At 45.2% G+C, this 57,671-nt stretch carries 56 protein-coding genes and 3 pseudogenes (1 of these 59 running past the window's edge); 30 read left to right on the forward strand and 29 right to left on the reverse strand.

Features of this window, described 5'->3' with window-relative positions; all coding sequences use genetic code 11:
• Positions 1-6: 6 nt before the first annotated feature.
• Positions 7-1,272: pseudogene (locus KHQ09_RS18050) on the forward strand (DUF4158 domain-containing protein); the annotation flags it as partial.
• Positions 1,273-1,338: 66 nt separating this feature from the next.
• The gene (locus tag KHQ09_RS18055) at positions 1,339-2,106 is read left to right on the forward strand and encodes an IS6 family transposase (RefSeq protein ID WP_213630892.1); all 768 of its coding nucleotides are present in this window, start codon (positions 1,339-1,341) and stop codon (positions 2,104-2,106) included.
• On the opposite strand, the gene KHQ09_RS18060 is transcribed toward KHQ09_RS18055, so the two are convergent.
• The 8 genes and pseudogenes from KHQ09_RS18060 to KHQ09_RS18090 all read right to left on the reverse strand — a co-directional run bounded on the left by KHQ09_RS18060 (position 2,094) and on the right by KHQ09_RS18090 (position 7,621).
• A complete protein-coding gene (locus KHQ09_RS18060; RefSeq protein ID WP_213630893.1) occupies positions 2,094-2,573 on the reverse strand; it encodes a DUF4189 domain-containing protein in 480 nt (159 codons plus the stop codon). The two genes, KHQ09_RS18055 and KHQ09_RS18060, sit on opposite strands and share 13 nt — an antisense overlap.
• A gap of 9 nt (positions 2,574-2,582) precedes the next feature.
• Positions 2,583-3,413, reverse strand: coding sequence for an invasion associated locus B family protein (locus KHQ09_RS18065; protein WP_213630894.1), 831 nt, complete (start codon positions 3,411-3,413; stop codon positions 2,583-2,585).
• 63 nt (positions 3,414-3,476) lie between these two features.
• Positions 3,477-4,100 carry a YadA-like family protein gene (locus KHQ09_RS18645; protein ID WP_452612246.1) on the reverse strand — a complete coding sequence of 208 codons (624 nt, stop codon included), beginning with the start codon at positions 4,098-4,100 and terminating at the stop codon, positions 3,477-3,479.
• Positions 4,101-4,205: 105 nt separating this feature from the next.
• A pseudogene (locus KHQ09_RS18650) lies at positions 4,206-5,147 on the reverse strand (hypothetical protein); the annotation flags it as partial.
• Positions 5,148-5,254: 107 nt separating this feature from the next.
• Complete coding sequence (locus KHQ09_RS18075; RefSeq protein WP_213630896.1) at positions 5,255-5,776, reverse strand: hypothetical protein; 522 nt, start codon at positions 5,774-5,776, stop codon at positions 5,255-5,257.
• 23 nt (positions 5,777-5,799) lie between these two features.
• A complete protein-coding gene (locus tag KHQ09_RS18080) occupies positions 5,800-6,447 on the reverse strand; it encodes a thermonuclease family protein (protein WP_238481767.1) in 648 nt (215 codons plus the stop codon).
• Positions 6,448-6,479: 32 nt separating this feature from the next.
• A complete protein-coding gene (locus KHQ09_RS18085) occupies positions 6,480-7,016 on the reverse strand; it encodes a thermonuclease family protein (RefSeq protein WP_213630898.1) in 537 nt (178 codons plus the stop codon).
• Positions 7,013-7,621: a hypothetical protein gene (locus KHQ09_RS18090; protein WP_213630899.1), complete on the reverse strand. Its 609-nt coding sequence runs from the start codon at positions 7,619-7,621 to the stop codon at positions 7,013-7,015. Before KHQ09_RS18090 ends, KHQ09_RS18085 begins: the two co-directional genes overlap by 4 nt.
• Positions 7,622-7,791: 170 nt before the next feature.
• Between KHQ09_RS18090 and KHQ09_RS18565 the strand changes: the two genes are divergently transcribed.
• The 13 genes from KHQ09_RS18565 (at position 7,792) to KHQ09_RS18155 (ending at position 20,613) form a co-directional block, all read left to right on the forward strand.
• The gene (locus tag KHQ09_RS18565) at positions 7,792-8,739 is read left to right on the forward strand and encodes a lytic transglycosylase domain-containing protein (RefSeq protein WP_338053042.1); all 948 of its coding nucleotides are present in this window, start codon (positions 7,792-7,794) and stop codon (positions 8,737-8,739) included.
• On the forward strand, positions 8,693-9,031 hold the full coding sequence (locus KHQ09_RS18100) for a TrbC/VirB2 family protein (RefSeq protein WP_213630901.1): 339 nt from the start codon (positions 8,693-8,695) through the stop codon (positions 9,029-9,031). The genes KHQ09_RS18565 and KHQ09_RS18100 overlap by 47 nt, the downstream gene beginning before the upstream one ends.
• 83 nt (positions 9,032-9,114) lie before the next feature.
• Positions 9,115-9,327, forward strand: coding sequence for a VirB3 family type IV secretion system protein (locus tag KHQ09_RS18105; protein WP_238481769.1), 213 nt, complete (start codon positions 9,115-9,117; stop codon positions 9,325-9,327).
• Positions 9,328-9,329: 2 nt separating this feature from the next.
• The gene (locus KHQ09_RS18110) at positions 9,330-11,738 is read left to right on the forward strand and encodes a VirB4 family type IV secretion/conjugal transfer ATPase (RefSeq protein WP_213656859.1); all 2,409 of its coding nucleotides are present in this window, start codon (positions 9,330-9,332) and stop codon (positions 11,736-11,738) included.
• The gene (locus tag KHQ09_RS18520; protein ID WP_213600392.1) at positions 11,731-12,813 is read left to right on the forward strand and encodes a lytic transglycosylase domain-containing protein; all 1,083 of its coding nucleotides are present in this window, start codon (positions 11,731-11,733) and stop codon (positions 12,811-12,813) included. The genes KHQ09_RS18110 and KHQ09_RS18520 overlap by 8 nt, the downstream gene beginning before the upstream one ends.
• Positions 12,814-12,827: 14 nt before the next feature.
• Positions 12,828-13,547: a type IV secretion system protein gene (locus KHQ09_RS18120; RefSeq protein WP_213600411.1), complete on the forward strand. Its 720-nt coding sequence runs from the start codon at positions 12,828-12,830 to the stop codon at positions 13,545-13,547.
• Entirely contained in the window at positions 13,547-13,771 is a 225-nt protein-coding gene (locus KHQ09_RS18125; protein ID WP_213600393.1) for a hypothetical protein, read from the forward strand. Before KHQ09_RS18120 ends, KHQ09_RS18125 begins: the two co-directional genes overlap by 1 nt.
• Complete coding sequence (locus KHQ09_RS18130; RefSeq protein ID WP_213630903.1) at positions 13,761-14,777, forward strand: TrbL/VirB6 family protein; 1,017 nt, start codon at positions 13,761-13,763, stop codon at positions 14,775-14,777. Before KHQ09_RS18125 ends, KHQ09_RS18130 begins: the two co-directional genes overlap by 11 nt.
• 17 nt (positions 14,778-14,794) lie before the next feature.
• Entirely contained in the window at positions 14,795-15,499 is a 705-nt protein-coding gene (locus KHQ09_RS18135; protein ID WP_213600395.1) for a VirB8 family type IV secretion system protein, read from the forward strand.
• Complete coding sequence (gene virB9 / locus KHQ09_RS18140) at positions 15,500-16,306, forward strand: P-type conjugative transfer protein VirB9 (RefSeq protein ID WP_213600396.1); 807 nt, start codon at positions 15,500-15,502, stop codon at positions 16,304-16,306.
• A complete protein-coding gene (virB10, locus tag KHQ09_RS18145; RefSeq protein WP_213600397.1) occupies positions 16,306-17,529 on the forward strand; it encodes a type IV secretion system protein VirB10 in 1,224 nt (407 codons plus the stop codon). Before virB9 ends, virB10 begins: the two co-directional genes overlap by 1 nt.
• Positions 17,513-18,532 (forward strand): P-type DNA transfer ATPase VirB11, encoded by a 1,020-nt coding sequence (virB11, locus tag KHQ09_RS18150; protein ID WP_213600398.1) that lies wholly within the window; start codon positions 17,513-17,515, stop codon positions 18,530-18,532. The genes virB10 and virB11 overlap by 17 nt, the downstream gene beginning before the upstream one ends.
• Before the next feature lie 2 nt (positions 18,533-18,534).
• Positions 18,535-20,613, forward strand: a complete 2,079-nt coding sequence (locus tag KHQ09_RS18155) for a type IV secretory system conjugative DNA transfer family protein (RefSeq protein WP_213600399.1) — start codon at positions 18,535-18,537, stop codon at positions 20,611-20,613.
• Positions 20,614-20,638: 25 nt separating this feature from the next.
• Here KHQ09_RS18155 and KHQ09_RS18160 read toward each other — a convergent pair whose 3' ends face one another.
• Genes KHQ09_RS18160 through KHQ09_RS18170 form a run of 3 tightly spaced genes read right to left on the reverse strand, consistent with a single transcriptional unit; the run spans position 20,639 to position 24,246 of the window.
• Positions 20,639-20,869 carry a hypothetical protein gene (locus KHQ09_RS18160; RefSeq protein WP_213600400.1) on the reverse strand — a complete coding sequence of 77 codons (231 nt, stop codon included), beginning with the start codon at positions 20,867-20,869 and terminating at the stop codon, positions 20,639-20,641.
• Positions 20,866-23,865 carry an LPD7 domain-containing protein gene (locus KHQ09_RS18165; RefSeq protein WP_213600401.1) on the reverse strand — a complete coding sequence of 1,000 codons (3,000 nt, stop codon included), beginning with the start codon at positions 23,863-23,865 and terminating at the stop codon, positions 20,866-20,868. Before KHQ09_RS18165 ends, KHQ09_RS18160 begins: the two co-directional genes overlap by 4 nt.
• A gap of 3 nt (positions 23,866-23,868) precedes the next feature.
• Positions 23,869-24,246 (reverse strand): plasmid mobilization protein, encoded by a 378-nt coding sequence (locus KHQ09_RS18170; RefSeq protein WP_213600402.1) that lies wholly within the window; start codon positions 24,244-24,246, stop codon positions 23,869-23,871.
• A gap of 945 nt (positions 24,247-25,191) precedes the next feature.
• Here KHQ09_RS18170 and KHQ09_RS18175 point away from each other — a divergent pair.
• The 4 genes from KHQ09_RS18175 to KHQ09_RS18190 all read left to right on the forward strand — a co-directional run bounded on the left by KHQ09_RS18175 (position 25,192) and on the right by KHQ09_RS18190 (position 27,447).
• Positions 25,192-25,902: a ParA family protein gene (locus KHQ09_RS18175; protein WP_213600403.1), complete on the forward strand. Its 711-nt coding sequence runs from the start codon at positions 25,192-25,194 to the stop codon at positions 25,900-25,902.
• Positions 25,902-26,315 (forward strand): hypothetical protein, encoded by a 414-nt coding sequence (locus tag KHQ09_RS18180; RefSeq protein WP_213600404.1) that lies wholly within the window; start codon positions 25,902-25,904, stop codon positions 26,313-26,315. The genes KHQ09_RS18175 and KHQ09_RS18180 overlap by 1 nt, the downstream gene beginning before the upstream one ends.
• A gap of 2 nt (positions 26,316-26,317) precedes the next feature.
• Positions 26,318-26,707, forward strand: a complete 390-nt coding sequence (locus tag KHQ09_RS18185) for a hypothetical protein (protein WP_213600405.1) — start codon at positions 26,318-26,320, stop codon at positions 26,705-26,707.
• 140 nt (positions 26,708-26,847) lie between these two features.
• Positions 26,848-27,447 carry a helix-turn-helix domain-containing protein gene (locus KHQ09_RS18190; RefSeq protein WP_213600406.1) on the forward strand — a complete coding sequence of 200 codons (600 nt, stop codon included), beginning with the start codon at positions 26,848-26,850 and terminating at the stop codon, positions 27,445-27,447.
• A gap of 10 nt (positions 27,448-27,457) precedes the next feature.
• Here the strand turns inward: KHQ09_RS18190 and KHQ09_RS18195 are convergent, their stop codons facing one another.
• On the reverse strand, positions 27,458-28,339 hold the full coding sequence (locus tag KHQ09_RS18195; RefSeq protein WP_213600407.1) for an ArdC family protein: 882 nt from the start codon (positions 28,337-28,339) through the stop codon (positions 27,458-27,460).
• Between the two features lie 698 nt (positions 28,340-29,037).
• On the opposite strand from KHQ09_RS18195, the gene KHQ09_RS18200 reads away from it, so the two are divergent.
• Positions 29,038-29,304 (forward strand): hypothetical protein, encoded by a 267-nt coding sequence (locus KHQ09_RS18200; protein ID WP_213600408.1) that lies wholly within the window; start codon positions 29,038-29,040, stop codon positions 29,302-29,304.
• Here the strand turns inward: KHQ09_RS18200 and KHQ09_RS18205 are convergent.
• The 6 genes from KHQ09_RS18205 to KHQ09_RS18230 form a co-directional block, all read right to left on the reverse strand.
• Entirely contained in the window at positions 29,301-29,630 is a 330-nt protein-coding gene (locus KHQ09_RS18205; protein WP_213600409.1) for a DUF736 domain-containing protein, read from the reverse strand. The two genes, KHQ09_RS18200 and KHQ09_RS18205, sit on opposite strands and share 4 nt — an antisense overlap.
• A gap of 582 nt (positions 29,631-30,212) precedes the next feature.
• Complete coding sequence (locus tag KHQ09_RS18210) at positions 30,213-30,488, reverse strand: lysozyme inhibitor LprI family protein (RefSeq protein ID WP_213600410.1); 276 nt, start codon at positions 30,486-30,488, stop codon at positions 30,213-30,215.
• Between the two features lie 21 nt (positions 30,489-30,509).
• Complete coding sequence (locus tag KHQ09_RS18215) at positions 30,510-30,959, reverse strand: type II toxin-antitoxin system VapC family toxin (RefSeq protein WP_238481768.1); 450 nt, start codon at positions 30,957-30,959, stop codon at positions 30,510-30,512.
• A complete protein-coding gene (locus KHQ09_RS18220) occupies positions 30,947-31,195 on the reverse strand; it encodes a type II toxin-antitoxin system VapB family antitoxin (protein ID WP_022709281.1) in 249 nt (82 codons plus the stop codon). Before KHQ09_RS18220 ends, KHQ09_RS18215 begins: the two co-directional genes overlap by 13 nt.
• Positions 31,196-31,339: 144 nt before the next feature.
• Positions 31,340-33,193: a ParB/RepB/Spo0J family partition protein gene (locus tag KHQ09_RS18225; protein WP_213630904.1), complete on the reverse strand. Its 1,854-nt coding sequence runs from the start codon at positions 33,191-33,193 to the stop codon at positions 31,340-31,342.
• 1,100 nt (positions 33,194-34,293) lie between these two features.
• The gene (locus KHQ09_RS18230) at positions 34,294-35,469 is read right to left on the reverse strand and encodes a Y-family DNA polymerase (RefSeq protein ID WP_213600377.1); all 1,176 of its coding nucleotides are present in this window, start codon (positions 35,467-35,469) and stop codon (positions 34,294-34,296) included.
• Between the two features lie 37 nt (positions 35,470-35,506).
• Between KHQ09_RS18230 and KHQ09_RS18235 the strand changes: the two genes are divergently transcribed.
• The 3 genes from KHQ09_RS18235 to KHQ09_RS18245 all read left to right on the forward strand — a co-directional run bounded on the left by KHQ09_RS18235 (position 35,507) and on the right by KHQ09_RS18245 (position 39,857).
• Complete coding sequence (locus KHQ09_RS18235; protein WP_213600378.1) at positions 35,507-36,547, forward strand: tyrosine-type recombinase/integrase; 1,041 nt, start codon at positions 35,507-35,509, stop codon at positions 36,545-36,547.
• A complete protein-coding gene (locus KHQ09_RS18240; RefSeq protein WP_213600379.1) occupies positions 36,544-38,802 on the forward strand; it encodes a tyrosine-type recombinase/integrase in 2,259 nt (752 codons plus the stop codon). The genes KHQ09_RS18235 and KHQ09_RS18240 overlap by 4 nt, the downstream gene beginning before the upstream one ends.
• A gap of 371 nt (positions 38,803-39,173) precedes the next feature.
• Entirely contained in the window at positions 39,174-39,857 is a 684-nt protein-coding gene (locus KHQ09_RS18245; RefSeq protein WP_213600380.1) for an IS6 family transposase, read from the forward strand.
• 96 nt (positions 39,858-39,953) lie between these two features.
• On the opposite strand, the pseudogene KHQ09_RS18250 reads toward KHQ09_RS18245, so the two are convergent.
• Positions 39,954-41,040, reverse strand: a pseudogene (locus tag KHQ09_RS18250) (IS3 family transposase).
• A gap of 194 nt (positions 41,041-41,234) precedes the next feature.
• Here KHQ09_RS18250 and KHQ09_RS18255 point away from each other — a divergent pair.
• Positions 41,235-41,819, forward strand: a complete 585-nt coding sequence (locus tag KHQ09_RS18255) for a DNA-3-methyladenine glycosylase (RefSeq protein ID WP_213600381.1) — start codon at positions 41,235-41,237, stop codon at positions 41,817-41,819.
• A 129-nt stretch (positions 41,820-41,948) separates the two neighbouring features.
• Here the strand turns inward: KHQ09_RS18255 and KHQ09_RS18260 are convergent, their stop codons facing one another.
• Complete coding sequence (locus KHQ09_RS18260) at positions 41,949-42,809, reverse strand: alpha/beta fold hydrolase (protein ID WP_213600382.1); 861 nt, start codon at positions 42,807-42,809, stop codon at positions 41,949-41,951.
• Positions 42,810-43,074: 265 nt separating this feature from the next.
• Between KHQ09_RS18260 and KHQ09_RS18265 the strand changes: the two genes are divergently transcribed.
• A complete protein-coding gene (locus KHQ09_RS18265) occupies positions 43,075-43,404 on the forward strand; it encodes a PepSY domain-containing protein (RefSeq protein ID WP_213600383.1) in 330 nt (109 codons plus the stop codon).
• Positions 43,405-43,433: 29 nt separating this feature from the next.
• Positions 43,434-44,009 (forward strand): general stress protein, encoded by a 576-nt coding sequence (locus KHQ09_RS18270; RefSeq protein ID WP_213600384.1) that lies wholly within the window; start codon positions 43,434-43,436, stop codon positions 44,007-44,009.
• A 251-nt stretch (positions 44,010-44,260) separates the two neighbouring features.
• Here KHQ09_RS18270 and KHQ09_RS18275 read toward each other — a convergent pair whose 3' ends face one another.
• On the reverse strand, positions 44,261-45,655 hold the full coding sequence (locus tag KHQ09_RS18275) for an FAD/NAD(P)-binding protein (protein ID WP_213600385.1): 1,395 nt from the start codon (positions 45,653-45,655) through the stop codon (positions 44,261-44,263).
• A gap of 176 nt (positions 45,656-45,831) precedes the next feature.
• Here KHQ09_RS18275 and KHQ09_RS18280 point away from each other — a divergent pair, with 176 nt between their 5' ends.
• Entirely contained in the window at positions 45,832-46,059 is a 228-nt protein-coding gene (locus tag KHQ09_RS18280; protein WP_213600386.1) for a hypothetical protein, read from the forward strand.
• Between the two features lie 152 nt (positions 46,060-46,211).
• On the opposite strand, the gene KHQ09_RS18285 is transcribed toward KHQ09_RS18280, so the two are convergent.
• The 7 genes from KHQ09_RS18285 to repC form a co-directional block, all read right to left on the reverse strand.
• Positions 46,212-47,299, reverse strand: a protein-coding gene (locus tag KHQ09_RS18285; protein WP_113946470.1) for an IS3 family transposase whose coding sequence is annotated in 2 segments (ribosomal slippage) — positions 46,212-47,038 and positions 47,038-47,299 — 1,089 coding nt in all. Because the reading frame shifts where the segments join, the coding sequence is not laid out codon by codon here.
• Between the two features lie 405 nt (positions 47,300-47,704).
• Positions 47,705-48,178, reverse strand: a complete 474-nt coding sequence (locus KHQ09_RS18290; protein ID WP_213600387.1) for a YciE/YciF ferroxidase family protein — start codon at positions 48,176-48,178, stop codon at positions 47,705-47,707.
• A gap of 67 nt (positions 48,179-48,245) precedes the next feature.
• The gene (locus KHQ09_RS18295; protein ID WP_213600388.1) at positions 48,246-48,797 is read right to left on the reverse strand and encodes a DJ-1/PfpI/YhbO family deglycase/protease; all 552 of its coding nucleotides are present in this window, start codon (positions 48,795-48,797) and stop codon (positions 48,246-48,248) included.
• 129 nt (positions 48,798-48,926) lie between these two features.
• Entirely contained in the window at positions 48,927-50,021 is a 1,095-nt protein-coding gene (locus tag KHQ09_RS18300; RefSeq protein WP_113946541.1) for a hypothetical protein, read from the reverse strand.
• Between the two features lie 566 nt (positions 50,022-50,587).
• The gene (locus KHQ09_RS18305; protein ID WP_113943263.1) at positions 50,588-51,271 is read right to left on the reverse strand and encodes an IS6 family transposase; all 684 of its coding nucleotides are present in this window, start codon (positions 51,269-51,271) and stop codon (positions 50,588-50,590) included.
• A 632-nt stretch (positions 51,272-51,903) separates the two neighbouring features.
• Positions 51,904-52,212, reverse strand: a complete 309-nt coding sequence (locus tag KHQ09_RS18310; RefSeq protein WP_213600389.1) for a hypothetical protein — start codon at positions 52,210-52,212, stop codon at positions 51,904-51,906.
• A 661-nt stretch (positions 52,213-52,873) separates the two neighbouring features.
• Entirely contained in the window at positions 52,874-54,127 is a 1,254-nt protein-coding gene (repC, locus tag KHQ09_RS18315) for a plasmid replication protein RepC (RefSeq protein WP_213600390.1), read from the reverse strand.
• A 689-nt stretch (positions 54,128-54,816) separates the two neighbouring features.
• Between repC and KHQ09_RS18320 the strand changes: the two genes are divergently transcribed.
• The 3 genes from KHQ09_RS18320 (at position 54,817) to KHQ09_RS18330 (ending at position 56,788) form a co-directional block, all read left to right on the forward strand.
• The gene (locus KHQ09_RS18320; RefSeq protein ID WP_213600391.1) at positions 54,817-55,284 is read left to right on the forward strand and encodes a helix-turn-helix transcriptional regulator; all 468 of its coding nucleotides are present in this window, start codon (positions 54,817-54,819) and stop codon (positions 55,282-55,284) included.
• Between the two features lie 70 nt (positions 55,285-55,354).
• Positions 55,355-56,056 (forward strand): IS6 family transposase, encoded by a 702-nt coding sequence (locus tag KHQ09_RS18325; protein ID WP_109366704.1) that lies wholly within the window; start codon positions 55,355-55,357, stop codon positions 56,054-56,056.
• A gap of 525 nt (positions 56,057-56,581) precedes the next feature.
• The gene (locus KHQ09_RS18330) at positions 56,582-56,788 is read left to right on the forward strand and encodes a hypothetical protein (RefSeq protein WP_213630879.1); all 207 of its coding nucleotides are present in this window, start codon (positions 56,582-56,584) and stop codon (positions 56,786-56,788) included.
• Here KHQ09_RS18330 and KHQ09_RS18335 read toward each other — a convergent pair.
• Positions 56,778-57,671, reverse strand: the 3' portion of a protein-coding gene (locus KHQ09_RS18335) for a L,D-transpeptidase family protein (RefSeq protein ID WP_213630880.1). The gene runs 87 nt beyond the window's last position; only the last 894 of its 981 coding nucleotides appear in the window; its start codon lies beyond the right edge, outside the window — the gene reads right to left on this strand; it ends in the stop codon at positions 56,778-56,780. The two genes, KHQ09_RS18330 and KHQ09_RS18335, sit on opposite strands and share 11 nt — an antisense overlap.

A 57,671-nucleotide genomic window follows, 5' to 3' on the forward strand; every position in this document is an offset into this window, starting at 1 on the left:
ATGCCGGACGGTCTGATCCGGCACTATACGATTGATGCTGCTGATCGCCTCGAATGCGAGTTGCGACGCCGCCCTCATAACAAACTGGGCTTTGCCATCCAGCTTTGCGTCATCCGACAAACCGGCCGGCTCCTGGGTGAGGCTGAACAACCGCCTTCAGCCATAGTTGATTATGTTGCCGATCAGCTCGATGTCGATCCCCGCTCCTACTCCATCTATGCTCACCGTGCGCAAACCCGGTTCGAGCATAGCCGATATCTGACGGATTACCTTGGCCTGCATGCAGCGGATCGCGACGACCGCCGTGCAGCTTTGTTGGCCGCGACCGAGGCGGCCGCCTCCGGGGACAAGGGGCTGCCGATCGCAACGGCCGTCATCGCTGCCTTTCGTGAGCGGAAGGCGCTGCTGCCTTCTCAACACTCCATCGAGAAGATCGGCATTGCGGCCCGCGCCGTTGCTCGCCGTCGTGCTGAGAGTGCGCTGATCTCGGATATCGCTCCGGAAAAACTCGAAGCCCTCGATGCCCTGCTGGCCGTTGATCCTGCAATAGGGCAGACGCGCTTCCATTGGCTGCGTTCCGCATCCGACGCACCGGGAGCGGGGAATCTGGTCGGTTTGACGGAACGTATCATGTTCCTGCGTTCGCTCGGGATCGATCCCCGTTTGCAGGCCCGCATCCCCTCCGGAAGATGGGACCAGATGGTCCGGGAAGGTGATGCAGCACCGGCCTGGCTCGCCGGCGAATTTGGCGCCAGCCGTCGGCGTGCGACGATCGTGGTGCAGATCATCAAGCTCGGCCAGAAGCTCACTGACGATGCAATGACCATGTTCATCAAGCTGATGGGCCGGCTGTTCTCCCAGGCGAACAACCGGAAAAAGCAGCGTCACATGAACGCCCGCATGGAAACGTCCAAGGCGCTGCGACTGTTCCTCGATACAATCGTTGCCTTGCAGGCCGCCAATGATGCCGATGAAGATGCGATCGAGACGGTAAACCGGCAAGTCGGCTGGCATCGGCTGCTGCAGATCAAGCCCGGTCTCGAGGCGATGGTGGAGAGCGCCAACGCTTCGCCGTTGGTGCTGGCGGCCGAGCAACATGGAAACATCCGCAAGTTCGCCGGCGCGTTCCTTCAGGCATTCACGTGCCGCTCACGCCGCCGGCACGATCCGTCGCTTGCGGCGGTCGCGACCCTGAAAATGCTTTATGTGGAGGGACGCCGTGTTCTGCCGGATCGCGTGCCGGTCGGCCATCTGGGTGCGAACGAAAGGAAACGGCTCTGTTGCAAAAACCACATTGCTTGACAGATAATAGCCTGTTCTGAGTGACAGGAGCAGGAAATGTCTGATTTCAAGTGGCGCCATTTTCAGGGTGAGATTATCCTTTGGGCAGTGCGGTGGTATTGTCGCTACGGTGTCAGTTACCGTGATCTTGAGCAGATGATGGGCGAACGAGGCGTGGGAGTTGATCATTCCACGATTTATCGCTGGGTGCAGAAATACGCGCCGGAGATCGAAAAGCGGCTGCGTTGGCACTGGCGCCGGCCACAATCTACGAGCTGGCGTGTGGATGAAACTTATGTGAAGGTCCGTGGACAATGGACTTATTTGTATCGGGCGGTTGACAAGTTCGGTAACACGATCGATTTCTATCTGTCGTCGACCCGCAATGCCAAGGCGGCCAAGCGATTTCTGGGCAAGGCGCTGAATGGCTTGAAGGATTGGGAAAAACCAACCGTTATCAACACCGACAAGGCGCCGGCCTACGGCATCGCGATTGCCCAACTCAAGGCCGAAGGCAAATGCCCAAATGAGCTCGTCCACCGGCAGGTCAAGTATCTGAACAACGTTGTCGAGGCGGATCATGGCAAGCTGAAACAACTGATCAAGCCGGTGCGAGGGTTCAAGACCTTGAAATCAGCCTATGCGACGATCAAGGGTTTTGAGGTCATGCGGGCGTTACGCAAAGGACAAGCTGCCATTTTTAATCTCACCGGCGACATTCGTGGAGAAGCCCGGATTGTTGAACGAGCTTTCGGCATTGGACCGAGTGCACTCACAGAGGCGGTGGCGCTGCTCGCGCAGAATCTCGAAGGTCAGCACGTGTGACCGCGGAGAAAACAGGACCTCTCCAACCAACCGGAATATTTGCAACAGAGCCCACCACATTCATTCATTGCATTTTGTTTTGCGCCTTTAAGAGTGGTCGCGCTTGCTACGCCAAAATCACCGCTCTGTTCATTTACAGCAAGCACAGCACAATAATTGTATGGGAATGTTCCATCATCATCATTGATATGCCGATGATTACGGAAGGTCTGAACGATACTGCAATCAGTTCCGCTCACGCTTAAACAATGTTTCATAGCTGTATCTTCAGCTTCTTGGCGTGTATCTGCACCCCAAAAAATACCGCGCTTTTGATCAACTTGTGAATAAGCAATAGCGCCCCAAATTCCGATACCGTCACTCTCAGGTGGTGTAGGCACTTGGTCGAGAATTACAGGGTCTGCAGCTAATGCAGAGCCTGATATTAATACCGAGACGATGCAGATAGTTTTAAAGAAATTTCGCATTTTCACACCTTAATAAAGACCGCGTGTTGAGTTAGGTTTAGTGACTTCAACACTTTTCTTTTCTGCGGCCGGTGCTGACCGGACTACAGCTTTAGGTTTTGGGCTTGGTACGGATTTTGTTTTGGCTACTTTATCAGCGGCAGCTTTTTCATTCGCTATTTGCGTTGCGATTTCTTTTGCAGCCTTGGTTGAAACAACTGTTCCATAAGGATCAGTTCCAGCAGCGTTTAAGGCTTGCTCATAACCATCCATTTTCATGGTTATCTTAATGGCTTTTTCTTCCTCGGACGGGTTAAAGCCAAGTGCAGTGTAGGAAAAACCTATACGCGACGATTGCGTAATTGCTGACTGAACAAATCCCTCAAATGGAAAGCCGCTAATGCAAAATGTTGGAGTACAACGAAATTCGTCTTTCTCAATTGTTTTTTCCAGACCTGAAAAAGATATTCTTAATCCATCATCAGTTTTTAAAAATGAAGGCAAAACAATAATTGCTACAGGTTTTTTTTCTTTATTTTGTGCAATTCTAAATTGGACGGTATAAACGTCCTCCCCTTTTTTTTGTTCAACTGCACATATGCGCAAATTTTTTGAAGGGCGAATTTGGCAAGACATATACCAGTCACCAAAGCCCCGTTTTAATTCTATTAAATCGCCCATATCTAGTTCTTCACCAGCTTCATAAACTGTTGCAGATTGAAGATATGATAAATCCAGTCCTTTATCGTTTTCTTTGAAGGCTACTTCAATGCGATTTTCTACAGGTGTTTGTGCCTGTGCAAATGTTGCGACTGGCATTAAACAAAATGTAGATATGAATTTAATGAGCTTGTAGTTCATTGGCTCAACTCCATGTAACTGATAACGCAAAAGGTCGCTCTGCAGCGACCTTGATTAGTGCGTTCAATTCAAAGTCCAACTCGCACCAGCATTCCACGATGTATCGTTAGACTGGAATGAATGACCAACTGCTGCATTCAACCGAAAACGTCCGTTTTCAGTTGTGTAACCAACACCAGCTGCAATGGCTTGTGCATTTTTAAAGCCACCTAATCCACCTGCAATCGAAGCCTTGCCAGGACGATCATCATATCTCAAACCAGCAGCTGCCATTGCCGAGGCAATACCGCCGCGTGCTTCTTTCTGAACGTCAGAAACATGTCCAGCCAGAGCATCCAAACGATTATCTGTGTAATCACGTAATCCCTGAATGCCACGGTTAACTTGTCCAACTGTTGCAGCATCACTTGAGGCCACACCGTCAGACAAGTTTGAAATTTTCACAGTTTCAGCCGAGTTTCCACCTTGTAATGTAATGGTGTTTGAGCGTGATCCATTTTCATTTCTATCATAAGAAACACGGTCTTTAACCTGACCGTAGTTTGCAGCATCATTATCTGCAACTCCGTCTGCAAGATTGGTAATTGATACAGGTTTACCAGTTCCATCACCGATAAGAGCAACGGTATTTGTAGGATTGCCGTTTTCGTCAGCAACGTATTGAACACCAAGTTTATTCGTTGCGATAAGTGCATCGCCTACATTGTTGTAGGTTGCACCGCCTACTGTGTATGTAGGGGCGTTTACAGTTCCATCATCATTGATGGAAGCGCCACCACCTAAGCCAGCGAGCGCACCATTAAGCTGGTCAACATTCACAGCATCTTTGGTGTCGATACCAGCTGCTACATTGCCCAACTGAACATTATTGCCGGTTCCGTCATTAAGCGTAACACCACCGGTTTTATTACCATCTTGATCACGATTATAGAAAACTGCACCATCATTGATAGCTGCAATATCTTTGTCGTGACCATCTAAACGATTATCTTGCTCAATGTCTTTGTTGCGCAAATCGGTTATGTCTTTGTCATGACCATCTAAACGACCGTCATGCTCTTTATCCTTGTCACGTAGGTCAGATATATCCTTATCATGACCGTCTAGGCGACCGTCTTGCTCTTTATCTTTGTCACGCAGGTCAGATATATCCTTATCATGACCGTCTAGGCGACCGTCTTGCTCTTTATCTTTGTCACGCAGGTCAGATATATCCTTATCATGACCGTCTAGGCGACCGTCTTGCTCTTTATCTTTGTCACGCAGGTCAGATATATCTTTATCATGACCGTCGAGACGACCGTCCTGATCTTTATCTTTATTGGTAATATTTGTAATATTGTCAGTAATTTTATCTATTGATCGGTTTATATCATCAATTGAGCCAGAGCCGAGTGATGCTGAAACGTAGGGATTTGGATATGGCACTGTAGTTGGAGAGCCACCACCTCCAACCAATGAATTTAGAATTTCGTGAACTGGTCGAAGTCTGCCATTTCTATCAATTCCCATAGCAATATCGCCTTCGGCGCAAACTGCATTCACGGTATATGTTGTAGTCTCACCCTCCGGCCCTGTTCTACCTGTTTTTGAGTAAGACGCCCCACCATTATAGCCGTCTTTGACAGCGCAGCTTTTATCATTAGCATGTGCATTACTGCTCATTAAACTAATAATAATAAATGCAGTGCTACACATAAGTGTAGTGATTGTTACGCGTGAAAAGTGTTTCATGCAGTCGTTCCTTTAAATAAGACGAGTCAGATTGTTTTTATTTTAGGAATAGCGGCTGAATTGCTGGAACAATTCAGCCGCACATTTCGATAGATATTGAAGCGATTTTAAAATCTCAGGTTGAAGTAAAAACGCTGCTTTACCCCTTGTTCATTCGGTATGTCATAATAATATGGGTTCTCTTTCCTTTTACGCGATTGAGATATTATATATCCCCGAATGTATTGATCATCGCTTCCACCATATTCAGGCGTAACACTGGCTTCAGGATATTCATTCGGATTTGGGCGTTTATTTACAAATCGAACGCACAGTTCGCTCGTGTCATGCTTTTCACCGATGGTTTGCGCAGCAAAGCCTGAAGGACATGGCTCATATGGCTCATATGCTGGTTTTCCAGTATTGCTATCAGGGCATATCGGCCACGAAAAACCCGGTAATTTCATTGCAGCTATCAGCTTTGTCATTGGGGGTACGCAATATGGAACGCCTTGCCAAGAAGGTGCTGAACTCGCAGCACACATCAAGACCTGACAGCCCCATTCTACATTATCAGCACTGGCATTTTGGGCGCTAATACCAAGCAAACCGAATGCTGTAACGGCTGAGGCTATGGCAATTTTTTTCATTGGCTTCATCCCACTGTTGAACATTATCTATCGGTGCGTTTTGGTTTTTGCCGCGCATCCTGAAATGGCGGTGAAATTTCGCTTTTGCGATCTGCTAGAATGTTGAAATCTGCATAAGGCTGGCGCTCAAGGGATTTATCAATTGCTCTTTGCCGCCACTCGTTCATATCGAGAACATAAGTTTCCCACATGCCGTAGCGCTTGCTCATAGCGGCATCTTGATATGAAACATAAAGCTGAGGGGCGCTTATAGGCTCAACAACACGCGCCCAACCAACACGCAACATTTCGAGCGCAACGTCTTGTTTTCCTGCATAACAGTAAGCAGTTGTAACGGCTTGCTGATCATATCCAGCAATTCGACAAGACACTTGTTGCTTGCCAATTGTTCGCTTTAGCCATGCTTTCGCCAAAGCACCGCAAGGCACTGGTTGAGGGGCTTTAACAACGCTTCTGTTTGTCCATTTCGGATTTAAAGCCCATTGTGGAAGCTCGCACGCATCAATATGTGCCAGTCTAACCATTGCATTTGAAGATGGAAAATAGAGTGTTCTTCCATCAAGGACATTTGCATATCCCTTAAATGTAAGGGGGGCAGGTGCTATATTCGGTGTAGGCTGATATGGAGCATTTTGATTGATTATATCAGCGGCATTAACTGCTGCTGTCATACTGCACAATGCCGCTATAGTCGGAACCAATCTCATTGATTACCCCGTTTTTGTTTTGCCATTTGGCTTAATAAAATAGATGGGTGTTGAACGTCTTTGAATTTCCAAAGACCTGCCTTGTCATTGCGAGCTTGTTGCTCTGCAACGGCATATTGCGGATGCACAGGTAAACCGTCTTGATTAAGGGCTGCAAAAGCGAAGCCCGATGTAATCATGACATTTGCAAGATCGAGCCTGTTTTTTCCAACCATTGCATAGCAAAATACGTAAGTTATATTCTGGCCTTGAGCTATGGGCGCACAAATAGGTTTTGTATCTTGAATATAGGCTGCGAACATAGCTAAGGAAGCATCGCCACAGTCTTGCCTAATGCCCGATTCAACGGTGTAAAATGTCCCACGCAAACAAGATTGAACGCCATAAAGACGAAACTTTTTGCCGTTTTCATCTATCCATGTGTCACCAGTTTCAAGCGTAATTCCGGCCTTTAAATCAAAATAACCTTCAGGCGCTGCAAGCGCGGGAGTTGTTATGATTGAAGCAAAAAGAAACGTGCGTAATAGTTTCATTGGGCAACCTCACGTTCATCAGCCCAAAAACCATAAGACCCGTCTTTGCCTATTTGTTCCGCGTCGGTAAGATCAGCTCTTTCTGCTTCACCATTCTTTTTACGATTAAGACGAACGGCTCCAATGGAGAGAAGCTGCTCTTCAAGCATGTCGACGGTATCGAGCGCATTCGGATAATTATAATATCCGAAGCAAGTTGCGTTCTGACTTGCTGCATTCTTTTCTGAAATGAATGCGCGGCAATATAAAACACTCGGCGCTTTAAGCATGATTTGCAGTTGCTCTTTAGCGTAGTCATTGCATGAGCCTGCAAAATCTTCTTTACGGTTCACGAAATCGCCTTTGCAGGGTTCAATTCCCCAAAGCTTCACTGAAGTTTTAGAATTGACCTGAATGCCAAGATCATCATTGGCCGAAAAACCGGCCTCACTGGCATAACCTTTTCTCTCTGCGACTTTGCCGTCCGCTCCATAATATTCAATGACAAGAACGGATTTTCCCGGCGCTGCAAGGCTACGAATGTAGGTTTTATCAATCTGCGGTGCTGCGGATGCAGAGCCTGCAAGAATGCAGGTTAATACAGCAAGTTTTGAAATTCCCCTCATTTTACCCTCACAGCTAAAATTAGCATCTATTCATGACTTGCCTTGTGCCAAATGAGGCAATACAAAGCAAGACTATACGACTAAAAAGGTCATATAGTGGGATCAACATTATCAAATTATATGCTATTAACAACGGCACGTAATAAAATTCTGTAGGGGTGGATGCAGTTATGATGCGCACAAAGGTTAAAATGTTATTAAGTTGCGCAGCATTGTGCACTGCATTTTATGCGCCCGCATGTTCGGCTCAAAGTATTGATATTGCTGCATTTAATGATAGATCAGGCACTAAAAACGCTGATAAATTCAAGGAAAGATGGGGGGCATCAACCTCCCATGAAGATAATAGCAATACCGGAATAATTTCTGCATATGCTCCAGAAGCGTTATCAACTACTTGGCAAAATTTACCTACTTTGGAACAACAGAAAAGTGGGCAAATACGTGGCAAAAATGAGACAGATATTGCTAAAAAAAGTCATGTAATCGAACAAAGAGAAATTAATAGCGCTACATCTGCTCAACAACAAAGCATATGCGGTGACTCTCCGCTTGACGCAGAAACAATCAGAAAAATGGTTGAAAGCGCTGCACAACGACATGATGTTGACGAAAAATTTGCTGCCGCAATAGCTTGGGCTGAAAGCCGATTTGACAGATCTCGCAACTCACCGAAAGGCGCTCGCGGGGCAATGCAGCTTATGCCTCCTACAGCAGCACAATACGGGGTGAAAGATATTTGCGATCCTCAAGACAATATTGAAGCAGGCGTTCGTCACCTTCGCTCACTTCTTGACGAGTTTGAAAACCCTTTGCTTGCGGCTGCTGCCTACAATGCTGGCTCCAGTCGAATTTATGAATATCAGGGCATCCCCCCATTCAAAGAGACTGTTGGCTATGTGGCCGAGGTCGTCAATTTTATGATCGACCGGCCAATGCCAGCAAAAAAATCCAGCTCACGCAAAGCAACCAATTCAGTTGCTGCGATTGATACCCCAAAGATACCGGCGTTGTTCAAGTTCAAAAAACTGGAAACTTCGTTGGCGGCGTTATGCACTTTTAAAGGAGACTATGATGCTAAGTGCAAAAAACACTCTTTCACGCCTGACAAATTCTAAAAAATATTTGTCATTATCCGCAGCCTTAATTTCCTCGCTTGCGTTTACAGAAAACGCATATGCTCAGACGGCTGCATTCTCGCCAATCCATAAAGCAATTCAAGCCATTGTCGATTTTATTGTCGGACCTTTTGGCGTTTCTCTTGCTGTTTTGTTCATTATGGGTCTGGGCTTTATGGCTGCTGCCGGTCGCCTCTCTTGGTTCACAGCTGGCAGTGTGATTATTGGCATTGGTATTATTTTCGGTGCACCACAGATCGCCCCTGAACTTATCGGTGCAATTGGCAAATGAACCAGTTCGAGGATGAAAAACCCACAGTAATACCTCTGGTTATCGGTTTGACACGCTCCCCAACACTTTGGGGCGTGCCTTACATGGCCGTGGTTATGGTGATTGGCGTCTCAATCATTACTTGGCTCATTTCAAAATCGTTTTGGGCAATTTTAATGGCGCCTATCAGCTACGGAATTTTGTTTGCTCTGTGTGCTAGAGACGCCCGTTTTTTGGACGTTTTACAGGTCTGCACCTCCAAAACCCCACGAACAAGAAATCGCACTTTTTGGGGCGCTAACTCTTACAGGTCATAAAAATGCTCAAAGTTGTCAGAGAAGAATTAGGCTTAGGCAAGGTCGCTCACAATGAGCGGCCAATGTCGTACCATCTACCATATATGCGGCATGTTTCGGAGCAGGTTATTGCGCTCGAAGATGGTTCGCTTATGTGCGTTATAAAGCTGAATGGTCTTTTCTTTCAAACAGTAGACCAGTCGGAATTAAATCTTCGAAATGCGGTTCAAAACACAATTATTAAAGCTTTAGGGTCAAGCGAATTTTCGGTTTGGTCAACGCTAATTAGACGTGAAATTAAAGCGCAAGTTGATGGGGAATTTGAGGACGAATTTTCTGATCGTCTGAATAAAACATACACAAAACAACTGCGTAAAAAACGCATGTTTACAAATGAATTGTTTCTAACAATTTTAAAGTCAAACATGCGTGGCGCACTTGGTATTGCCGATTACGTAAGCAACATGCTTGCTGGTAAAGGCAAGCATAATTACGAAGCTCGTCAGGAAGATATTACCGAGTTAGAAGAGCTTTTAGGCAATTTAAAAGGCCAGTTCGAAAAGTATGGTGCTCAGCCACTTGGCATTACATATCGCAATGATGAACCATATTCAGAACCATGTGAATTTTTGAACCAAATATTAGATGGTGGGCGCTTCAGAAAAATGCGCCTTCCACGCATGGGTATTTCATCATACATCGGCTCCAGCCGGTTACATTTTGGCAAGCGCACTATGCAAATTCAAGGTGCTGCACCAAATGAAGGCCACTTCGGCGCGATGATCTCCATTAAGGAATACCCGCCATTTACAGCTCCGGGTATGCTCGACAATTTATTGCAAATTAATCATGAGTTTATCCTCACTCAATCATTTACATTATCTGACAAGCCGATTGCTCAAGAAAGAATTTCAAGGCTTCAGCGTCAAATTCAAGCTTCAGATGAAGCAGGAAGCTCTGTCGAAACAGATATTGATGAAGCACTTAACAGCCTGATCAACCAAGAAGCTGTATTTGGTACACATCATCTAAGCCTGTTATGTCTCTCAAAGTCATTGAACGAATTAAATAAAACAGTCTCTGATTTAGGTTCCTGCCTGACTGAGACAAATATTAATTGGATACGTGAAGATTTAAATTTAGAAGCTTCATTTTGGGCGCAAATGCCGGGAAACCATGCCTATATAGCGCGTAAATCTATGCTATCTAGCGCCAATTTTGCTGGTCTTTCCTCCCTTCACAATTTTGCATCTGGCCGGTCTGAAAACCTCCATTGGGGTACTCCAATTTCATTATTGGAAACCACGTCTCAGACACCATTTTTCTTTAATTTTCATCAAAGAGACGTGGGACATTTTACAATAACCGGACCAACTGGTTCTGGTAAAACTGTTGTTTTAAATTTCTTACTATCTCAAGCAAGACGAGTTTCACCTACTCCTCGCGCTGCATTCTTTGACAAAGATCGCGGTGCGGAAATTTTCATTCGTGCTATCGGTGGGAACTATGAAACACTCAATGCAGGTGAAAAAACTGGCTTCAACCCGTTACACTTAGATAACAACTCCAAGAATAGAGAGTTTTTATTCCGGTTACTAAAAGTCATGCTTTCATCAGGGACGCATGATTTTGCACAGGAAGATAAAGACACTCTAGAATACGCGCTCAACAATCTCATGTCATATCCACTTGAGCAGCGGAATCTGAATAACCTTCAGGAATTATTATCTGGTCGGACAAAAGCTAACGCTAACGATTTATCCGCAAGACTGCGGCCTTGGATCGACGGTGAAAAAGCTTGGGTATTTAATTCTCAAAGAGATGTTTTAGATTTTTCTACGACAACAGTTTTTGGCTTCGACATGACGAGTATCTTAGATATTCCAGAAGTAAGAACTCCTGTCCTTATGTACTTATTCCATCGCTTTGATGAAATGCTCAATGGCGATCCTGTCATGTTTTTTATGGATGAAGGCTGGAAGCTTCTCGAAGATGAGGAATTTTCTTCGTTCATTGTCGATAAAATGAAAACCATTCGTAAATTGAATGGTCTAGTTGGTTTTGGAACGCAGTCTGCCGCTGATATTACCAAAGCCAAAGCATCGCACACGATCATCGAACAATCAGCTTTGAATATTCATTTTCCTAATCCGCGAGCTGATGAAGAAAGCTACATAAAGCGCTTTGGGCTTTCGATCAAAGAATTTCAGTACATTAAAAATACAGCACCAGAAAGCCGCTCATTCTTGATTAAGCAGGGTAATGACTCCGTTATTGCCCGATTGGATCTCTCTAAGATGCCAGATTTAATCAAGGTGCTTTCAGCAAATAAAGCCACCCTAGACGAGTGCACAGCACTTAGAGAAAAGGTCGGGAACGATCCAAAGCATTGGCTACCAATTTTCTGTGATTGGGAGAATAACAATGATTAGATTGAAGGTGTTTTCGCCAATAATCATGGCTGCAATTTTTAGCTCTATGACAGCAAGTGCACAAGTTCCGGTTATTGATAATCGGAATTTGTCAGAAAAAAATAAACGCCAAGATTCAACAGAAAAAATTAAAAAAAATGACAATGTGCGCAGAGAGCGCACAACGTGTGTGGCCGGTGCTGTTTATCGACCTTCGCGGAAAGACGACCCACAAGCAGCCATTAACAACAATCCTGAAATTGCTGGCATGGCAAAACGGATTGCTTTGCAAGAAGGTCTTGATCCCGATTTATTTCTTGCGCTGATCTATCAAGAGAGCCGCTTCAATCCCTGTGCGCGTTCGCATGTTGGCGCTTATGGCCTTACTCAGTTGATGCCAGGAACTGCTAAAGATTTGGGCGTTGATCCCAAAAACATGGAAAGTAATTTGCGTGGTGGAGCACGCTATTTAAAACAGCAGCTGAAGCGCTATAACGGAGACGTTTCCAAGGCATTAGCCGCATATAATGCGGGACCTGGGAACGTCAATAAATATGGTGGCGTACCTCCATTTAAAGAAACTCGTGGTTACGTTCATAACATTACCCAAAAATGGCTTCCAAAAATAAATGGAAAATCCGTACCTATAAATTATGGCGGCGGTTCATTTGAGGGTGGGAACGCTTACACACAAGCAATTGATACAGCAAATTCATCCGAAAAAATTAGCACTTCGATTACTGAAAGTAGCGGCAATGTAGCCTCATGGCTCAACCAGCTCGGTGGAACATACACTGATACTATTCAAGATAGTTACGATCTTAATTCAGGCGCGAGAAACGCGAACATTGAAATGTTCAACCGCGCCTTGCTGGTTGGCTCTGCCTTCGCTGACTTAATAAATTCCAAAAATAAGCTTGGTGCCGCAGCATTGTCAGGAAGTTCAAATTCTCTAAAAATTAAAAAAGAGAAAGAACCTGACGAACAAACAAAAGATAAATGCGCCAATCTCGAAGGTTCAAAATGGAATGAAGAAAGTCAAAGCTGCATTTATCCACCTTCTGATCAAAACAAACTTATGCTCAAACCAGAATAGGAACTGCTGATATGATGAAAACAACTAGCCTCATTACGACAGCAATCATTCTCATGACTGGTACAGCTTATGCTGACGTGCCGGTTATTGATAATCGGAACTATACAATCGCTAAAAAAACGGCGGAAACAACTAAAGATATTTTGGATGTGAACGGCAAAATTCTGACAAAAGTTGAAGAAACTTTGTCTGCCATGACAGGCGACCGGAAGGACTCTTCTCAAGGTTTCCAGTCTCTCGCCGTTGGAAATGGCTTCTCAGTATCTTCAATGCCTTCATTTGACAGCCTTATGTCGAGTGGTGGCTTGGATTTAAGCGGCTTTGGTACTGACCTCGGCAAAACTGTTGAAACCTTCATGAAGGGGCTACAACTTGTCGAGAAATTATCTAGTGGCCTGAAGAACCAATCAGGTGATCAAGGCTATAAACAATTAATCTCCACCGTTGCTAGTGTTTCTGCTCTTGTTCAAGGAACACAATCAGCGGTTCAGTCACGTACCGAAAGCTTAAAATCTGCTGGTGAACAAATTGGTGAAGCCAAAGATATTAAAGGCTCAATTGACCAGAACACTCAATTGCAAGTTCAAACCGGCCTTACAATCAATGAATTGATTGGGGTCATGAATGGCGCTGTTCAATCCTTACAGGTCGAGAACCAGCAAAACCTGATTTCAATCACCAATTCATCACGCGCCTTAAAATGGAAAGCTCCTGAAATTGGGAGTGTGAAGTAATGAGCAAGCGTTATGGAACAATGGCCGTTCTAATTGTCTCTGCAACAATTCTTGCTGCATGTGGAACGGTAAAAGAGAAAACTTCACCATGTAAGCGACCAACTGAACTGATGGGCTTTTATCAAGAGCCAATGAATTGCGGTTCAATGGAACTAATCAATCAAAGTGAAGCTGCACTAGCTATCCAAGATTTGATTGGTGACGAGGTTCAATATGGAAAATGATTTCATTGGAAAGTTACTTGAAAACTTAGATGCTATTGGTGGTAATTTTACTTCCAATGCATTTATGGCATTTGAACGCGATATAATGCCGTTGATCAATATTCTCGTTATTCTATATGTCATTTTCTATGGAATACGGCTCTTGATGGGCGCTACATCTATTTCTGCGGCTGAGGTTTGTATTCATGTTGTAAAGGTTGTTGGCGTTGCTACGCTTGCTACAAACTGGAGCATGTTTAATGATCTTATATATTCATGGATCATCTCTGTTCCTGACGGCATCGGACAGCTAGTTTTAAACGCGGCTGGTGGCTCAACAACCAAAACAACAAATGGCCTCTCGGCTATTGTTCAGCAAGCCACAACAATCAATCATGCCTTTAACGATGCTGCCGGTTGGACTAAATTCGGACCAATTTTGTTCGGTATTTTTGTCCTAGCAATTTCATATTTTCTTGTTGGCGTGGCGTTGATGCTTCTTATGATTTCAAAGGTAGCTCTTTGGATTTTAATAGGAACTGCACCAATTTTTATCACCTGTTATCTGTTTAATGTCTCACGCAAACTAACTGACGGCTGGCTAACGCAGGTGATGGCATATTCGCTAATGCCGATATTCACATATGGAGCCTGTGCAATCATCATTGCTACAATGAGGACTGCAATCAAAGACCAAGATTATAGTGGAATTGCGCTTGATGAGCTGGCCAGTTTAGGTGCCATTTTCATCCTTGTTTGCTTAGCTGGCCTCTACATTCTTTTCACCATTCAAACCATGACCCAAGGTGTCGTTGGTACTGTGATGATTTCTGCAGGGGACTTCGCTTCAAGAGCGCGAAGAATGTCTTATGGCGCAGCCAGTTCGACCGTCTCAACTACGGCAAGAGGCATTCGCAAAGCATACAACAGATACTCTCGCGGCGGCGGCTCAAATGGTGGGTCTGTATCAAATGCCAGTCGTGAAGCACTGGCAAGGCAAGTGCAAAATCATAGCCGTCCAAGGTAAGAGCGGAAATTAAGAAAATGTCAAAAGTACAAGCTAAAACTGATGAAAATCTCCGCTCATACTATCAAAGCGGTGAGCAGTGGGAACAACAAATATACAAGAAAGCTGAGCGTTCTAAACGCTTAGCAATATTTGTTGCTGTCATTGCTTCTGTAGTCGCTATTTTAGCAATTATCACACTGATGATGCTTGTTCCGCTCAAAACATTTGAGCCTTACATCGTGGTAGTTGATAAAAACACCGGTTACACAGAAGTAAAATCTGGTCTGACTGTTGAAGATAATATTACCGACAAACAAGCAGTTACACAGGCTAATATTGTTCGTTATATTCGTGCGCGTGAAGGATATGATCCATACGCAATTGAAGAAAATGTTAGCTTGGCCGGTCTGCTGTCTACAGGTTCAGCTGCAAATGAATTGCAACGCATTTATAGCGTTTCAAACGCGCAAAACCCTGCGCGTGTTTACGGTAAGAATAAAAGACTTACCGCAAATATCAAATCTGTAACAATGCCTAACGATAACACTGCACTGGTCAGATTTTCACTTATTGAAAAATCGGACACAGACGCAATTGAGCGTCATTATATTTCAGTGGTTCGGTATCGGTATACAGACACGCCAGCGACGAATGAATGGCGCTTTGAAAATCCCCTTGGCTTTCAGGTTTACGATTATCGCCGTGAACAAGAAACCATCACAAATGGGGACGTAAAATAAATGAAGAAGCTCTTATTATTATGCTGCTTTCTGTCAGCATCTTCAGGACTGGCATTTGGGGCGCAAGCTCCAAAGCCGGGCAATTTAGATCCTCGCGTTACTACTGTCGTGTATCAGTCAAATAATGTGCTGAAGGTAAATGCTACACATGGCATTTCTACAGCGATTATTTTTGAGAATGATGAACGGCTTGAGACAATTGCCCTTGGCGATACAGAAAGCTGGCAGGTAACGCCAAATGAACGCAAAAACATTTTATTTGTGAAGCCGGTTGCTAACAATGTTCCAACAAACATGAACATTGTTACAAACAAACGCATGTATTTTATCGAGTTGATCGATAATAAGCCTAGTGCCGGCACAAAAGTTTTTGGAGTTCGATTTATCTATCCAGAAAATGCCGTAAACAACGCTATGCGAAAAGAGGCTGAGTATCGTGCGGCCAATCCAAATATTTCTAAGATCAACAAAGAGAATGTCAACATTGACTACTCTTTCACAGGGTCGACACTGATTAAACCAACTGTTGTATTTGATGATGGGAATAAAACATTCCTAAAATTCAAAGGCAAAACACCGGCAATTTTCACAGTAAACCCCGACTACTCTGAAACCCTCGTAAACTTCCGAAAAGAGGGTGAATACATCGTAGTTGATACAACAGCCACTCAATTTACATTGCGTGATGGTGCAAATTGGACATGCGTATTTAATCTACGCAAACCGGACTTTGCCGCCCCTGATCCTAACATTATGGCACCTAAGCAAGAAACCACATCAAGCAAGCGTAGGGGGAGCGGAAACTAATGTCTCAATCTCCAGAATTAGAAGCAATCAACCGTCATGATGATGCTGCCGTTGCGGATAAAAATGACAAAAGAAAACAGAATATTCTGAAAGCTGGTTTCCTCGGCGCCGCTGTTATCGCCATAATTTTTATTTTCTCTAATAGTGGGTCGAAAACCAAAACGGCTAAAAACCTTAATGAAGAATTTCATACAACTTCATTCAAACCACCTTCATTTGTAAGGGACGGTGAGCCTGCACCCGAACCACCGGCTGAAAATCAATTGGTGATTATTCCACCACCACCGGCAGAAGAACCACCAGCTGAAACTGTAGCTGAATTTGACGTTCCTCCACCTCCCCCACCTCAAGTGATTGAGCCTGTCAGTACGATTATAGAACCTGTTGCTGAAGAAGAAGAATTTCCGGCACGGTTCCGTTCACCAATGGTCGCATTCGATCAAACCAGTGGTTCTTTAGCCACGGGTGGTTTTGGTGGTGATAGTGATGGTGCCGGTTCTCCAACAGTAGCCGGAACTGACACTCATAGTCAGTTTTTGGCTACAGCATCAGCGGTAAACAATAAAGCCACGGTTGCGAGCAAGATTCATCGGATAGACGCAACAGTCACTGAAGGTACTTTAATTCCTGGCATCCTAGAAACTGCAATTGTCAGTGACCTTCCGGGTCAGATACGTGCGGTTACTGCTGCTGACGTTTATTCTATGGATGGGCGCAGAGTGCTTATTCCATCGGGAACACGCTTAATTGGTGAATATCAATCGTCAGTAATGACTGGTCAAACTCGTGTATTTGTCGTTTGGACACGCCTCATTCGTGATGATGGGGTAAATATCCGGCTCAATTCTTTTGGATCAGATGGTCTTGGCCGTGTAGGTTTAACCGGAAATGTTGATAAAAAATTCCGTGAGCGGTTTGGCTCTGCAATTTTGTTATCAATTGTCGGTGCAGGTGCAAGTTATGCCGCCGGTTATGGAGATCGCGCAACAGGTAGCACTAACTCTAAAAGTGGTGAAGAACTTGCTCGCGATACAATTGCCAGAACATTTTCAGAAATGGCAAATGAAGCTCTTCGCGACGGTTTACAAGTTAAGCCAACAATCACTGTCCACCAAGGCGCAAACATTCATGTTTTTGTTAGGCAGGATCTAGATTTTTCCGCTTTCTATGACGATCCAGTGACAGAAGAATTGAAGGAAATTCAACGTGAGCGCCGCAGATAATATTGCACATATCCCACAAGGAAACTTCGTTCTCAATGAAAGTCTGAAACCATTATTGCACCTACTTCAGAACGATAAAATTGTTGAGATTTCTGTGAATGAGCCTTGCCAAGTTTTTTTTGAGGAACTTGGCAAGCCTCATATGGAATACATTCATGTACCTGATTTAACGGCACAACAAATTACTCATATCGGCCAACGAGTAGCGACCGCAACTAAGCAAAGTATCAACGAACAAACGCCAATTCTCAGTGCATCAATTGATCATTTTAAGGCACGTATTCAGGTTGTACTTCCACCAGCTGCACCGGCAGGTGGTGCAATATCAATTCGTCGCCAAGTTTTGAATGATTTCTCACTAGAGCAATATAATGCGCTTGGTGCGTTTGAAGCGGTAACAATGGCTGGTGATGAAGAAAGCCAGATTAATCTTGAACTTGATGGTTTACTGAAAAGTGGAGATTATTATTCGTTCATCAAAACAGCTATATCCAATAGAAAAACCATCATGATTTCAGGTGGTACATCTTCAGGAAAGACAACATTTTTAAACGCATGTCTCAAAGCTGTTAATGAAAATGAGCGTGTAATTACCATTGAAGATACACGCGAATTAATGCCTCCACAAAAAAACACTGTTCATTTAGTGGCTTCAAAAGGCGGTCAAGGGACTTCAAATGCCTCTATTCAAGACCTTCTCGAAGCAACTCTTCGTATGCGTCCAGATCGTCTTTTTGTTGGTGAAATTCGCGGCTCCGAAGCCTTCACATTTCTTCAAGCAATTAATACGGGGCATCCGGGTTCTATGTCTACGGTTCACGCGAATAGCCCACAAATGGCCTATGAACGGCTTGCTTTGATGATGATGCAGTCTGGTCTTACAAGTGGTTATGCTAAAGCTGACCTAATGGCATATATTAAAATGGTCATACCTATTGTCGTTCAGGTGAAAAATATGAACGGAAAGCGTGGTGTCTCTGAAATAGCTTTCAACCGAGGGTAATTATGAGCAAGCCGCTTTCAATCATTTATATCATATTTTGCCTCTTTATAGCTTTCATCCTATGGATGCTGTTCTATGGAATAGGGCTTGCTATTTTCTTTAAAGACGGCCGAGTTTTAAAAGCTACAATTTCAGACAATTTTTTTGCCTCATTTAAGCAAGTTTGGTTCTACTATAGTCACGCGACCGTTCAGAAGGTGGCACTTGGTGCAATTGCACCAACAGCTATTTTAACTTCTTGGGTGTGCTGGTTGGGCTTACGAAAATCATCAAATCCCCTTGGTGATGCTGAATTTCAAACATTACCATCGCTCATAAAAAACAAGTGGTTTCAAAAGAAGGGACATTTATTTGGCCGTATGGATAAGAGACTTCTACGGCGTAATGACGATAGGCATCATTTAATAATGGGACCAACTCGCTCAGGTAAGGGCATTAGTTATGTCATTCCTAATGCACTTACGCATGAGGGTTCAATGATCGTAACCGATTTGAAGGGTGAGATTTTTGAGCGTACTGCTGGTTATCGTCGCAAGAACGGTAATTCTGTATATTTTTTTGCTCCCGGAAGTGAAAATACAAACCGCTGGAATCCAATAGACTTCATTCGTGAAAGTCGAGGCGACCGGACAACTGATATTCAGAATATGGCTAACATTTTAATTCCTGAATCTCAGGGGGAAAATGCAGTCTTTCAAGGTCTCGCACAGCAGCTACTCGCCGGAATTATTAGCTATATGCTTGATAGTCCGCACTACGAAAATCATCGCAACCTTGCTGAAGTAAATTCATTTATAAATTCAGGTCTCGATTTACAAAAACAAATTTCGCTTATTCTCAAGCAAGAGCCTTATTTGTCTAGATTCACCCAAGAGAGTTTCAATAGCTATCTTGGGCTAAGTGATCGTGTGGCCGCGTCTACATTGGTTGACATTCAAAACGCGATGCGTCCGTTTAAAAATGAGCGTATTGCTTCAGCGACAACTGTCACGGATATTGATCTTAAATCAATGAAGAGAAAGCCGATGACGGTCTATCTCGCTCCTAAAATTAATGACGTTTCACTACTAAAGCCACTACTCACATTGTTTGTGCAACAGGTTTTAGATTTGCTGACATTGGACTTTGATGAAAAATCATTACAAGTTTATTTCTTACTCGATGAATTTCGCCAGCTTAAAAAAATGTCAGAAGTAATCAACAAGCTTCCTTACGTGGCTGGCTATAATATCAAAATGGCGTTTGTCATTCAGGATCTAAAAAATCTTGATGAAATTTATGGCGAAACGTCCCGCTATTCCCTCTTAGGAAACTGTGGCTATCAAATATGCCTAGCTGCCAATGATCAGGCTACAGCGGAATATTTTTCAAAATCACTCGGCCGGAAAACAATTCGCTATCAGTCTGAATCCAGAACAATTGAATTAATTGGCGTACCACGGAGAACAAAGGTTGAGCAAATCCGCGAGCGCGATTTGATGATGCCGCAAGAGGTTCGTCAAATGCCTGCTGATAGAATGATTTTATTGCCTCAAGGTGAGGCTCCAATTTTCGGGCAAAAAATCCAGTATTTCAAAGTCGCAGAGTTTAATAAGGCGGTCGAATATTCTCAAAGTCACATGCCGGTAATTTCAGCACTGGATTATTATGTACCACTTACGCCAATAGCAAAGCGACTTCTGGCCGAGCCAAAAGCTCCCGTCGAAGAAGAAAATACAATTCAGCCAGCGATTGAAGAAACACCAGCTCAATCTGAAGCACCTGAAGCCAAAGCTCCCCCTCCTCCGGTAGCAATCAATCAAATGGAAAACAGCAAACCGGATTCCGAAACTCAAATATCCATAATTCAGGATAATGACGACGAACAAAAATCTATTGTCGATCAGGACGAGATTGAAGATCAACGACTAAAAGAGTTTATGAAGTTGAGGAAAGCCAATATCAGCGCTATCCAAGACTTTAGCCAATTAGGCACAAAGCTGGCAAAGTCAGAAAAGTCTAAAAACCGGTCTGATGCTTTATTCGCTATGCTTGATGCAGTTAAGACCGAAGTTGCTGCTGGCGCTAATACAGCTTCATAAAAAAAGCCGCTTAAAGCGGCTTTTTCTAAAATGGTAGGTAAGCAAGCAAGGCGGCATATGTATCACCGACCCAAGATGCTGCCTTATCAAACCAAGTGTAAACGATGTTCTCAAGCCACGTAATGAAAACAGCAAAAAGCATGAGAGCAACGACAACAAAGAACAACTTCACCATAGCGGTGGAATTTTCTTCATCCTTTTTGCTTACTGGAACCCGCACTTCATAGAAGGCAGGTCGATGATCTCCTAAGCTCATCTTTCATGCTCCGTATCTTTATCGTGGTTCCAACCCATATCTTCAGCACGATTGACATGTTGTGCCGGTGGATCTGTTCTGACTGTCTCAGCTTCTTTCAAAACTGTAAGTTGATCAAGATTAGCACGTTCATGATCAGAGTTCGAGCCTATATTACCTCTGCCAACTTCAGATATGGTTTTCTGTTCAATTTTCGCTTCAGGACGTTCAAGCATTTCTGCTTTCCATGCTCGACGATCAACTTCAATTGTTTCTCGTACTTTCTTTCCATCCACTTCTTTGATGATAGGTTTTTTTACACTCTCAATTCCATCTTCACGCAGATTGATTTTGTCACCTACTTTTACACCTGCCCTGTCCAAAGCATCAGGAATACCAACGCCCCAAATTGTCTTTTCACCTTCTCCTGTCTCCATGACAACATACGGTGATTTTTCATTTTTAGGGTCGTCTTTATAAGGCTTGATGCCTGTTTCTAAGAGCTTACCTTCAACCCCTTCTTTGAATGTTGGGGCTGCTGCACGAGTTGGCTCCTGACCTTTCTCAGTAACAGATCGTGTATCAATAGCTGAACCAGCATGACCAGCTTCTCGGCTTTGCACCTGTCGCGTGGACATTTCTCTATCGCTATTTGAGATTTCATTCTTCAAATATGCTTGCTCACGGCGTTCAACTTCCTGCCAGTCAAGTTCTGTTGGTTTATAGCCTTTCGCCGTGATCCCATGAGCCTGTGCCTCAACCCATGCCTCGCGTCTAAACTCGGCTGATCCTGTTACATCAATACTCGTCCAACCTCGATGCGCAGCAGTTTCAACCATAATTCGCACCGCATGAGCATCGAAAGTTTTGGCACGCATACGTTCGCCATTATCAACGAACATTTCCCGCTCGCCCTTATGGTCATAAAAAACACGGTGTTGCTCGCCGTTCTTCTCTTCACGAACGTAAAGATGTTTTTCTACTTCTTCAGGATAACCATGACGCTTTTTATTATCCTCTTCAGGATTAATCAGGCCATTTTTATTAGCTGTATGATCTTCTGTAGCTTCGGCTGGCATTTCAGGGAACGGAGCGCCTAATACCCCTTCAGCTTGAGTTAAAGTGTGCTTCTGTTCACCTAAATTTTTATCAAGTTCTTGGGCAAAAAACTCGGCAAAATCACTTTCAACACTACGCTTAATAATGTTGATTGATTGCTCTCTCTCTGCTTCTTGCTCATTGAAAATCATCAATGACCGTTCCGTATCAATGGTCTTTCTGGCAAGCGCAATGACTTCCTCATAATCAGCCCTATTGGCTTCAGGAATGATCTGCTCAACTTTGTGAATATTTTGTTCCGCAACTTTTTCATACGCTTCAAATTCTTGTCTATTCATGTTTGGCATTGATGTTGCCTCCTGAGCTAAACTTATGACCGCTGCAACACCAGCTGCTACGGAATGATTGGGATTGAATGCGATTACTTTTCCTGATTGATCGGTTTGAACTTCTAAAATTGTGTCGATTATTTTTGCGCAATATTGTGTGGCATGTGTCGCAATTTGCGTGTTGGCATTCGCCATTGCTACCTTCTGCCAATTTACAGCAGCATTGAGTGCGTAGTCTCTACTACGGGCAGACTGAGCAATCTGGCTGACATTATCGCGTTTGTTATTATACCGTGCTGCGGCACTGGCACTTACCGGCTCATGTTCTGTTCGAGCAATGTTGTCATTGTTATAAATAGGGCGAACCTGTTTTGATGAATAAGCCGGTGCGCTTGCAAATTCTCGCCGGTCATTCATTTCCATTCTGATGCCGTTATCTCTAGCCTTTTCAGCCATAACTTCACGCCACTGCCTGAATGTTTCCGGTGTGGTTTGAAGTTTTATTCCAGCTTCAGATTTCATCGTGATAATGGCATGCGCATGCACATGAGGTCGTTTGCCCCCTGCACTTGCCTCTTTGGTGTCACTCACTTCGTCATGCACTGCAAATACGTATTTATGACCACCAAATTGCTGAGATAAAAAATCGCGCACTGAGGATTGGAAAGCATTTATGTCAGTGCCAGGTCGCGCTGACATTATGACGTGCATTACATCACGTCCTTTGCGACTGTGCATATCTTGCCGCCAATTTTTTTGTACTAAATCACCGGCCTCGTCATGTGTCCGAATAATACGGCCATTCTCATTCTTAACAGCATCGCCACTATGAGCCACTAATTCACGAACTTTATAGCTGCCATATTCAACGCCATTCCCATACCCGCGAAAACGAAAAGATACACGCAGACCTTGATCAGCTGATATAGTCCTTAAACGATCTGCGACGATCATATTTGCTTTTGCATCTGCACTAAGACGCTCGCCTTGGCTATTTCGCAAAACAGCAACACCAGAAACATTGATACCGCCGTTTCTGTTGGCAGATACAGAATAGACAAAGTGACGATCACCAAGGCCAGCTTTGAGAACACTTAACGCTAATTCGTCCGTGTTATGGTTTTCAGACTGTCCTGATATTTCAATACTGAACCCTGCTACATCGCGGGATTCAGTGCGATTTGACATTAGGCTCTGCCAGTCTGAACGGATCTCGCGCAAATCTTCTTGACCAGAAACTTGCTGCCCTAAATGATTTTCCAGCTTTAAATCGCCTGAACGAGAAACATAATTAAGCATCGCACCAAGGCGGGAACCACCACCAAAGGACGCCATTTTAACAACCGCTGGCTGACTTCCTGAAGCCAGTCCCTCCATTCGGACGGTTTGCGGTCGATCAAATACAACAGGCTTTGATGGCCGCGGAAATGCTGCTTGCGATTTAAAACTGATTTTTGCCTGTTTTGGCCTGCGACTTCCAGCACTTCCCCCACCGCCACCACCACCCTTTCGGCGGCGCTCTTCTTCATCCAGTGCTATGAGAACCATCAATTGGCGCTGACGAGCGTGGGCTTCAGCAGCCTTCCGGCGCTCCCACTGCTCTGTAAATGCACCAATAAACGGCTCCAAGTCTTATTCCTTTGGCTTTAATCTGTGTCCTGTTTTCTCATAAAGACGCTTCACTTCGTGAAATATCGCTGCATGAGACTTCAAAACATTCATCTGATGAAGAGCTACTTCTTCAGGAACTGGGTATTTTTTGGAATTAATTGCCGCTGTTATCTGGTTTAGGTTCACACCAACCTTGCGCAAATCTTCCAATATCAGGGCGAAAATCACCCTGTCATCCTCTGTCAGAAAGGGCTTTATCCCTGCACCTTCAAGAACCGTTGAACGCATAAAGGCTGAGGGCGACATTCCGGCTTTAGCTGCCGCTTCATGAATAGCAGCGTGTTCGCTTGCGGAAACCCGCAATGTAACAACGTGCGCCCTCTCCTCTTTTGCCTTCATGTTTCAACCTGTTCCCACGCCTCAAATTTGAGGCAATCAATCCAATGAACAATCCTATAATCAGCACCTGTTGCTGATTGAATTAATTTTGTACTACAAAATTACGTATCCTGCCAACTAAAATAGGATTATCACTTCGCTTCGCTCGTTACAAAGGCTTTTTCGGCCTCGCTTCGCTCGCCTCCTAATTTTCTCGCTCTGCTCGATTATTTTAAAATGCGCTCACCAAGGTTCACCTACGAAAGCCGCAATCGCCTTTTTCGAACGATCTTTCGATCATGCAAGGTACGCTTCGCTTTTCAACCTTGCATTTCACTCATAGATCGTCGCTGACAGCGATTTGCGCGGCTCCGAGGTTCCACCCCTTCAGATAGGCGGCAAATGCGCCTGCGGCGCGCACTGTGTCGATTTGTGGGGCATCCTAGATTTAAGATTAGGATTTGAACACACGTTGCAGCTCAATAGCGGTTATCTGCTGTGCTTTACGTATTTGCTTTACAAAACTTCTTTACAAACTACTCCGAGCTTTAAGGTACGCATGAGAGCGTCTTTACAAAATTGCTTTACATATATGCTTTACATTTAAGCGTTGCGCAGAGCTTTACGTTTTGAGCTTACAACTAGCTTTACAAATTATCTTTACATTATGTCGGTACATTCAAACTTTACGTTAGTGCTTTACATCTGTGCAATACAAATACGCTTTACGAAAATGCTTTACACTAATGATTTACGATTTAAATTTACATTAATGCTTTACGTTATGGCTATACCTAAATGCTTTACAAAGAAACTTTACATAACGGCTTTACAGGGTATCTTTACCGCCATACTTTACCAATCGTAAAGTTTTGAATGCTATACATAGGGTAAAGCAATGACTGCTTTACAGACCGTAAAGTGTCGTCGGAATTTTTTTCAAGCGAAATGCACAAGAGGCTTACAATGGCTGAAGCGAAAATTATTACTGGTGCGAATGCAAAAGGCGGGGCTGGAAAAACAGTCTCTGTAATAATGCTAAGTTCTGAGCTTGCGCACAGGGGCAAAAAAGTCCTGATCGTTGATACAGACTCTGAGAAGAATATTTCTGCTTGGTTTGATCGTTGCTCGGAAAACGAAACGCCTATCAGCAATATTACATTGGAATATGCAGGCACGGCGAACAAGCTGAAGCAAATTTTGAGTGCCAACCTAGATGATTACGATTATATTTTCATCGACACTCCGGGTCGAATGGAAAAATTTCAAGAGGACTCTTTTCTCGTTACTGATCTGACAATCATTCCAGTACAGGCGTGTCAGTCAGAAATTAAAGGAATGGTCACAACGATTTCAAATCTCCTTCAAATTGAAGAAGATCAAGGTGTGAATATCAGGAAACTTGTTTTCAATACGCGCGTAACACTCCAAGATCGCCATATTGAAGAATATAAAACAATACGCGGGTTCCTCGCCAAACTTAAAGAGTCTGATGTTGTTGTTGATCACTGCAACGTCGAGCTGATGCAGCGTAATCCATATCGCAAAGTCTATTCCGGCTATCCTTCATTATATGATCTACCGGATGCAAATAATGATTCAGTGCAAAAGGCCATTGAAGAAGCTGTAATCTTCACCGACAACGTAGTTCGGTATTTAGAAACGGGGAGTCTATAATGAGCCAAGTTAGTTCAAAAAGAGCTTTGTTAGATGGTACTCGCCGCGCGCATTTTGGTGTTTCTAAAACCACCAAAGAAAATGAAGTAGTACCTGCTGAGGCTAATCTGAGTGCACCAGAAGCCCAAGACATTGCACCGACAATTGTGCAGGATAAATCGGCTATCTCACCGGAATTAAGCGTTGAAATGCCTGCAGCACAAAATGCTGAAACTGCGGGCAGGGCGGCAAGCAGCTCATTGTTGCGCGAAATTAAGCTGCAAGACAAAAATATTGAGAAAGTTGCGGTCAATATTAGACTAGATGCGGATTTGAATAGCCGCTTTAATGCAGCGGCAGAAAGCACACGCTGCTCTAAAACTGCTATCCTTAGCATTGCATTGGATAAGGCTCTAAAAGAACTAGGTTTCTAATTATGCGCTTTGGCTTCGTAATGGGTGGTTTTATCGGGTTTGTTGTAGGGGCTGTTTCAGCCCCTATGCTCTATGAGCATTTAAATGAGACAACTAACTTCCCTTTAAAAGACATTATCTATGGTGCTATACAACCTGCAGAACAAAATCAGTGGCCTAAATCTACTGATGCTCTCAATGCGCTATTTGAGCATCAAAAGTGGGAAGCAACCGCACAATCAACGGCTAATAAAGCAAATGTTGACGAATGCGTTACATTACAAAACAATACGTTTGGTTGTGATATAACTTTAAAATTGGCATGGTTAGAGAAAGAAACGCAAATTTCTGCAACATTCCAGCGCTTTGAAGATAAGTGGAAGATAATGGAAATACAAAAAAACCTTCCATAGTCTCTTGCAAAAAGCTAATCGGTTAACATAACTGTTTTAGTCACATAACCGCTAAATTGCTGGCTATAAAATGGGCTGAGATTTTGTATTATCCCGTGATTGCGGAATATGCTTAACTTTTGAAATGAATAGGGGCTGGCGTGAGTAACCAACAAGTCAAAACAACAATAGAAGAAAGAGGGCTTGTTGAAAGTTTCGATCCAGAAACCAAAAAGAATATTTTTCGAAAACCCGGCTTTGATGGTGTTGAGCAATTTGAGGATATTGACCGCCGATTAGGTGAGTACATCCGTGAAGCTCGTGTTAGCAAAAATCTCACACATGAACATTTCGTGGAACTGATCGGCCTGTCATATTATGTATATGGCCGCTACGAACGCGCACGGTCGCGTATGACTGTACGCCGCTTGGTTCATGTCTGGGAATTGCTCGGTTTTTCCATGATTGACCTTGTTTATGCGATTGCCCCACAAATGTTGGGCGATACCCCTGAAAAAGCTGAACGAATGAAAGCCCTCTATTCTTCAATTGAGGGCTTTAAAGATTTTCTGAGTGACGCAACGCCGGAGCAAGTTTCAGAGTTTCAGGACACTATGGCGGCAATGTCAAAGCTGCCTCCGGAAGCCTTGCGCACAATGAACCTGTTTTTCAAACAGATGAATCCGACAGTTGAAACAAAGCCTAAAAAACGGGCATATCCCGCAAAAAGAAAAAAGGCTGAAGCAAAGCCTGAAGAATGAAAGAGGCCGCTTATGCGGCCTTATCCAATTCTGAAGGTTGGAGACCATGAAGGTAATTAGCAGCGGCTTGCGCCTTAGATGCAGCTGTAAAAATGGCCTTTGGATCATTTTTAAGCACTTCAAGCCATGTGCTGATATAGGTCGCTGTATTCTCTTCAGGATTGATTGGCACCTGAAGATCAGAGCAAACGAAAGCCGATGTTAATTCGGCCACCAGCTCTTCCATTGCGTAAGCCTCATTGCCAAAGCGTCCCGACAAATCACGATCTAAACGGCTCTTTGCTGCTGTCCAGTGGCCGAGTTCATGCAACAGTGTGGAATATAGGTGCGTTTGATCTACGAACCGCTTTCTATCCGGCATTGTGATAGTGTCTGCACTTGGGCGGTAATAAGCTTGCGTACCGCTGAACTCAATTTTCGCACCTGTATTAGCGATGAAGTTATCTGCAATCACATGAGGCTCAATCTCATTGTCTGGCAGGTCTGGCTGAATGAATAGGTGTTCAGGCAAGCCGTCAATCTGGCGAATGTTAAAAACGCTGTAGCCTTTCAGGTACGGAATTTGACGTTCCTCATTATCGACCGGCATTTCATCTTTTGGCGTGAAGGTGCCGTATTTAACGACAAGGGTTGATTTTTCGCCTTTGCGTACCTGACCGCCTAATTCTTGTGCCTGTTTGAATGTCATCCACATAGGCTGATCGTAGCCGAAGGTTAGGGATGCAATCCAAAGGGCGAGAACATTAATGCCTTGATATGTCTGACCGTTTGAACGGAGCGGAAGTTTCATGTTTGGAGCGCCATTCCAAGGGCTAATCCAAGGCTTAACGCCATTCTCCAGCTGCTCAACGATTGTTTGGGTGATGCGTTCGTATGTGTCGTTGCTTTTCATGGTGGATCTCCTTTTTCGTTCCTGACGGCAGAAAAACGGAAATGGCCGCATAAGTGGCCGGTCAGCCGTAGGCACGAAACAGAGTGGAGTACGGCAAAGCCGTTGACCGGACACGAGGCCATTGCAGCTTGCCGTCAAGTAAGGAACGAAAGGAAGTTCCACAAAGCTCGCACCTGGAACATGCTTCACCAAGAGGTGAGGGCGGCTATGTTGGCGCGGCCTGTTAGCTCTGTTTGCGCATCAATACACCCAAGCCGCCGTGCTAATGGCTGGCATCAACGTGCAACCGGCGCTGCTTGTGTTGCTTCCCACTTCAGCAATCAAACGGGATGATCTGGGCAGTCACTGGCGGGGTTGTGCAAATGATAAAGCCCTGTCGTGACAAGCGGCATCAGCTCAAAGAAATGTTGGTATGAGGTGAGACGGCTTCACACTGAAAAAGCGGCTTCGTTCGTGCGCAAGTGGTTGCTGCATTCATTCAATCAGCCATAACGGCGCAATGCTCGGCCTCATTAGCAGATAGGCAAATATGCGGCAGGAAATATCATGTCGCGCTGCTATGCTGCCCCCAAAACTAAATAACACTTGTGCCGGTCAGCGTTGTTGAACGCCTTCCAGTCTTGCCGTCATGAATAGGCCGCTGAAGCACTGCGTTTTGGATATGATCGGGTGGCCTTGGCAGGCACGGAGCGGAAAGAATGCCGGAACTACGGCTCATGCTCTATATCGTGCCTATCCTGAATATAGCGACAACTAGATTATGGTGGGTGCTATTGGTCAGAACATTATTAGCATCGAGGACGTGCATTAAATTTCAACCCAGTCTCAATGGATTAGCAAAAGAGGCGTGTCCAGTTTGCAAAGATATTTCAACCATTCATCTTAAAAAAGAAGGCACAAAGTGCCTTCTGCTGCCTGCCATTTCTGAAAATGAAAAAGCCCCCGAAGGGGCTTTGATTTTTTAATCCCATTCGATGATTGCCTGAAGGCTTTCATCATCTTGTTCAGGGAAGCGACCGAGATTGGCGCGAAATTCAATCCCTTTCAGTGTGACTGAGAAGTAATCCTTGTTTTGCTGGCTTTTGTTTTTCCAGATACCGCCGACCGGAATTTTGAAGCCAGCTGGAGATTTTGCGTAAATGCGATGGCTCGGTGTTTTATCGCTTTTTGGGTTAGTGACTGGCATCACTGTGATTTCAAGGTCGTGTGTGAGGGTTGAGATGCGACCTTCGCCTGTGGAAGTTTCAATGTTGTCGCTTTCGAATTTGATGAAGTTTGTGACGTTTTTCATTTTTAGGTTCCTTTTTGCTAGTTGCTGAGTAGTCCCAAGCATGAAGTTGACGGTGCAGCACCGTAGGCCGTAGCGAAGCGAAGGAAGCCAGAGAGAAGAAAATTTGTCCCGCGAGGAAGTCCGCAGGACGGGGAAATTTTTTGAACGCGGCTTTGCAGCAAACCGGCACGAAATGCGACGACGTAACAGAAGCAACGGCGAAAAGAACCGCGCAAAAATGGGTATAATCCGTCACATTACAAATTCACTGCCTGCGACCAAGAAAATTCAATGCGATTGTATTAACTCATAACTTCCAGCGTGATAGCAACTCAAGTCATTGCTATAGTCAATCGCAAATTAAAAACACCATTAATTCTCATATCCAAAACATGGCATTTATCGTCATATAGGTAATAAGGCACGGGAAACAGCCAGCAGAACGGATCTCGGCTTAATCACAGAGTCGGCTATGGCTTGGCATATCTTGTCTAACCAGTGCGCAAGGGAATAGCCCACAGCAATTTTAGGGAATAAAAAAAGCCCCTTTGGGGGCTTCATTGAAGAAATGGCAGGCAGCGCGGTTTTGGCGAGCCAAAACCATCATTCATCTTCAAAAACCTTCAGGTTTTTGGCCGCTTGCTGCGGGTTTTTCCGGCACAGTTGCTTATTCTTTTTTGAAGCATGTTCGCACTTATAAGCATAAGTGCTTAATTGATAGCTAGGTGCATCAGGAAAGGCACCGGCAGCAATATCAAGAAACTCTTGAAATTCTTTTGACTGGCACCGGTTGCCGCTTGCGCCGCAATTATAGGCACTGTCAGCAAAGGCAGGCATAGAAAAGAGAGAAACTAATGCAATTAGTGTAATGCTTTTCATAATGCCTGTCCTTTATCTCGCTTAGGCTTTTTCAATATCAGTCTGGCTAAAGTCATTGCCTTTGAACAATAGCGGTAAACGCAATTCTGTAGCGCTTGCAAAAGAGAAGCAATCACCAAAATTGAGTTTAGCAGGATGCCCGACAAAGCGGCCAAAGGTTTTGGCTGCATCAAGGGCGCGTTTATGTGTTGAGCCGCCTATTGCAACTTCTTTCGCACCAATTGTGCGCAGGAAATTATCAACTCGGATTTGAACCTGTTCAATCAATTCCGGCGGGATTGGCTTTTGATCGCCGTAACGTGCGGTCGCGGCAATACGAGCCAGACTTATAACAGCTTCAAAAACTGAAACAGACGAATATGCCTTAGTCCCTGTGCAGCTTTCAATCTTACCGACGAAATAACCTGCATCTTCTTCTTCGGCCAGAATTGCAACGATAACTGAAGCATCAAGAAACATTACAAATCCCATCCTTCATCCATGAAAGCCTTATGGTCATGTGGGGTCTTATTTTCCCCGATCAGGTCTTTCATAGATGCCTGAATTTCTGCCACGCGCTCCGCAAGCGGCCTTTCGTTTGCAAAACGGTTCAGCTCATTTTGAATGGCGCGGCGAACTGCTTCCGTTTTGCTCGGCGCATTGGTAACTTTCATAAGTTTGATCGCCATTTCATTAACGGCATCATCTTTGACATATAGACCAGACATTGATTTGACTCCGGTATATCCAATTTGAAATATACATATATACTACAAAGTATATACTAAATTTGCAATCATTTTTTGAGGAAACGGGGCAGAAAAACCGCCCCGTAAATCAAGAAATAAATGCCTTTGAAGCATTGCGGGGCTTCATGCAGCGTCTGGCATTTCGTCCGATGTGTCAAGGTTCACCGGCTTAGATACCTGCAAGAGAGGTGGTAGCCATTTCGTGCCTTTAAGAATTTTCTCGGCCAGCTTTGCAGCATCTGCCTTGCTTGATGATTGCATGACTTCGCGCTCTGCATCATTACCTTTCAAAAGGCCAACGGTGCGTTGTATTTCGTTGCGCGAAACCTGTCTGAAATAGCTATCTGCGGTCGGTGTCCACCAGTCGCGCATATCCAGATTAAGGGCTCTTGCAAGCTGGTCATTCTTATCTGGTGCGCTTGTCTGATTGCGTGTTTCAATCACTTTAATAGATGGAGCCGTGGCATAGGCCAAAAGTGCCAAGAGGGTGGTTTTGTTCTGGTCGAGCAACCATTCAAAAAGATCATCGACATTCTGCGGCAGCATTTCACCCATTTCAATTTTAATGGCTTCAAATGCGTCATAAGCTTTCGAGCTTTCCGGCTGCTTCATATAAGTGGTTGTATTTGTCGAATAGATAGCAATATCGAGCGGTGACAGATCACAACACTTTCCGTAATGGGTGCTGATAAGAAAGCGATGTACAACCGCTACAAGTGCGCTATTCGCGTCTTTTGCCATGAGAGCAATCATAGCAGCGTTTTTATGTGCGGTTAAATCCTCACGCAATGTTTGAGATACGCCGCCATTTGTATCTTCTGCCTGAGCGCTTGAAACTTTTTTCAAGCGTTCTGGGTCGTCCTCTGGGCGAATATAACCATGATAGAAGTGCAATTCTCCATCTGTGCGGATTGTATAGAACACGCCAGAATAGGCCATTTCTACAGGGTCAAATGAATATTTTTTATCCTGCAACGCTTCGTATAGTTCGGATATCCGGTCATGTTCAGCAAGGGCTGCAATATTTTCCGGTTTATCGCCTTCAATTGGGAGTGCTGCCATTTCGGCCTCCCAAGCTTCGAGCTGCGCATACTCCTTATCGCTCAAATCTCTGTTTTTTGAATAGATTCTGCGCCAGTTATAATAATCGGAATTATCGCCCATCATTTCAGACCATGCCCAACCTTCAGCGGCGATTTTCTCTTTCACAGCTTCAAGTTTTTCATCTAGCAGCTTGCCGATAATTTCAGGGTTTACGATTACCCCGCCACCATCATCAGCAAACAAATCTGTAATGACTGCACCGCCAGCGGCTTTATACGCTTCAAGCCCCACAAAGCGAACGGCTGGCGTTGATGTTGCCATTTCAAAGTTGGTCAGTGCGCTGCGTATTCTTGTTGGTGAATAATATTCAGAACGCAACAGCGACAAAACTGCCTTCTGGCGCTCATGATCTTCAGTGATCGCAAATGCCTGAAGCTGCGGCACAGAAATAACGTCCTGAAGGTGCGCGTCCAGAATTTCCGGCGCTACATTTGCCAATGCCAAGCGTTTTTGAACGGTCGGAACACTTTCGTTAAAGGTGTTGGCGATCTGTTCAACAGTTGCGCCATTATCGGCCAGTGCCTTAAACGCTGCGAACTGGTCGAGCGGTGTCATGCTTGCCCGTGCTTCATTTTCAATGAGACTGAGGGCAACAGGGTCTGCATCGGTGCGAACGCTACAGGTGATTTTATGATCTGGCTTAATCTCGCCAGCTTCGGCCAGACGCAAAAGAGCGGCAAGGCGACGACCGCCAGCGGTAACAAAAAAATCGCCTTTGGTTTCTGCGGGTCTGACAACCAGATTTTGCAACAGTTTAAAACCAGTTGCGCGAATGCTTGCGGCCAGAATTGCAAGGTCTGCGGTATTCATACTCTTACGCACATTAAGAGGGTCTGGCAGCAGGTTTGATAATGCGATTTCACGAATAGTCATTTGTTTTTCCCTTCTTCCTTTTACGCGAAGCGTTCTTTCTGTCCCGTAGGGCAGAAACCCCGTTTCTGCTCCTGCGGCGTCGCAAGCGAGACTGGGGGTAAGGGGTGGCAAGCTGGAAAACTGGGAGGGGGATCACCCGCCCGAAGGGTCAGCAGCGGATCCGCGTAGCAAATCCGCTGTCTGATACTGCACAAATGAACGAAAGCCGGTTATGCCGGCTGAAGAGAATGCGGAAGTACGGGGAAACCCTGTTTTCCTGCTTGCGAGGGGAAGGGGGCAAAGCCCCCTTATTCCCCTTTTCTCAACTGTAAAATTGAACAGAAGCGCGAAGCGCTGAAGCCGAAGCCAGAGCGCGCAAATCAAATAGTGCCGTAGTGACGGCGCAGGCGGTTCATACAGTTCTTACGTTAGGGATTGTTACCCGAAGGGACGAAACCGCATGCGGGTTCGGTGGAGTTCGCCCTAGTCGCTGCAACGCAGTGCCAGGGCGAACGGAATAAAGCCCGTCCCGAAGGGAAACGTCATAATCTGCCAAGAAAATGGAATGATAAGTTTATTAAACTACGAGCGTAACCATAGATACATTGCCTGAAAAACAAATATTTTGTATTCTAACATTTGTTTCGATCATGGGGTTTTAGAAACAAACAGACCCAAGGAAAATATATCAATTGAATGTAGCTGCTACAATAAAAGACATTCATTGACTTTGTTTAAGTGGCACCAAAATGCATTTCAAGGGGGGAATATGATTGTAACGAGCGATGATGCAATACTTTTTCTCGTTATATATTTCTGTATGTATATTCATCAAAAATTATACCGAATGTACCATTTCATAACAGTAGACAATTACTGTTTTAGGGACGCTTATAAAGCCTCTTTTACTGAAGAAAAATCCTTTAGTGCGAAAAATAACATACTCGCATATACTGCCTTTGCATTTGCCTCTTTCGCATTGCTGGTATGTTATAAATTTTCAGTCCAAGAAATCACATATTCAAAAATTCATACGATGATTATTGTCGCTGTATGTGCCTTAATTGCATTTATGCTAATTAAATTAAGAAGGTAATGGACAGCCTTCAGCTAGAATTTAATCAGTAAATAACAGGTAAGTCTGACATTCTTGTTGTGAACCGTGGGGAACGCATATCAGCTTTGGCTTCATGGGTATTTTTAAAGCCTTGCGAAGCCAAAACTAATTTCTTTTTGCCGTATCGGTCATTAATTGCGTCCATCGCTTTCATGAGGCGAGCATCGCGGGGCTGCTCTACATCAAATAGCATTTTGGGCGCGTCCTCTTCTTTCAGAAGATCATCCAGCATCACACCGGCTTTTGTATAAGCATAACCGATCGCTTCCGCTTTTGGATGCCAACCGGCATGAGCGCACCGGCTAACAGCCTGCACAAGATCAAAGGTGTTATTTGTCATTGGCTTCAGCTTTATCGTGCGCGATACCGAATGTTGCGGGGCAGTTTTAGAAAACGCATTTGTGTGAAAAAATGCGGTTATCTGACCAGCAACTAGCCCATGCATTCGCAGCTTCTCAGCTGCACGGGATGCGTGGGCGGTGAGCGCTTGCATAACAGCCTCCAGATTGCGCATTGGTTGCCCTGCAGAACGGGTAACGGCCATACCTTTTTGTTGTGGTGCCACGTCCTCAATTTCAAGGCAACAAATGCCTAGTAATTCGGCGACTGTGCGCTCTAGCACAACAGTGCCGAGTTGACGGGCAAGAGTGCGGGGCATGTCGCGCAATTGGGCTGCGGTCATTATTCCCTGTGATGCTAATTTAATTTGTGTCTGGCGACCAATTCCCCACACTTCCCCGACCGGAATCCGGTCGAGACACCAAGCCAAAACTGCCGATTTTGTAAAGTCGCAGACACCGCCGAAAATTGGATTTTTTTTGGCGGCAAAATTGGCGAGTTTTGCGAGTGTCTTAGTGCTACCGATACCAACACAATTTGGAATGCCGGTCAGCTGGCGAACTGTTGAGCGCATTTCAACCGCTATCGCTTCATAGCGTTCCCCAAAGCCTGAGAGGTCAACAAAATTTTCGTCAATGGAATAGATCTCGTAATGCGGTGAAAACTGGCTAACGGCATCGACAACACGGCGGCTCATATCCCCGTAAAGCGTATAATTTGACGATAGAACTTTAACGCCATGCTCTTTGACCAGATCGCGGATTTTAAAAAGCGGTGCGCCCATTTTGATACCAAGAGCTTTGGCTTCAATGTTACGAGGAATTGTCGGAGGACAAGTCATGTGCCTCCTGCTAGCATGCTAATGTGGAGGTTTGGTCATGCCGCAGCAAACGAAACACCAAGCGGACGTTCAGATTGAAAGTTGGATCACTTTGCAGCGCGATCTCGGAAAGGCGCCCAACACTGTTGCCGCCTATGAAAGGGGTGTGCGCCACTTCGCGGCATTCTGCCGCATGGCAAGCATCGATCTCCTTCATGCTCGAAAGGGAACTATTGCCGCGTACCTGCATCACCTGTGCGCCCGCCCCCTAGGGGGCGGGCGCACAGGTGATGCAGACCGTTCGCTTACCCCGTCTCCAACAATGGCAAATGCCTCATTGCGGCACAGACTGACGATTATTCGGCTGTTCTACGATCACCTTGTCGAAGAGGGGCTGCGTGATACCAACCCCGTACCCCGAGGACGCCGGGGAGCTATTGATGGAACACGTCATCAGACCGCACGTGGTTTGGTACCGGTTCATCGAACCCTTCCGTGGGTTCCTTCTCAAGACCAATGGACAACCATACTAAAGGCTGCTCGAACCGAACCAATCCGCAACCGTCTCATGCTAGCATTCGCCTATGACTGCGCACTACGGCGCGAGGAGCTATGCGCGCTGGAGACGTCAGATCTAGACCCTGCTCAGAGACTGATAACGATCCGTGCAGAAACAACGAAGACCAAGACTGGGCGCATTGTTCCGTACTCTTCCGTTACGGGGGAGTTGCTTGCCGTTTATCTTCGCGAGCGGCGCGCCCTGAGCCGTGCAAGAGGGCCACTCTTCCTGTCGAACTCACCACGCAATTGGGCGATGCCAATCAGCAAATGGACATGGTCGAAGGTCATTCGTGCCATGGGCATTCGGGCGGGCGAGCCTAAGCTTGGCACCCACACAATGCGGCATTTGTGCCTGACTGATCTAGCTAGGGTTGGATGGGACATACATGAAATTGCCCGCTTTGCGGGTCACCGGAATGTGCAGACCACGCTGCTCTACATTCACCTCAGCGCACGTGACCTTTCAGCCAAGTTTGCTGCTACCGCTGCAGAATTACACGAAGCGCGACTTGCCTCGATCATGGAGGTACAACAATGAGTATGCGCACAGATGGGCTCGCACCGGCAAGCCGCGAATTCTGGGAGTTGGCACTACCAGTTGACCGATCGCCTGAGTTGTCGGAGCGAGAACACGGCGCCTTAGACATTTTGGTACAGCTATTCGGTCAGCCCCATGGCCAACGATCGAAAAACGTCTACTCCGATCTCCTCCGACTTCTATTGCCTCTCGAAGCAGCCCTCGACGACATTAAGGCCGCACCAGCTCCGAGAAACTCAGCAATCCGCGTCATGACACAGGAACTCATCATGCGACGGCGAGCATACTGGGCCTGGTCGCAGGATGAATGGAAGGACGTGCTGGGCTCAACCGAGGGCACGTTCCATAAGCGCAACGGATGCCACGGCAATTGCCGTCAGTACGTTATGGCAATCGCGTACCGCCTAGGAGGGTTCGACCGTCTGGAAGACGTTGGTACTTTTAATCAATACAGAATGGCGCTCAAGGTGTTCGGCCGTAAAGAGGTCGATGCCGCAGGTGAACAAGTACGTGATGAGATGCGCTCTGTCGGCTTTCGGTCCAAGGTTCCTCGCGGTGTAAAGCAGGCGCTTTATTCTGCGTTGCTTTACCAGAGGTCAGGCCGATTGGAGGACATCACGGTCAAAACGTTGCGTCGTGTAGCGTCGAGTGATGTAAGAAGCATGCGCACCGGTGCCGCAACTCTCTCGCGTGTCTTGGAGCGGTTAGGAATGATCGAACAAGGTTTTTGTCTCCGACAGGGAGAACGTCGACGGCCAGCCGGCGAGCGAAAGGCAATCGAGAATGTGCCTGACGAATGGCTAGGCTGGTGTGATCGCTGGCGTACAACTGCAACCGCTGCTCCATCGTCCGTGACAAGCAACTACTATGGCATTTTGAAATGTGGCCGATGGCTTGGTGACCAACACCCTGATATTCTTTCACCAGCACAGTGGGATCGGGCACTTGCTCTAGAATACGCTTCGTCCGTGATGAAGATGCGGATTGGAGACTGGTCAACGCCTTTCGGTCCCGTCGGTGCCCGTACGGGTAAGCCTCTGAAACCTGCGGCGGTCGCGTCCCATCTTCGCTGCGTAAGGGCCTTCTTCAACGACTTGCAGGAATGGGAGTGGATCGCGCCTCGGTTCTCTCCGGCTCAGACACTCGTACCATCACGCGCCATACGGGCGAAAATTGGACCGGCACCACGGGTTATCGCTGATGATATTTGGGCGAAGCTGATATGGGCTGCTTTAAATCTAACGGAGAACGATCTTCGAGATCGGTCAAAGCGAGAAGGTTGGGCAGACCAACCACTGCGCTACCCCCTCGCCATGGTGCGGGCGGTAGCGATTTTATGGCTCTTTGGCGGCCTAAGGCGCGACGAAATCCACCGCATGCGAGTAGGTGCAATCCGTTGGTCGCCCGCTCCAGATAGCGAAAGCGGGTTCCCGACCTGCCTCCTCGACGTACCGGTCAACAAAACCAGCCGCGCCTTCACCAAACCGGTGGATTCGATCGTTGGGACGACCATCAAGGGATGGGAGGCAGAACGACTTCCCCACCCACAATCTATCGACAATAAAACCGGTGAGCGGGTCGACTGGCTCTTTGTCTATAAAGGGCGCCGGATGGCACCTGCCTACATTAATCGTGCGCTCATTCCAATTTTATGCGCCAAAGGAGGGGTGCCCGAGACTGACGCTCGCGGGCGGATCACCAGCCACCGTGCTCGAGCAACGATCGCGACGCAGCTCTTCAACGCCAAAGAGCCCTTGTCACTGTTCGAGCTTCAAGCTTGGCTCGGCCACACCTCACCGCATGCGACCCAGTATTATGCGGCCATTACTCCCACGAAGCTGGCCCGATCGTTCGACCGCGCTGGCTACTTTGAGCGAAATGTACGCACGATCGAGGTTCTGATCGACCAAGCGGCACGGCGGACGAGTGGCGATGGGCCTGCGGAACCTTGGCAATACTACGACCTAGGACACGGCTACTGCACCTATGATTTTTTCGACCAATGCGCGCACCGAATGGCGTGCGCCAAATGCTCCTTTTACGAACCGAAAGAGTCTGCGCGTATGCAAGCGCTGGAAGCGCAGGGTAACCTCAAGCGAATGTTGCAAGAGATCCCGCTGACCGAGACTGAGCGAGAAGCAGTCGAAGACGGTGGGAGGCTAATGGCCACACTTGCCGCCAGTCTCGAACGCGTACCGACACCAGACGGGCGCTTACGTCAGCGGATCGAAGCAAGGAACCAGGGAAAGCCCTGATATGCAAGGCTTCATGATATGATCCCAGCCTAGAACGACCCTTACCGCCAATCGAGTCTCGACGTATAGTTTCTCAAAATGGCCGTTCATACGGGGCATAGCTAGGGTGTAAGCCAGCCAAAATCAGACCTGATTGCTCAGCTGGCAGGGGGCATAATAACACTCACCAAAGGCGCGGGATCAACGGTTGCGTTCATAGAAAGGGAACATTCACGGGTTTTGTCGCAAACTTTTTATGTCGGACCATATATGCGATGAGTGGCGTCGGTTACAGATTGATGAGAGGCATTGGGGTTTTGTCGCAAACTTTTTATGTCGGACCATATATGCGATGAGTGGCGTCGGTTACAGATTGATGAGAGGCATTGAACATGGTCGATTTCAAGGGAACGCATTTCCCCAAAAGTGTCATCCTGTATGCCGTTTTCTTCTATGTTCGTTATTCAGTTTCGTATCGTGATCTTCAGGAAATAATGGCCGAACGAGGCGTAGAGATTGACCATGCAACACTGAACCGATGGGTTGTTAAATACTCGCCGCAGATTGCAACTCATGCTCAGAAGCGTAAACGCGCAACACTAGGCTCATGGCGTGTTGACGAGACCTATATAAAGGTCAAAGGGAAATGGACCTATCTATATCGGGCCGTTGATCGTGACGGCCAAACCCTTGATTTCATGCTCTCTGAGCGCCGCAACCTCAGCGCTGCGCGGCGTTTCCTTAAAAAGGCTATCGCAAGCAATAGTGTTCCGAACAAGATTGTTATTGATAAAAGCGGAGCTAATTTGGCTGGTGCGCAGGCTATAAATAATATCCTTAAGATCACCGATACGGACAAGCTGATTGAGATTCTTCAGGTCAAATACCTGAACAACATTCTTGAACAGGATCATCGTTTCATCAAGCGGGTCACCAAGCACATGTTGGGCTTCAAAGCGTTTCATTCCGCTTCAGCCACCATTGCAGGGATCGAAGTGGCTCACATGATCCGCAAGAACCAATTCGCAAATGACAATCGCTCGCCATTCGTAGTGTTCGCGGAGCTCGCAGCATAATTGTGCCCACAGATAAGGCCGCACTTAACTTACTGCAAAATTTGCGACACAACCCTCGGTAATACCCCCATTTTTAACGGGGTTCTGGCGTGGAATTTATGCTGCCATTTTCAGTTTCTGCGCGGGTGTTATTCCGCCTATGCCCATATTGGGACGTTCATTGTTGTAAGTCCATAACCAATCTGTCGCGAAGGCTTGCGCTTCTTCAATTGTCTCAATGATATATTGGTCTAGCCATTCGTGCCTGACAGTCCGGTTATAGCGTTCAATATAGGCATTTTGCTGAGGCTGTCCTGGTTGAATATACAAGATGGTAATAGAGTGTTTTTCAGCCCACCCCAGAAGTTTACCACTGATATATTCCGGGCCATTATCAACGCGTATAGTCTCTGGCTTGCCGCGCCATTCGATGATCTGGTTCAAACTTCGAATAACCCGTTCTGTTGGCAAAGAGAAATCCACCTCAATGCCTAAGCCTTCACGGTTAAAATCATCCAGTACATTCAATAGCCGGAATGACCGGCCGTCTGCCAACTGATCTGCCATGAAATCCATCGACCAGACCAAATTAGGTTTTGTTGGAACTACCAGAGCATCAGGTTTATCCCTTTTAAGGCGTTTTCGGGGCTTAATTCGAAGGTTCAGCTCCAACTCACAATAAATACGATAAACCCTCTTGTGGTTCCAGCCATAGCCTTTGACATTACGAAGATAAAGAAAGCACAATCCAAAACCCATGTCTTTTTAGCTGCCGTTAGTCCAATCAGAAGATCTGCAATTTCTTCATTCTCATGACGAAGAAGAGGGCTATAGCGATAACAGGTCTCGCTTACTTCAAAAGCTCGGCATGCACACGCAATACTGACATCAGGCCGTTTCGCAGCTATCACGGCCATATCTCGACGCTCCGAGCGCCCCGTTACTTTTTTCCAAGAGCTTCTTTCAGTAAGTCATTTTGCATGCTCAGGTCAGCAAACATTCTCTTTAGCCGACGGTTTTCATCCTCGATAGATTTCATCTGGCTGACCATCGAGGCATCCATGCCGCCATATTTCGAGCGCCATTTATAAAATGCTGAATTGCTCATGCCGTGTTCGCGGCAAAGCTCAGGAACAGACACACCACCCTCAGCTTGGCGTAAGATTGCAAGGATTTGTGGATCGGTAAATCTAGTCGTTTTCATAAAAATCTCCTCGTTTATTAAACAGAGAAAATTCCACTTTCAAACACCTTTAATTAAAGGGGGGATTACCAAGCCCCCCGTGGCTCACGCAGCCACTCCCATCATGGGGCCGGAACTAATAAATATCGCCTCCAAAGAAAATGACGACGCGGATTTCGTCCAGCGTGGAGGAAGAAGGAATATAGGACTACAGAATGAATCAAAAAGAACTAAATCACGAGTTCTTTAATATGAGTTCATTGTATGTTGCACCTGATCTTATTGGTTGGACATTCAATGTTGGTTCAACTGGGGGAATAATTGTAGAAACCGAAGCCTATACGCGTTCCGATCCTGCCTCACATAGCTTTCGAGGTAAAACACTCAGCAATTCCTCAATGTTTGGAATACCTGGCTCAAGCTATGTATATCGCTCATATGGTCTTCATTGGTGTATGAATTTTGTCTGTGCGGATGCATCCGCAGTATTAATAAGAGCTCTCCATCCCTTATCTGACTTACCAACTATGATGCAAAGGAGGGGAACACAAAATATCAAGGCATTGTGTTCTGGCCCGGGTAAACTTTCTCAGGCTCTTAATATTAACAAAATGCTGGATGGGCAGTGTTTAAAAGACCTCCCTTTTTTTCTCGTACCAAGAACTCAAACTCCGCCGATAGAAACAGGTAGAAGGATTGGGATTACCAAAGCCGCTGAATATCTCTGGAGATTTAAATTAGCTGATACAGCTTTCGTTGGAGAAATAAATCTGTCTAAAACTCCTCTATTAGATAAATAGGTTTTTTCAGATATGGAACTAAAAATGGGTACATATTAGTCATTGATGTTGAAATTTTTGTACCACGAGATGACAAAACTCAAGCTCCAATATTATTTGCAATTGCAAGGAGTTGAGACGGAAGGATTGTTACTTACTCATAAAAGTTAGTAACTGCTCTGCCAATTCCATAGGGGAATCTTCAGCCATATGATGCCCACTATCAATACTTGAGCCAGTTACAATATGCTCAGACCATGGTTGCCATATTTGAATTAGGTTATCATAAAGCTCTGGAAGGTCATCTCTCTCAGACCATATTAGGTGCACTGGACATTGAAGTTTTTTGCCGATGGATCGATCATGAAGATCATGTTTGTAATCGACTTGTAAACCGGCTCGATAATCGCCTAGCATACCTTTAACGGTTTCAGAATCTTTAATAGCATTCAGAAAATCCATATAATTTTCAACGCCCATTGCTTCTATGCTCCCCCCATACCAGCTTATAGGGTCTGCTAATATTGCTTGTTCCGGTTTGTTGTGTTGGGCATAAAAAAACCAATGCCACCATTTTGTAGCAAACTGAACCCTACAGCGCTCGAGAGCCTCGATAATTGGCACGCAATCAAGTAAGGCGAGTTTCATGATGTTGATGGGATGATCCATCGCGAGACGAAATGCTGTATAACTGCCTCTGTCATGACCGGCTAGATTAAAGCGGTCAAACCCTAAATATCTCATGAGAGCGATACAATCTCTAGCTTTTGCTCTTTTTGAAGAAGCTTCATAGTCATAAGGGTCTATTGGCTTACTTGATTGACCAAAACCTCTTAAATCAGGACAGACAACTGTAAAATGTTGAGATAATAAAGGTGCCACCAAATGCCAAGTTGTATGTGTTCGTGGGTGGCCATGTAGCAAAAGCAAAGGCGGGCCATAACCACCGTGACGCACGCGCAAGTTTGCTTCTGGTAGCTCAATAACTTCCAATTTAAAATTATCAAACATAATGATCTTATTCCATGAATACATAGTGATTTTTTCACTATATTAAATTAGCGCAAAATAAATTTTTTCAAGTTGGTTTTATTAGAAAAATATTACTAAAATTATTATTTATTTGTGGAATAATAAAAAAAATAACTCAAATTACTTTACCTGTAGGTTTGTATAAAAAAGATTCAAATTTATATGAAATTTATCATGTAATTTGGGAACCATTCTACCTATTAATCATTAAATACATATAAAATTATTTTAGAAGGAAAATTTAATGTTCAATAAAATGGTACTTATTAGTGGTGCAATGATGCTGACTGCATTGACTGCCCATGCTCAAGATACAAAACCTGCTGAGCAGCCGGCAACTACTACAGAAACGCCCGCGGTTACGACGCCAGATAGTGTTAATCCAGCTGCTCCTGTGGCAGGTAGTAACAGTTTCACAGAAGATCAAGCGAAAGTGCGCATGGTCGATGAAGGTTATACGGATATCACCAACTTAAAATTAAGTGATGATGGTATTTGGAAAGCCGATGCCATGAAAAATAACACTAAAGTAACAGTTAATCTTGACTATCAAGGTAATATAACTGCGAAATAAATTGTATTATAAATTTGAGGAGATAAAAAATGAGAGTAGTTACTGGATTATATGACGATTACGCCACAGCACAAAGTGTTGTAGGCGATCTAGAGGATGCTGGAATTAATTCTGACGATATCAGTATTGTAGGCCATAATTCCCACAATGATACTAACGCTGCTGAGGGGGCGGGCGTTGGAGCTGGAATTGGTGCCGCCGTGGGTGGAGCAGGTGGGTTATTGGCCGGACTTGGACTTTTAGCAATCCCTGGCGTCGGCCCAGTGGTAGCAGCCGGATGGCTAGCGGCGACGGCCGCTGGAGCAGTTGGTGGCGCCGTTGTTGGGGGGGCTGCGGGTGGCCTGATTGGTGCGCTAACAAATTCTGGCGTATCTGAAGAAGATGCCCATGTTTACGCTGAAGGCGTTCGTCGTGGTGGTACACTAGTTACGGTACGTGTTCCTGAAGAACAATATGCCGTTGCACAGAGCATTGTATCGCAATCCAATGTGAACCTGGAACAACGGAGAAGCCAATATGCAGAAGAGGGTTGGGAAAGTTTTGACGGAACGGCAAAACCTTATACAGTCGAAGAAATTGAAGCCGAACGATTGCGGTTCCGATAATTAAATTATAAAAAACGGGCAATAGCCCGTTTTTTTTATTCATTACTCAATCTGAGTTAATTGCGACTGTAGGCCACTATTCCCTCAGCTGCTTGAGTTCCTAATTTATACGAACCTTCAATGCCTTGAATGAAAGGATACTTATCTAAAATATGAGGAATGCTTAGACAATAGAATTCGCTAAAGTGGTCCCCGCCCAAACATAATCTAAAATGGTCATCTAGTTCCAAACCAGTTTCGTTTTCCGCAATCTATGTTGATATGGATTGAAAAGGAAAATCGGTATCGGAAAGAGGCTTATTGCCAGTTGCGTCAATCAAGTAATCAAAATTTTCTTTAAAATCTTCACCTTTGATGGCAATGAAACCTTCGTCAGCAGGATTTCCAATCACATAGTCCTCAGGTAATTTTTTAATATTTAAAATGCCGGCTTTATGTGCGGCCAATATTCTTTTGATGGATTGATGGGGAACGGATGCATAGTCATCGACAAATATTGGTTTAATTAACGAATTAAAACGCTCTAAATCCTCTAGGGTCAAATGTGGGACTATTAGACCGAATGTCTCATGCATTCTTAAAATGGCGTACCGCCATTGCACAGTTTTTTTATCATTATAATTAAGTTGTGTTGTTCTTAAATTATCGGCAGCCCACACAAATGGGTCATGGTTTATACGTGGAGAAAAATAGGCTGTGTTAAATTGTTGCAGATCCAAGGCTTCCAAGGATATTGATGCGGCGTAATCAGGATCAGAGTACAAAAGCTGCAACTTAAAGAGATGAAAGGTTTCATCCAATAAATCGCTCTGACAATGGTGGATAAAATTTTGAACCAATTCTTCTGTAAAAATCTCTAGCGGCTCATAAGGAAGAGGGCAAAAAAAGTCTGCCTCAGGTAAAATGCCCTTTCTCGACATCATCGTGATATCCAGCTGCGAGACGTTGGGGTTTAGATTATATGCCAACTCCCCGGTTTCATTTTCTATAAACGAGCCGTTATTATGGGCAACTGCAACAAATGCATCGATTGCACTAAGCGAAGTACCTAATATTCCCACTTTACAATTTCTTATTTTATTCAGCTTTTTGTAAGGCCATGGGCTAGCCATTAGATTTCCGGCATCTATAGCCTTATCGTAATAATGTCCGGTTGCCATTACTACATGATCATACGTCAATATCTGTTTTATAAAATTGTAAGAATGAACCCTTAATTCAAATTTTTCGTTTAAATAGTCAACATCTCTTACAAAGCTATTATTCTGAATATTTATTTTATGGCCTTTAGCGATTAGTAGCTTAATTATTTCTATAAGTTGCTCTTGGAAATATTTTCCAAGGAGTATTCTGGGATAAAATCCTCTTTCAGTAATATTTTCTTTGCTTATCTCATAGATTTCTAATTCTGAACCATGAAGTTTATGAAGCCAAGTGCAATAAGTTTCCAACAGATTAGGTATCTCAATACTAGAAATGTTAGCAAGCATTTGTTTGCTGTTGACGGTTGGGCAGTATGGCGTGCCCGTACCCAATGCGGCAGCTTGTTCAAAAAGCGTTATGTTAAATTTTATTTCGCTCTCAAGCAACGCTTTGAGAAAATATATACCAGTAGGTCCTGACCCTATCACTGCTACGCTTCGCATGCCGCATTCCAATTGAGATTTATATCACTGGTCAAGAACGAGGGCAGGGAACTCTTTGTTCCATGGCGATTGATAAATCCGATTACTTGGCTGATTCAACATTCTGGCACGGAACAAAACGCTACGGTAGATTGTTTCTGTAAACTTAAATCTCCATTCAAAGTCGAGGGTATCAAATGGCATTCGATAGCAAGGATAAATTAATTCTGGCACTAGCAGCTTTACTGCGAGCGGAACGTGAAACACGCGGTGCATTGGAAACGGCACTAGAGAATGACAGTATCTCAAGAGAAACTTTGATTGCTATTATCTCAGATCCTGTACCGGTGATTACACAAGACGATCTCGATTTCGCAGAACAATTTGCCCTATCTCGCCATCTTGCTGTGGGGAAAATTAGCTGATGTAGAAGGACATACTACCATGACTACGGATAAACTTTCCGCCTACAGAAAGAAACGCAACTTCTACGTTAGTAATGAGCCTGGAGAATCACGGCAGCTTGATGAGACCACACGGTAATACCCCCATTTTTAACGGGGTTCTGGCGTGGAATTTATGCTGCCATTTTCAGTTTCTGCGCGGGTGTTATTCCGCCTATGCCCATATTGGGACGTTCATTGTTGTAAGTCCATAACCAATCTGTCGCGAAGGCTTGCGCTTCTTCAATTGTCTCAATGATATATTGGTCTAGCCATTCGTGCCTGACAGTCCGGTTATAGCGTTCAATATAGGCATTTTGCTGAGGCTGTCCTGGTTGAATATACAAGATGGTAATAGAGTGTTTTTCAGCCCACCCCAGAAGTTTACCACTGATATATTCCGGGCCATTATCAACGCGTATAGTCTCTGGCTTGCCGCGCCATTCGATGATCTGGTTCAAACTTCGAATAACCCGTTCTGTTGGCAAAGAGAAATCCACCTCAATGCCTAAGCCTTCACGGTTAAAATCATCCAGTACATTCAATAGCCGGAATGACCGGCCGTCTGCCAACTGATCTGCCATGAAATCCATCGACCAGACCAAATTAGGTTTTGTTGGAACTACCAGAGCATCAGGTTTATCCCTTTTAAGGCGTTTTCGGGGCTTAATTCGAAGGTTCAGCTCCAACTCACAATAAATACGATAAACCCTCTTGTGGTTCCAGCCATAGCCTTTGACATTACGAAGATAAAGAAAGCACAATCCAAAACCCCATGTCTTTTTAGCTGCCGTTAGTCCAATCAGAAGATCTGCAATTTCTTCATTCTCATGACGAAGAAGAGGGCTATAGCGATAACAGGTCTCGCTTACTTCAAAAGCTCGGCATGCACACGCAATACTGACATCAGGCCGTTTCGCAGCTATCACGGCCATATCTCGACGCTCCGAGCGCCCCGTTACTTTTTTCCAAGAGCTTCTTTCAGTAAGTCATTTTGCATGCTCAGGTCAGCAAACATTCTCTTTAGCCGACGGTTTTCATCCTCGATAGATTTCATCTGGCTGACCATCGAGGCATCCATGCCGCCATATTTCGAGCGCCATTTATAAAATGCTGAATTGCTCATGCCGTGTTCGCGGCAAAGCTCAGGAACAGACACACCACCCTCAGCTTGGCGTAAGATTGCAAGGATTTGTGGATCGGTAAATCTAGTCGTTTTCATAAAAATCTCCTCGTTTATTAAACAGAGAAAATTCCACTTTCAAACACCTTTAATTAAAGGGGGGATTACCATTCATTAACCGTCGCAGTAAAAATGATGTTTGCATCAGTTACGGGAATTAAACCTGATTTGGGCGACCATCGCGAGACAGGTATGTAAATAAGAATGATAATTTTTAGAGCAACTACAATATAAAACCTACACGTCTCGTTTGTGGGTCTATTTAAGACCTATGATTATTTAGCAATATAATTCCCTGCGGCATTTATACGGAGGAGGGATATCATGAAAATTACCCGATCTTGTTAGCTTGAATCTTGTACCACATCGCAACTGAGAAAAGGCTTTATTACCATAAAAGGAACCCCGAATTTCCGGGGCTCCTTACTTTAGGAAATTAATAAATTACGTTTTATTAATTGATGAAATCGCCAAATTTGTAAGCTTATTATTGGTGGCTTTTTCTTGATCAAGAATTCCACTTAAGAGTGTATGAGCTTCGTCATGTCCAAGTTCTTTCGCCCATTCACGTAGCGAGCCATATCGGGCAATTTCATAGTGTTCGACAGCTTGGCACGCGGCCAACAAACCAGCATCCAGTGCTGTGCCTGAGGCCTCTTCAATTAACCCGTCAGTTTCTTTGATGAGCCCTTCTATTGCATCACACTTTTCGCCTTCGGCCTTCAGACCAATAGACTTAAATACCTGCTTAAGCACTTCAATTTGATCTTTTGTTTCCGCAAGATGATCATTTGCCGCTTGTTTCAATTTAGCATCTTTTGCTGCCTTAGCAACATTTGGGAGTGCTTTTGTAATAGCATTCTCAGCGTAATATACATCTTTAAGAGTATGCACAAAAATATCTGCTAATGTTTTCATTTCATTCCTCCTGTTGTCTTAGATAACGCTTGAATGGCGACTATGGTTGCGATTACGCAAAATAAGTTCATTTATTAGTAAACTGTTCTAGCTCCTCAATTATTTTAGAAACGAATGATGGAAGATCGTCGGGGTTTCTTGAGGTGATTATTGCAGTGTCACAGACCACACTATCATCTACCCAAATGCCGCCAGCGTTTTTAATATCAGTTTTGATGGACTTATATGAGGTCACACAAAGGCCATTTATTATCTGTGCTTCAACAAGAAGCCAAGGTGCATGACATATTGCAGCTATGATTTTACCGTGCTTATGAAACTCCTGAATAAGTGTAATTACCGTTTTTTCTGTTCGCAAAAGATCAGGATTAATTTGCCCGCCAGGAAGGATGAGACAATCAAAATCCTGCACATTTATCTCTTTTATTAAATAGTCTACGGTGATTTGGTCTCCCCAATCGCCATTATCCCAGCTTTTAATCGGATCACTCGACAATGATGCAATTTTTACGTCTGCGCCAAATTTCTTAAGCTCTTCGAAAGGAACACGCAGTTCAGAACGTTCGTACCCATGCGTGGCAACGATGAGAACCTTATAATCGTTAGGGTTTAAAGGCATTAATTTTCTCCTTTAGGTGCGTATTACAAAACCAACTTTTAAAGCATCGAAAAGCTCCCAAAAAAATAGCGCATGAAAACTATAAGGATTCATGCGCTATTATCTTAAGTGTTAAGGTCAGTCGGTGTGCTATTTACGGTAGGCTAGACCACTCCAAATGCGTCCTTCATCACGATGGCGACCGCCATGGATTGCGCCGATATAAGCTGCTGCTGCAGCCACTAACGCTGCTGCTGCGAGAAGAAAAGCGCTTAGAATAGAAGCTACGCGGGCTTTTTCGGCCACTTCAATCGCTTTTTCCTTGGCATCTGCAACGGTTTTCTCAGCACTAGCCTTCAACTCGTCAAATTGCTTTTGGGCTTCTTCGACTTTTTTCTGTGCCTCTGCGCGCAGCTCTCCCACACGTGCTATAGATTGATCTACGCGTGTTTGGGCTTCTGTCTGGGTTAAGTTCGTCTGAGCCGCAACTTCTGAAACTAACCAGGTTCGATCGGCATCAGAAATCTCACCTGTTCGCAAAAGGCTCCCCAGAATTCCAGTTACCTGTCGTGTTGCTCTATCCACATTCCCAATCTGGGAGTCTGCTGTTTCTGGGGTTGCTGCGCTTTTACGCAACAAGCTATCGGTTATATAATCAAACGGATTATTTTTAAGGCTCTGAGGAAGCATTTCATCAAAGGTAGGCGCTACTGCTTGTCCAGCTCCTTGAGCCGCGCCTGCTAGTGCATTTCCTGCCCCGGATATCAGACCTCCACCCAGTTGACCAATGCCTTGAGCTGTACCACCGATGGCCGAACCTGTGGCTTCAAGTGTTGACTGAGCGACATTGCTAACAGCTTTTACCCCACCAGTGATAGCACTTGCAGCGAAAAAACCGGAGATTAGTATGCCGATACCCCATACAGCCAAACCATTGAGTCCATCACGAATAGTCGTTTCATCACGGGTTGCATTTCCAACTGGACGTCTCATTCTACCGGTTATGTAACCACCGAGCATATAAGATGCGACCATAGAAATAACGGCGAAAAGCGCGGTTATTATCAACCACGTCGTGCTGATATCGCCACCGTCCTCTGCCGTTATTGAACCAAGACCTAATCCGGCTGCAAATGTGGTGAACACCACTACAATACCAGCCGAAATCACTGAACCAGCTAGGATTGCGGCCCAATCGACATAACTGCGATCTGATTCAACTTTAATATTATTTTGCTCTACCATTATCGTAATCCCAACATTGAAAGGATAAACAAGACAATCACAACAAGACCAACAAGATAAATAATGGAATTCATAGAGCTACCCTCCTATACGGATTTGCACCGTGGAATTAATAATAGTAATTTTTATAGAACTATTAGTACGTTCAGCTTTTATAACGTCGCTGAGTAAAATAAGTTGCACGCATATAATTGGATAAGCCTTCCCATACTAATTTTAATTCAGAGAGAGGGTTTTTCGTAAAATGCACTAATTTAAGTAAAATCTCATATTTATTGCACTGAATAATATTATTTTAAGTTTTTAAGTATTTTTTATTGTAATTATCTAATTACAAAATATAGATTCAGTATTTTAGTTAACTGCAAATTTTATGGAACCTACATTATGTTTTTGCGTTGAATATTTATCGGATTTTCGTGAATATTCTATGGGACTTAAAACATGTGTGGCATATGTGGTGAAATCAATTTCAAGGGCGAGCCTAGTATTGTAAATGTAGAAAAAATGATGGTTGTGTCGCAAATTTTGCAGTAAGTTAAGTGCGGCCTTATCTGTGGGCACAATTATGCTGCGAGCTCCGCGAACACTACGAATGGCGATTGATTGTCGTTGGCGAATTGATTCTTGCGGATCATGTGAGCCACTTCGATCCCTGCAATGGTGGCTGAAGCGGAATGGAATGCTTTGAAGCCCATCATCGGCCGGGTGACCCGCTTGATGAAACGATGATCCTGTTCAAGAATGTTGTTCAGGTATTTGACCTGAAGAATCTCAATCAGCTTGTCCGTATCGGTGATCTTAAGGATATTATTTATAGCCTGCGCACCAGCCAAATTAGCTCCGCTTTTATCAATAACAATCTTGTTCGGAACACTATTGCTTGCGATAGCCTTTTTAAGGAAACGCCGCGCAGCGCTGAGGTTGCGGCGCTCAGAGAGCATGAAATCAAGGGTTTGGCCGTCACGATCAACGGCCCGATATAGATAGGTCCATTTCCCTTTGACCTTTATATAGGTCTCGTCAACACGCCATGAGCCTAGTGTTGCGCGTTTACGCTTCTGAGCATGAGTTGCAATCTGCGGCGAGTATTTAACAACCCATCGGTTCAGTGTTGCATGGTCAATCTCTACGCCTCGTTCGGCCATTATTTCCTGAAGATCACGATACGAAACTGAATAACGAACATAGAAGAAAACGGCATACAGGATGACACTTTTGGGGAAATGCGTTCCCTTGAAATCGACCATGTTCAATGCCTCTCATCAATCTGTAACCGACGCCACTCATCGCATATATGGTCCGACATAAAAAGTTTGCGACAAAACCCATGCATAAGCGCAGCGGCTCAGGATATAGGCCGAGTAATTTATCAAGAAATATGGCCGGTAGCATAATTGCTAAAAATGCCACCCCCACAATGAGCAATACGGGATCGTAAATCTCGCGCATAAATTTTAGCATTTCATTCCCTTTCTATGCCGCCCTTGGGCAAGGCATCCTCTTTATCCGTGTAACGGCTTCAGCTGTTACCGGAGCAAAGAGGGGGCGAAGCCCGCCGATAGTTCGGCACGAATTTCGGTCATGGCTCATTCCAGCAAAAACTGAAGGTTCAGCTGAAGGATGAAAGCCGTTTTTGCGGGAATGACGCTTGCGCTTGGCCGTTGACCGTATGAGTGGCGATGCTATGGCGGCAATAAATATAAAAAGTTGCGCAGCCGGCCGAATTATTTCCGTAAGGGATTGTAACCCGAAGGGACGAAACCGCTATGCGGGTTCGGTGTAGTTCGCCCTAGCGCCGCAAAGCGGTGCCAGGGCGAACGGAATAAAGCCCGACCCGCAGGGGTACGGCCAATTTCTTAAATTTATCGGAGATCCGGATTCAACATTTCTGGCTTACATGCAGTTTTTGCAACAGCTTTGCATTCACCAGATTTTCATATTCAGACGAATTTAAGTATGCCATTTTAACTTTATCTGAAAGAAAAATCAGATTTTCCGGCAAGCTCGCGGAAGCATTATGCAACGTCAGCTCGTGGCTTTCATTATAGTTTGCTGACTGGCTAAAAGCCTTCTCAAACGCCCAAAAATCATTTATCGCGTCGGAAAAATTAGGATAAATTTCAATAATAATTTCGCCAAGTTGGCGGTGCGTTATCGCATAAAACTCATGCTGAGAAGTCAATTCCATTCCCCCCAAGCTTCAGCGGTGCGCCCCCGCTAACATGCTCATTGATCCCTTGGTGATCGGGGAGTTAGAATACCGTACTTGACGATCCTCATAGCCTTTAGCTCGTTGAGCCTGTTGCATACGCTACAAGCTCCCCGACCATAAAAGTCAAAGAGTCTGGTGCTGTAACGGCCAACACCAACCGCAAGTAAGGGGATTCTAAGCCCCAAAGCGATGCGTTTTCGCTTCGCTGTGAAAGTTATCCTATTTCAAAATATTTGTCGCCTCGATCGGCATAATTTATTTTGGCTTTTCAAGAAATGTATGACCGCCGCAGGCGATCATTCTTTATTTGATTTTCTTTTTCCCTTTTCCGCGCCGCAGCGCTCTAATCCGTGGCCGGTTTAGCGGTCTACGGATTTCCCTACGGCACCGGATAAATGTGCGCTCAAGCCTCCGACAAAAATTATCCACCGTGCTAAAAGGCACGGCAGATTATTCATCGCGGAAAGTTTCAGGAAAAAGTGGGAACGGCTTTTGGCCGTTCCCTGCTTCAGTCCGTGAGCGGGGCTATGCTTTGGACTGAAACAAGCGGTCATTGGGATGATCGCTAACGATACAATGACCCATATTTCCGGATGAAACTAGCTTTGGCACTACAAGGTTTTTTCCGCTGTAAAATTTACGCCGCCTTTGCGCTTGCCAGCGCAAAAACCGAATTTTGCAGCCTCAATTCATCGTTTTCAGCCTTATTGAGCATACCCACGAAATACGCGCCGGGTGATTTCACGGTCTGATCAGCATATTTTTGCAGGGTGATTGCGAGCGCCGTTGCAATCAACTCGGCCGATAATAAATTGCGCGACCGAGCGAGCGCGAATTTTGAAATGCCACAAATACCGGCCATTACGCCGGTTATAGCAACAAAATCGCGCCAGCTTGCATTTTCGGGCAACATATCTTGCACAAATGGGGTCGCCTTCAGCACAAGCGATAAGTCAATTGCTAGGCTTTGCGCTGATTTTAGCTTGTCATGGCTCAAGGTTTCCGATTGGCTTTTTTCCAAAGCCGAAAAGCTGGCTTGTCCAGCTTCATTTAAATTTTGTTGTGAGCCGTTAGGCGAACTCCGTTCATCCTTACTAATACAATTGGAATTATAAGGGTTTGTATTATCTATGTGCGTGACTGTTTGCGCATTCGTGCATGACTTTTTAGATTGAAAAACATATATGTTTTCGTGCTTTACGCTGAATAGGCGCTCTGTAAGTCGGTGCAGGATCGCGGCTGCGCGTTCCAGATAGTCAGTCGTAGCATATGCAGACTTTCCAATGATGCGCATTACCTTTGCACAATGGGCTTCCTGAGCCTGCAAGAAAGCAGCTGGCAGGTGTTGCGAACATGGCAGAGCATTCTTCCATTGGCGCAATGCAGCGCGATACGACCTAACAGCGGCTTGGTGCTGTGATCGTAAAATCTGCATATCTTTGACTTGCTGCGCCAGCTCGTAATATCGAGCAACCAGCACTCTTAAATCAATGCCAAATCCATCAATAATATTTTGCCCGATATGGCGCGTTGAATGACGCTTATAATTTGGACTGTCCTTCATTGTGATCAGACCGGCATCATAAAGACATGACAACATACGGCTGATTGTTTCAGGCCGTGCATATCCGAGTTCAGCGGCAAGCGTGGCATTCGATTTAAAGACAATAGGCTTTTGGCCGTCTTTAAATTGGTCATGCGTTGCCGACTGAATGAGCGCTGCAAGCAATGTGGCTTCCTTAGCTCGGATAGTTCCAAGCAAGGGAAGTTTGATTGCTAAATCGAGCAGCTTAAAACGGCTGACTTGGCCGAGTTCTGCCGTTTCGGCCAATTGTATAAAATTGAGCCGATCAGCTGACAGTTTCCTGCCTGCGGTATAGTTCGGGTACATCTGCCCACCTCCAAAAAGGTGAGGCCAGACAAAGCTTTCCCGTTCACCGAAACGATGCTTTTGTTATTGACTTTTGGGGAAAGGGCAACTATGTTCTTTTTAACAACTTGAAATTTTGTGCCGCTTTCGGAGTTCGCTTCGGGAGCGGTTTTCTTTTATGGCCTCATTTAATCTCCATATGAATCATGTGCGCGAGCGCAATTTGAGCGAAAACATAGCTCAGTTATGGTTACTTTTGCAATATTATCGACGCTATTGAGCAAAAAATGCCAAGTGAAATATGACAGATTTAACACCTATCTATATGATATTACTCAATAATATAAATTTCATCTGAAATTGATTATTGCGAATAGTTGGCTTTTTTTACCTATAACATTACGCAAAACACGGATTTTACGACTCAAAATCTATGCACAACATGGCATATTTAGTCATTAGCGCATACTGATTTGATTTATTCAGCATGTCAAATATATGAAGGCTAAATTTCAGAGCGCTTATTGTTAAGAAAAACACACAATAGAAAAATGTATTCGTTCCCGCATAATGTCATGAAATTTAATTCGTAAAATTGCGGGCAAATTTTACCTATTAGTCTAATTAATTATATACTTGTAATAGACACAGATTTTAATAACGCTATTGTGAGTTGTGAGCGGGCTGTCTGTAGGGAACGAAAATGGGCTATGCCAAGTATATTACGTAGAATTGATACACATGCCAAAAGCCTAATCAAAAACTCGGTTTTGCAAAAACTTTCATCCCAGGAAGAAAACCCAACTCCGATTTTTGTTGATGTTGATCAGGTCGACAATTTCAACCGACAGGTTGGGGTTGTTATACGGTCTTACCGTAAGGAAGCAGAAATTAGTCAAAAGGAACTGGCTGACTCTGTGAACATACCACTCAACACACTGCGTTCCTTTGAAAATGGGGAAACGGGTGTACCGCTTTTGGTAACACTGAACATATGCCATCGACTTCACATAGAACTGATGGATCTACTGATCTTGATTTCACCTAAATATCTAAGTGAAAATCCGGATAAAAGTTACTGTATGCGTGAAATTTTTAAGCGCTTACGAGGCAGTAGCCTTGATGTAATCAGGGGTACTAATTTGCTGCTATCGCTGCCAAAGAACAAGGCTCAATGACATATAATGGTGTTGTCACGTTAACTGGGCTACAGTTGCCTGCCTGACGGTTTGGGCGTAAATTTTGGCGATGCAGACATCAGTTATCATCTTCAAGCGTCACCGTTTTCCGCCACAGATTATTGCTCATGCGGTGTGGCTTTATCTGCGGTTCAACCTTAGTCTGCGTGAAGTTGAGGAAATGCTGCTTGAGCGTGGAATCGACGTATCATACGAGACAGTTCGTCGTTGGATCGCCAAGTTCGGCCCCCAGATCACACGCAACTTGCGGCGGCGTCAGGCGCGCCCCGGCGATATTTGGTATTTGGACGAAGTGGTCGTCAAATGCGCTGGAGAAAAATTCTGGCTTTGGCGTGCGGTGGATCAACATGGCTCCGTTCTCGAAGAAATCTTGCAGAAGCGGCGTGATAAAAGGGCGGCAAAGGGATTGCTTGTGGCGTTAATGAAGCGCTATGGCTTTGCTCCCAAACGGATCATCACCGATAAGCTCCGCTCCTACGGTGCAGCAAAGGCAGAAGTGGCACCCGGCCTTGACCATTGGTCGCACAAGGGCCTCAATAATCGGGCCGAAAATAGCCATCTGCCGTTTAGGAAACGGGAGCGAACCATGCAAGGTCATCGGTCACCTGGAGCGTTGCAACGGTTCGTCTCCATGCACTCAGCGACCCGCAATTGTTTCTCTGTTCCATCTCGTCGCCGAGCCGCACACACAATTCGCTACCATCGCCTCGAAGCTTTCGATGCATGGAAAATTGCGGCCTGTTTCGCCTGAATATCTACGAGCCCCTGGCCTTTCCGGCCAGAGAAACTTAACGTGACAACACCCGCGCAAATGTTTAGGGTACAAAACACCTGCAGAAGTCTTTCGGCAGAAACTCTTCGCAAACAGACATCGTTTTGCGTAAACTCAAACCGAAAAGTCGCGCTTCAGCCTGACCTCACATCTCAATGCAACGCCGCGCAAGTGTCTTGGATTTAAGACACCAGCCGAGGCTTTTGCTACACTTTTGCAGGATTCAGCTTAATCAGATACCCTCACCTATGGCATGATGCACTTGGAGTAGCTTTTCCAACTTTTCCAACTTTCAGATTCGGCGCATTCCACCTCGGCCTTCGTAAGCAAGGCGTCACATATAAATCACCGGTGAATGCCCCGATATCCGTCTACCGTATATCTGTGCCCCTTTAATGTTCAGGGGCCGAACAGGTGTCCCGGATCAGCGCCTTTGAGACAGAAGTGTTTTAATTGAGAAGAGAGGATTTTCGGCTCATCGTAGCTCTATCAAAGGAAGCGAAGATGAGACAGAAAACCGTGCCACAGACATCGGCGGCCGAGAAGACGATCAAGGATATCCGCCGCGCGACGCGCAAGCACCATTCGTCGGAGGAGAAGATCCGCCGCCTGATCGCCACACGCTCTCCTTTTTGTAAAGGGCATCGGCTTAAGGGCCCGCCTCATGCCTCGACCGTCTTCAAATGGGGGTGCGCCGGACCTACTCGATAAATTCGACCACGACGCCTGGCTTGACCATTCCAGCCAGTTCCTCGACGTCCCAGTTGGCTAGCCGAACACATCCATGCGAGCCAACCTTGCCGATAAGCTCGGGTTCAGGCGTGCCATGAATCCCGTAGGTCGGTTCGGTGAGGTCGATCCAGACTGTCCCGACAGGACCGTTCGGCCCGCTCGGCAGTTCAAGGATCTTCTTGTTGTTGCCCTGCTGGAAATTGATCTTCGGATTGTAGGTGTACGTCGGCATTCGCGACACGCCCTTGACCTTGTGTGTCCCGGTTGGAGAGGGTGAATCCTCGCTGCCGATTGTCGCTGGATAGACCGCGAGCAGCGAGCTGTCTTCAGCAAAAGCGAAAACCTGCGCCAGTTTGCGATGAACCTCGATCCGCTTGACCGATCCGGTCCTGGCAGCGCCGGGAATGGCGACAGCGATCGTTTCGCCCGGCTTGAAGGCCGCCGTCGGATTGAGGGCCTTGATCAGCGCGATATGCATGTGGAACCGCTCGGCCAGCTTCTCCGCAATGCTGGTGTAGCCGAGATGCTCCATCCTGGCCTGTTCGGCATAGTCTTTCGGAATGCTCTCGACGATATCCTTGCTGTCTTCCTGAATTATGGCATAGGCCTGGATGGCCGGGGCATCATCGGTCAAGCGGCCCAATACGTCGGGATCGAGCTTCCCATCCACTGGCAGACGTTGAAGCGCCTCGAAGCCGGCGATCGCTTTCGTCAGGTTGTCGCCGAAATACCCGTCGATGACGCCCGGCGATGAACCAGCCCGGTCGAGCAGGACCTGCAGATGCACGATGGCGGGATTGGGCTCGGTCTGTTTTTCCGCCGGCGCCTCGATCGGAAGGGACGCGATCGCCGCGGTATTGAC

The sequence above is a fragment of the Pseudochrobactrum algeriensis genome, assembly GCF_018436245.1.
In the GTDB taxonomy this organism is placed as follows: Bacteria; Pseudomonadota; Alphaproteobacteria; order Rhizobiales; family Rhizobiaceae; genus Pseudochrobactrum; species Pseudochrobactrum saccharolyticum.

Bases quoted from the DNA above. Each gene is read 5' to 3' on its own strand.
- KHQ09_RS18155 (WP_213600399.1), top strand. From the start codon at position 18,535: ATGAGCAAGCCGCTTTCAATCATTTATATCATATTTTGCCTCTTTATA.
- repC (WP_213600390.1), bottom strand. From the start codon at position 54,127: ATGTACCCGAACTATACCGCAGGCAGGAAACTGTCAGCTGATCGGCTC.
- KHQ09_RS18230 (WP_213600377.1), bottom strand. From the start codon at position 35,469: ATGACTTGTCCTCCGACAATTCCTCGTAACATTGAAGCCAAAGCTCTT.
- KHQ09_RS18090 (WP_213630899.1), bottom strand. From the start codon at position 7,621: ATGAGGGGAATTTCAAAACTTGCTGTATTAACCTGCATTCTTGCAGGC.
- KHQ09_RS18135 (WP_213600395.1), top strand. From the start codon at position 14,795: ATGTCAAAAGTACAAGCTAAAACTGATGAAAATCTCCGCTCATACTAT.
- virB9 (WP_213600396.1), top strand. From the start codon at position 15,500: ATGAAGAAGCTCTTATTATTATGCTGCTTTCTGTCAGCATCTTCAGGA.
- KHQ09_RS18325 (WP_109366704.1), top strand. From the start codon at position 55,355: ATGCAGACATCAGTTATCATCTTCAAGCGTCACCGTTTTCCGCCACAG.
- KHQ09_RS18280 (WP_213600386.1), top strand. From the start codon at position 45,832: ATGGCATTCGATAGCAAGGATAAATTAATTCTGGCACTAGCAGCTTTA.
- KHQ09_RS18320 (WP_213600391.1), top strand. From the start codon at position 54,817: ATGCCAAGTATATTACGTAGAATTGATACACATGCCAAAAGCCTAATC.
- KHQ09_RS18100 (WP_213630901.1), top strand. From the start codon at position 8,693: ATGATGCTAAGTGCAAAAAACACTCTTTCACGCCTGACAAATTCTAAA.
- KHQ09_RS18220 (WP_022709281.1), bottom strand. From the start codon at position 31,195: ATGTCTGGTCTATATGTCAAAGATGATGCCGTTAATGAAATGGCGATC.
- KHQ09_RS18060 (WP_213630893.1), bottom strand. From the start codon at position 2,573: ATGCGAAATTTCTTTAAAACTATCTGCATCGTCTCGGTATTAATATCA.
- KHQ09_RS18080 (WP_238481767.1), bottom strand. From the start codon at position 6,447: ATGACAGCAGCAGTTAATGCCGCTGATATAATCAATCAAAATGCTCCA.
- KHQ09_RS18270 (WP_213600384.1), top strand. From the start codon at position 43,434: ATGAGAGTAGTTACTGGATTATATGACGATTACGCCACAGCACAAAGT.
- KHQ09_RS18310 (WP_213600389.1), bottom strand. From the start codon at position 52,212: ATGGAATTGACTTCTCAGCATGAGTTTTATGCGATAACGCACCGCCAA.
- KHQ09_RS18565 (WP_338053042.1), top strand. From the start codon at position 7,792: ATGATGCGCACAAAGGTTAAAATGTTATTAAGTTGCGCAGCATTGTGC.
- KHQ09_RS18300 (WP_113946541.1), bottom strand. From the start codon at position 50,021: ATGGTAGAGCAAAATAATATTAAAGTTGAATCAGATCGCAGTTATGTC.
- KHQ09_RS18245 (WP_213600380.1), top strand. From the start codon at position 39,174: ATGGTCGATTTCAAGGGAACGCATTTCCCCAAAAGTGTCATCCTGTAT.
- KHQ09_RS18295 (WP_213600388.1), bottom strand. From the start codon at position 48,797: ATGCCTTTAAACCCTAACGATTATAAGGTTCTCATCGTTGCCACGCAT.
- KHQ09_RS18120 (WP_213600411.1), top strand. From the start codon at position 12,828: ATGAAAACAACTAGCCTCATTACGACAGCAATCATTCTCATGACTGGT.
- KHQ09_RS18055 (WP_213630892.1), top strand. From the start codon at position 1,339: ATGTCTGATTTCAAGTGGCGCCATTTTCAGGGTGAGATTATCCTTTGG.
- KHQ09_RS18170 (WP_213600402.1), bottom strand. From the start codon at position 24,246: ATGAAGGCAAAAGAGGAGAGGGCGCACGTTGTTACATTGCGGGTTTCC.
- KHQ09_RS18235 (WP_213600378.1), top strand. From the start codon at position 35,507: ATGCCGCAGCAAACGAAACACCAAGCGGACGTTCAGATTGAAAGTTGG.
- KHQ09_RS18275 (WP_213600385.1), bottom strand. From the start codon at position 45,655: ATGCGAAGCGTAGCAGTGATAGGGTCAGGACCTACTGGTATATATTTT.
- KHQ09_RS18180 (WP_213600404.1), top strand. From the start codon at position 25,902: ATGAGCCAAGTTAGTTCAAAAAGAGCTTTGTTAGATGGTACTCGCCGC.
- KHQ09_RS18330 (WP_213630879.1), top strand. From the start codon at position 56,582: ATGAGACAGAAAACCGTGCCACAGACATCGGCGGCCGAGAAGACGATC.
- KHQ09_RS18125 (WP_213600393.1), top strand. From the start codon at position 13,547: ATGAGCAAGCGTTATGGAACAATGGCCGTTCTAATTGTCTCTGCAACA.
- KHQ09_RS18205 (WP_213600409.1), bottom strand. From the start codon at position 29,630: ATGAAAAACGTCACAAACTTCATCAAATTCGAAAGCGACAACATTGAA.
- KHQ09_RS18520 (WP_213600392.1), top strand. From the start codon at position 11,731: ATGATTAGATTGAAGGTGTTTTCGCCAATAATCATGGCTGCAATTTTT.
- KHQ09_RS18160 (WP_213600400.1), bottom strand. From the start codon at position 20,869: ATGAGCTTAGGAGATCATCGACCTGCCTTCTATGAAGTGCGGGTTCCA.
- KHQ09_RS18110 (WP_213656859.1), top strand. From the start codon at position 9,330: ATGCTCAAAGTTGTCAGAGAAGAATTAGGCTTAGGCAAGGTCGCTCAC.
- KHQ09_RS18225 (WP_213630904.1), bottom strand. From the start codon at position 33,193: ATGACTATTCGTGAAATCGCATTATCAAACCTGCTGCCAGACCCTCTT.
- KHQ09_RS18210 (WP_213600410.1), bottom strand. From the start codon at position 30,488: ATGAAAAGCATTACACTAATTGCATTAGTTTCTCTCTTTTCTATGCCT.
- KHQ09_RS18215 (WP_238481768.1), bottom strand. From the start codon at position 30,959: ATGGGATTTGTAATGTTTCTTGATGCTTCAGTTATCGTTGCAATTCTG.
- KHQ09_RS18185 (WP_213600405.1), top strand. From the start codon at position 26,318: ATGCGCTTTGGCTTCGTAATGGGTGGTTTTATCGGGTTTGTTGTAGGG.
- KHQ09_RS18075 (WP_213630896.1), bottom strand. From the start codon at position 5,776: ATGAAAAAAATTGCCATAGCCTCAGCCGTTACAGCATTCGGTTTGCTT.
- KHQ09_RS18200 (WP_213600408.1), top strand. From the start codon at position 29,038: ATGCCGGAACTACGGCTCATGCTCTATATCGTGCCTATCCTGAATATA.
- KHQ09_RS18195 (WP_213600407.1), bottom strand. From the start codon at position 28,339: ATGAAAAGCAACGACACATACGAACGCATCACCCAAACAATCGTTGAG.
- KHQ09_RS18130 (WP_213630903.1), top strand. From the start codon at position 13,761: ATGGAAAATGATTTCATTGGAAAGTTACTTGAAAACTTAGATGCTATT.
- virB10 (WP_213600397.1), top strand. From the start codon at position 16,306: ATGTCTCAATCTCCAGAATTAGAAGCAATCAACCGTCATGATGATGCT.
- KHQ09_RS18305 (WP_113943263.1), bottom strand. From the start codon at position 51,271: ATGGTCGATTTCAAGGGAACGCATTTCCCCAAAAGTGTCATCCTGTAT.
- KHQ09_RS18240 (WP_213600379.1), top strand. From the start codon at position 36,544: ATGAGTATGCGCACAGATGGGCTCGCACCGGCAAGCCGCGAATTCTGG.
- KHQ09_RS18260 (WP_213600382.1), bottom strand. From the start codon at position 42,809: ATGTTTGATAATTTTAAATTGGAAGTTATTGAGCTACCAGAAGCAAAC.
- KHQ09_RS18085 (WP_213630898.1), bottom strand. From the start codon at position 7,016: ATGAAACTATTACGCACGTTTCTTTTTGCTTCAATCATAACAACTCCC.
- KHQ09_RS18265 (WP_213600383.1), top strand. From the start codon at position 43,075: ATGTTCAATAAAATGGTACTTATTAGTGGTGCAATGATGCTGACTGCA.
- KHQ09_RS18175 (WP_213600403.1), top strand. From the start codon at position 25,192: ATGGCTGAAGCGAAAATTATTACTGGTGCGAATGCAAAAGGCGGGGCT.
- KHQ09_RS18290 (WP_213600387.1), bottom strand. From the start codon at position 48,178: ATGAAAACATTAGCAGATATTTTTGTGCATACTCTTAAAGATGTATAT.
- KHQ09_RS18065 (WP_213630894.1), bottom strand. From the start codon at position 3,413: ATGAACTACAAGCTCATTAAATTCATATCTACATTTTGTTTAATGCCA.
- KHQ09_RS18105 (WP_238481769.1), top strand. From the start codon at position 9,115: ATGGCCGTGGTTATGGTGATTGGCGTCTCAATCATTACTTGGCTCATT.
- KHQ09_RS18255 (WP_213600381.1), top strand. From the start codon at position 41,235: ATGAATCAAAAAGAACTAAATCACGAGTTCTTTAATATGAGTTCATTG.